This window comes from Sphingomonas psychrotolerans (assembly GCF_002796605.1).
GTDB classification, from domain to species: Bacteria; Pseudomonadota; Alphaproteobacteria; order Sphingomonadales; family Sphingomonadaceae; genus Sphingomonas; species Sphingomonas psychrotolerans.
Genome location: NZ_CP024923.1, coordinates 1434228 through 1491898, shown reverse-complemented (window position 1 = coordinate 1491898; position 57671 = coordinate 1434228). Strand labels below are relative to the sequence as shown.

At 66.2% G+C, this 57671-nt stretch carries 49 protein-coding genes, 1 tRNA gene and 2 pseudogenes (2 of these 52 cut by a window edge); 27 read left to right on the top strand and 25 right to left on the bottom strand.

Annotated features, from left to right (window positions below; genetic code table 11):
• A protein-coding gene (locus tag CVN68_RS06625) for a carboxyl transferase domain-containing protein (RefSeq protein ID WP_100281490.1) crosses the window boundary here: on the bottom strand, positions 1-563 show its beginning. Its footprint begins 1039 nt before the window's first position; the window shows 563 of its 1602 coding nt (coding positions 1-563); it begins with the start codon at positions 561-563; the stop codon falls past the left edge of the window.
• A 125-nt stretch (positions 564-688) separates the two neighbouring features.
• Here CVN68_RS06625 and CVN68_RS06620 point away from each other — a divergent pair, with 125 nt between their 5' ends.
• Together CVN68_RS06620 and CVN68_RS06615 are read left to right on the top strand one after the other, a co-directional pair.
• The gene (locus CVN68_RS06620; RefSeq protein WP_199560225.1) at positions 689-2761 is read left to right on the top strand and encodes a M13 family metallopeptidase; all 2073 of its coding nucleotides are present in this window, start codon (positions 689-691) and stop codon (positions 2759-2761) included.
• Between the two features lie 12 nt (positions 2762-2773).
• Positions 2774-3949 (top strand): SGNH/GDSL hydrolase family protein, encoded by a 1176-nt coding sequence (locus CVN68_RS06615; protein ID WP_100281489.1) that lies wholly within the window; start codon positions 2774-2776, stop codon positions 3947-3949.
• 27 nt (positions 3950-3976) lie between these two features.
• On the opposite strand, the gene CVN68_RS06610 is transcribed toward CVN68_RS06615, so the two are convergent.
• From CVN68_RS06610 to CVN68_RS06580, 7 genes are all read right to left on the bottom strand, one after another.
• A complete protein-coding gene (locus CVN68_RS06610) occupies positions 3977-4345 on the bottom strand; it encodes a hypothetical protein (protein WP_100281488.1) in 369 nt (122 codons plus the stop codon).
• Positions 4342-5493: an isovaleryl-CoA dehydrogenase gene (locus CVN68_RS06605; RefSeq protein WP_100281487.1), complete on the bottom strand. Its 1152-nt coding sequence runs from the start codon at positions 5491-5493 to the stop codon at positions 4342-4344. The genes CVN68_RS06610 and CVN68_RS06605 overlap by 4 nt, the downstream gene beginning before the upstream one ends.
• An 81-nt stretch (positions 5494-5574) precedes the next feature.
• Positions 5575-5838 (bottom strand): Rieske (2Fe-2S) protein, encoded by a 264-nt coding sequence (locus CVN68_RS06600; protein ID WP_100284255.1) that lies wholly within the window; start codon positions 5836-5838, stop codon positions 5575-5577.
• A 117-nt stretch (positions 5839-5955) separates the two neighbouring features.
• Positions 5956-7233, bottom strand: a complete 1278-nt coding sequence (gene hmgA, locus CVN68_RS06595; protein WP_100281486.1) for a homogentisate 1,2-dioxygenase — start codon at positions 7231-7233, stop codon at positions 5956-5958.
• Between the two features lie 110 nt (positions 7234-7343).
• Positions 7344-8381, bottom strand: a complete 1038-nt coding sequence (gene hppD / locus CVN68_RS06590) for a 4-hydroxyphenylpyruvate dioxygenase (RefSeq protein ID WP_100281485.1) — start codon at positions 8379-8381, stop codon at positions 7344-7346.
• Between the two features lie 87 nt (positions 8382-8468).
• Positions 8469-9815: an FAD/NAD(P)-binding protein gene (locus tag CVN68_RS06585; RefSeq protein ID WP_100281484.1), complete on the bottom strand. Its 1347-nt coding sequence runs from the start codon at positions 9813-9815 to the stop codon at positions 8469-8471.
• A gap of 4 nt (positions 9816-9819) precedes the next feature.
• Positions 9820-10086 (bottom strand): DUF6356 family protein, encoded by a 267-nt coding sequence (locus tag CVN68_RS06580; RefSeq protein ID WP_100281483.1) that lies wholly within the window; start codon positions 10084-10086, stop codon positions 9820-9822.
• A gap of 102 nt (positions 10087-10188) precedes the next feature.
• Here CVN68_RS06580 and CVN68_RS06575 point away from each other — a divergent pair, with 102 nt between their 5' ends.
• The 9 genes and pseudogenes from CVN68_RS06575 (at position 10189) to cobA (ending at position 22909) form a co-directional block, all read left to right on the top strand.
• A complete protein-coding gene (locus tag CVN68_RS06575) occupies positions 10189-11862 on the top strand; it encodes an MFS transporter (protein ID WP_100281482.1) in 1674 nt (557 codons plus the stop codon).
• A 53-nt stretch (positions 11863-11915) separates the two neighbouring features.
• Positions 11916-12494, top strand: coding sequence for an ANTAR domain-containing response regulator (locus CVN68_RS06570; protein WP_100281481.1), 579 nt, complete (start codon positions 11916-11918; stop codon positions 12492-12494).
• Positions 12494-13699, top strand: a complete 1206-nt coding sequence (locus CVN68_RS06565) for a CmpA/NrtA family ABC transporter substrate-binding protein (protein WP_100281480.1) — start codon at positions 12494-12496, stop codon at positions 13697-13699. The genes CVN68_RS06570 and CVN68_RS06565 overlap by 1 nt, the downstream gene beginning before the upstream one ends.
• Before the next feature lie 225 nt (positions 13700-13924).
• On the top strand, positions 13925-15181 hold the full coding sequence (locus tag CVN68_RS06560; protein WP_100284254.1) for a nitrate/nitrite transporter: 1257 nt from the start codon (positions 13925-13927) through the stop codon (positions 15179-15181).
• A gap of 50 nt (positions 15182-15231) precedes the next feature.
• Complete coding sequence (locus tag CVN68_RS06555) at positions 15232-16431, top strand: alginate export family protein (protein ID WP_100281479.1); 1200 nt, start codon at positions 15232-15234, stop codon at positions 16429-16431.
• Positions 16432-16657: 226 nt separating this feature from the next.
• Positions 16658-19173, top strand: a pseudogene (nirB, locus tag CVN68_RS06550) (nitrite reductase large subunit NirB).
• A gap of 2 nt (positions 19174-19175) precedes the next feature.
• The gene (gene nirD, locus CVN68_RS06545; RefSeq protein ID WP_100281478.1) at positions 19176-19517 is read left to right on the top strand and encodes a nitrite reductase small subunit NirD; all 342 of its coding nucleotides are present in this window, start codon (positions 19176-19178) and stop codon (positions 19515-19517) included.
• Positions 19518-19527: 10 nt separating this feature from the next.
• Positions 19528-22140: a nitrate reductase gene (locus tag CVN68_RS06540; protein ID WP_233503611.1), complete on the top strand. Its 2613-nt coding sequence runs from the start codon at positions 19528-19530 to the stop codon at positions 22138-22140.
• Entirely contained in the window at positions 22130-22909 is a 780-nt protein-coding gene (gene cobA / locus CVN68_RS06535) for a uroporphyrinogen-III C-methyltransferase (RefSeq protein ID WP_100281477.1), read from the top strand. The genes CVN68_RS06540 and cobA overlap by 11 nt, the downstream gene beginning before the upstream one ends.
• Positions 22910-23384: 475 nt before the next feature.
• Here cobA and argJ read toward each other — a convergent pair whose 3' ends face one another.
• Positions 23385-24611, bottom strand: a complete 1227-nt coding sequence (gene argJ, locus CVN68_RS06530) for a bifunctional glutamate N-acetyltransferase/amino-acid acetyltransferase ArgJ (protein WP_100281476.1) — start codon at positions 24609-24611, stop codon at positions 23385-23387.
• Positions 24612-24758: 147 nt separating this feature from the next.
• Between argJ and CVN68_RS06525 the strand changes: the two genes are divergently transcribed.
• From CVN68_RS06525 to secA, 3 genes are all read left to right on the top strand, one after another.
• A complete protein-coding gene (locus tag CVN68_RS06525) occupies positions 24759-25502 on the top strand; it encodes an energy transducer TonB (protein ID WP_158298769.1) in 744 nt (247 codons plus the stop codon).
• A 422-nt stretch (positions 25503-25924) separates the two neighbouring features.
• Entirely contained in the window at positions 25925-26215 is a 291-nt protein-coding gene (locus tag CVN68_RS06520; protein ID WP_100281474.1) for a hypothetical protein, read from the top strand.
• Positions 26216-26327: 112 nt separating this feature from the next.
• On the top strand, positions 26328-29072 hold the full coding sequence (gene secA, locus CVN68_RS06515; RefSeq protein ID WP_100281473.1) for a preprotein translocase subunit SecA: 2745 nt from the start codon (positions 26328-26330) through the stop codon (positions 29070-29072).
• A 46-nt stretch (positions 29073-29118) separates the two neighbouring features.
• Here secA and CVN68_RS06510 read toward each other — a convergent pair whose 3' ends face one another.
• The 3 genes from CVN68_RS06510 to CVN68_RS06500 all read right to left on the bottom strand — a co-directional run bounded on the left by CVN68_RS06510 (position 29119) and on the right by CVN68_RS06500 (position 31386).
• Complete coding sequence (locus CVN68_RS06510; RefSeq protein WP_233503610.1) at positions 29119-29643, bottom strand: CC0125/CC1285 family lipoprotein; 525 nt, start codon at positions 29641-29643, stop codon at positions 29119-29121.
• Between the two features lie 211 nt (positions 29644-29854).
• Positions 29855-30376 (bottom strand): phosphoribosyltransferase, encoded by a 522-nt coding sequence (locus CVN68_RS06505; RefSeq protein WP_233503609.1) that lies wholly within the window; start codon positions 30374-30376, stop codon positions 29855-29857.
• Positions 30373-31386 (bottom strand): adenosine deaminase, encoded by a 1014-nt coding sequence (locus CVN68_RS06500; RefSeq protein ID WP_100281471.1) that lies wholly within the window; start codon positions 31384-31386, stop codon positions 30373-30375. The genes CVN68_RS06505 and CVN68_RS06500 overlap by 4 nt, the downstream gene beginning before the upstream one ends.
• A 53-nt stretch (positions 31387-31439) precedes the next feature.
• On the opposite strand from CVN68_RS06500, the gene CVN68_RS06495 reads away from it, so the two are divergent.
• Positions 31440-31670: a KTSC domain-containing protein gene (locus CVN68_RS06495; RefSeq protein WP_233503608.1), complete on the top strand. Its 231-nt coding sequence runs from the start codon at positions 31440-31442 to the stop codon at positions 31668-31670.
• Between the two features lie 80 nt (positions 31671-31750).
• On the opposite strand, the pseudogene CVN68_RS06490 reads toward CVN68_RS06495, so the two are convergent.
• Both CVN68_RS06490 and CVN68_RS23885 read right to left on the bottom strand, forming a co-directional pair.
• A pseudogene (locus CVN68_RS06490) lies at positions 31751-31936 on the bottom strand (YjbQ family protein); the annotation flags it as partial.
• A complete protein-coding gene (locus CVN68_RS23885; protein ID WP_233503745.1) occupies positions 31929-32063 on the bottom strand; it encodes a helicase RepA family protein in 135 nt (44 codons plus the stop codon). The pseudogene CVN68_RS06490 and the gene CVN68_RS23885, both read right to left, overlap by 8 nt.
• Positions 32064-32430: 367 nt before the next feature.
• Here CVN68_RS23885 and CVN68_RS06485 point away from each other — a divergent pair, with 367 nt between their 5' ends.
• Entirely contained in the window at positions 32431-33186 is a 756-nt protein-coding gene (locus CVN68_RS06485; protein WP_233503695.1) for a methyltransferase, TIGR04325 family, read from the top strand.
• On the opposite strand, the gene CVN68_RS06480 is transcribed toward CVN68_RS06485, so the two are convergent.
• The 4 genes from CVN68_RS06480 to moaA all read right to left on the bottom strand — a co-directional run bounded on the left by CVN68_RS06480 (position 33108) and on the right by moaA (position 35645).
• Complete coding sequence (locus CVN68_RS06480; RefSeq protein WP_100281468.1) at positions 33108-33557, bottom strand: hypothetical protein; 450 nt, start codon at positions 33555-33557, stop codon at positions 33108-33110. The genes CVN68_RS06485 and CVN68_RS06480 overlap by 79 nt on opposite strands.
• A 133-nt stretch (positions 33558-33690) precedes the next feature.
• Positions 33691-33765 (bottom strand) — tRNA-Asn (locus CVN68_RS06475).
• Between the two features lie 102 nt (positions 33766-33867).
• Complete coding sequence (locus CVN68_RS06470) at positions 33868-34635, bottom strand: NAD kinase (protein ID WP_100281467.1); 768 nt, start codon at positions 34633-34635, stop codon at positions 33868-33870.
• Positions 34632-35645: a GTP 3',8-cyclase MoaA gene (gene moaA / locus CVN68_RS06465; protein ID WP_100281466.1), complete on the bottom strand. Its 1014-nt coding sequence runs from the start codon at positions 35643-35645 to the stop codon at positions 34632-34634. Before moaA ends, CVN68_RS06470 begins: the two co-directional genes overlap by 4 nt.
• An 80-nt stretch (positions 35646-35725) precedes the next feature.
• Here moaA and CVN68_RS06460 point away from each other — a divergent pair, with 80 nt between their 5' ends.
• Together CVN68_RS06460 and CVN68_RS06455 are read left to right on the top strand one after the other, a co-directional pair.
• A complete protein-coding gene (locus CVN68_RS06460) occupies positions 35726-37708 on the top strand; it encodes a putative bifunctional diguanylate cyclase/phosphodiesterase (protein WP_100281465.1) in 1983 nt (660 codons plus the stop codon).
• A complete protein-coding gene (locus tag CVN68_RS06455; protein WP_100281464.1) occupies positions 37705-38127 on the top strand; it encodes a hypothetical protein in 423 nt (140 codons plus the stop codon). Before CVN68_RS06460 ends, CVN68_RS06455 begins: the two co-directional genes overlap by 4 nt.
• A gap of 78 nt (positions 38128-38205) precedes the next feature.
• Here the strand turns inward: CVN68_RS06455 and mfd are convergent, their stop codons facing one another.
• Together mfd and CVN68_RS06445 are read right to left on the bottom strand one after the other, a co-directional pair.
• Positions 38206-41664 carry a transcription-repair coupling factor gene (mfd, locus tag CVN68_RS06450; RefSeq protein WP_100281463.1) on the bottom strand — a complete coding sequence of 1153 codons (3459 nt, stop codon included), beginning with the start codon at positions 41662-41664 and terminating at the stop codon, positions 38206-38208.
• A gap of 94 nt (positions 41665-41758) precedes the next feature.
• Positions 41759-42025 (bottom strand): FAD assembly factor SdhE, encoded by a 267-nt coding sequence (locus CVN68_RS06445; protein WP_100281462.1) that lies wholly within the window; start codon positions 42023-42025, stop codon positions 41759-41761.
• Between the two features lie 72 nt (positions 42026-42097).
• On the opposite strand from CVN68_RS06445, the gene recG reads away from it, so the two are divergent.
• A complete protein-coding gene (gene recG, locus CVN68_RS06440) occupies positions 42098-44158 on the top strand; it encodes an ATP-dependent DNA helicase RecG (protein WP_100281461.1) in 2061 nt (686 codons plus the stop codon).
• 2 nt (positions 44159-44160) lie between these two features.
• On the opposite strand, the gene CVN68_RS06435 is transcribed toward recG, so the two are convergent.
• Both CVN68_RS06435 and tyrS read right to left on the bottom strand, forming a co-directional pair.
• A complete protein-coding gene (locus CVN68_RS06435) occupies positions 44161-44484 on the bottom strand; it encodes a PilZ domain-containing protein (RefSeq protein ID WP_100281460.1) in 324 nt (107 codons plus the stop codon).
• Between the two features lie 101 nt (positions 44485-44585).
• Positions 44586-45812: a tyrosine--tRNA ligase gene (tyrS, locus tag CVN68_RS06430; RefSeq protein ID WP_100281459.1), complete on the bottom strand. Its 1227-nt coding sequence runs from the start codon at positions 45810-45812 to the stop codon at positions 44586-44588.
• A 32-nt stretch (positions 45813-45844) separates the two neighbouring features.
• Here tyrS and CVN68_RS06425 point away from each other — a divergent pair, with 32 nt between their 5' ends.
• The 5 genes from CVN68_RS06425 (at position 45845) to CVN68_RS06405 (ending at position 51509) form a co-directional block, all read left to right on the top strand.
• On the top strand, positions 45845-46381 hold the full coding sequence (locus CVN68_RS06425; RefSeq protein ID WP_158298766.1) for a DOMON-like domain-containing protein: 537 nt from the start codon (positions 45845-45847) through the stop codon (positions 46379-46381).
• 75 nt (positions 46382-46456) lie between these two features.
• Entirely contained in the window at positions 46457-47653 is a 1197-nt protein-coding gene (locus tag CVN68_RS06420) for an exo-beta-N-acetylmuramidase NamZ family protein (RefSeq protein ID WP_100281457.1), read from the top strand.
• 132 nt (positions 47654-47785) lie between these two features.
• Positions 47786-48961: a hypothetical protein gene (locus tag CVN68_RS06415; RefSeq protein ID WP_100281456.1), complete on the top strand. Its 1176-nt coding sequence runs from the start codon at positions 47786-47788 to the stop codon at positions 48959-48961.
• 35 nt (positions 48962-48996) lie between these two features.
• Positions 48997-50115, top strand: coding sequence for a DUF2336 domain-containing protein (locus CVN68_RS06410; protein ID WP_100281455.1), 1119 nt, complete (start codon positions 48997-48999; stop codon positions 50113-50115).
• On the top strand, positions 50112-51509 hold the full coding sequence (locus CVN68_RS06405; RefSeq protein ID WP_100281454.1) for a sensor histidine kinase: 1398 nt from the start codon (positions 50112-50114) through the stop codon (positions 51507-51509). Before CVN68_RS06410 ends, CVN68_RS06405 begins: the two co-directional genes overlap by 4 nt.
• A gap of 46 nt (positions 51510-51555) precedes the next feature.
• Here CVN68_RS06405 and CVN68_RS06400 read toward each other — a convergent pair whose 3' ends face one another.
• Complete coding sequence (locus CVN68_RS06400; protein ID WP_100281453.1) at positions 51556-51891, bottom strand: hypothetical protein; 336 nt, start codon at positions 51889-51891, stop codon at positions 51556-51558.
• Positions 51892-52040: 149 nt separating this feature from the next.
• Here CVN68_RS06400 and CVN68_RS06395 point away from each other — a divergent pair, with 149 nt between their 5' ends.
• Positions 52041-52910 (top strand): LysR family transcriptional regulator, encoded by an 870-nt coding sequence (locus CVN68_RS06395; protein WP_100281452.1) that lies wholly within the window; start codon positions 52041-52043, stop codon positions 52908-52910.
• A 40-nt stretch (positions 52911-52950) separates the two neighbouring features.
• Positions 52951-53313, top strand: a complete 363-nt coding sequence (locus CVN68_RS06390) for an iron chaperone (RefSeq protein ID WP_100281451.1) — start codon at positions 52951-52953, stop codon at positions 53311-53313.
• A gap of 19 nt (positions 53314-53332) precedes the next feature.
• On the opposite strand, the gene CVN68_RS06385 is transcribed toward CVN68_RS06390, so the two are convergent.
• Positions 53333-54616 (bottom strand): citrate synthase, encoded by a 1284-nt coding sequence (locus CVN68_RS06385; RefSeq protein WP_100281450.1) that lies wholly within the window; start codon positions 54614-54616, stop codon positions 53333-53335.
• A 25-nt stretch (positions 54617-54641) separates the two neighbouring features.
• A complete protein-coding gene (gene gltX / locus CVN68_RS06380; protein WP_100284250.1) occupies positions 54642-56072 on the bottom strand; it encodes a glutamate--tRNA ligase in 1431 nt (476 codons plus the stop codon).
• A gap of 79 nt (positions 56073-56151) precedes the next feature.
• Here gltX and CVN68_RS06375 point away from each other — a divergent pair, with 79 nt between their 5' ends.
• Positions 56152-57671, top strand: partial view of a ComEC/Rec2 family competence protein gene (locus CVN68_RS06375; RefSeq protein ID WP_199560223.1) — the 5' portion only. Its footprint extends 628 nt past the window's final position; only the first 1520 of its 2148 coding nucleotides appear in the window; its start codon is at positions 56152-56154; its stop codon lies beyond the right edge, outside the window.

Genomic DNA, 57671 nt, shown 5'->3' with positions numbered 1-57671 from the left:
CCCATCACGCAGGCGATCTGCGGGATGCCGAGCGCCGACATATTGGCCTGGTTGAAGAAGATCCGCCCGAAATGGTCGCGGTCGGGGAACACATCGGCCTGGTGCGGCAAATTGGCGCCGCCCGAGTCGACCAGATAGATGCACGGCAGCCGATTGGCCTCGGCGATCTCCTGCGCGCGGAGATGCTTTTTGACCGTCATCGGATAGTAAGTGCCGCCTTTCACCGTCGCGTCGTTGCACACGATCATGACGGTGCGGCCTGAGACGCGGCCGATCCCCGCGATCATCCCCGCGCCGGGCACCTCGCCTTCGTACATGTCGCACGCGGCGAGCTGGCCGATCTCGAGGAACGGGCTGCCCGGATCGAGCAACCGTTCGACGCGTTCGCGCGGCAAGAGCTTGCCGCGACTGGTGTGGCGTTCGCGCGAAGCCTGCGAACCGCCGAGCGCCGCTTTGGCGACGTCGGCGCGCAGCCGCTCGGCCAGCGCGCGATTATGCGCGGCGCGGGCGCGAAATTCCTCTCCTTCGGGCGACACCTTCGAGTCGAGCACCGGAGCGCTCATTAGGGCATCCTTCCTGTCCTAGTTTTGCTCTGCCTACACCGCGTTCCGCCGCTTGGGAAGACTGGCGCGCGCAGCGATGGCGGAGTAGCACCCACGGCGTTCGACTTGACCAGGAGAGCCCTAAGGTGACGACTCGCGCGGCCTTGTTCGCACTGCTTCTCGCAACCGCTGCCTGCACCCCCGGGGGCAGTAACCCTGGCAACACCGCCGCGCAGGCGGGCGCCGGGATCGGAGTCGACGTCGCGGGGCTGAACAAGCAAGTGAAGCCCGGCGACGATTTCGACGAATATGCCAATGGCGGTTGGCGAGCGCACACCGAGATCCCGGGCGATCGCTCCAGCACCGGCGTGTTCCTCGAAGTGTTCAACAAGGCGGAAGCGAACAACGCCGCGATCGTTCAGGCCGCGCTCAAGGCCAATGCCGCGCCCGGCACCGATCAGCGTCGCATCGCCGACTGGTACAACGCCTTTACCGACACCGCCGCGATCGAATTGCGCGGGCTGGCGCCCCTCGGCGCCGAAATGGATGCGATCGCCACACTCAGGGACAAGAAAGCGCTGTCGACGATGCTCGGCGCCAATATCCGCGCCGATGTCGACCCGCTCAACGCGACCAATTTCGAGACCGCGAATCTGTTCGGCCTGTTCGTAAGCCAGGCGCTCGATCGCCCCGACACCAATATACCCTATCTGCTGCAGGGCGGGCTCGGGCTGCCCGAGCGCGATTATTATCTCTCGGATAAGCCCGAGATGGCGACGATCCGCGACCAGTATCGCGCCTATATCGGCAAGCTGCTCAGCCTCGCCAACATCACCGAGCCCGATGCCCGGGCGCAGCGCGTGTTCGAGCTCGAGAGCAAGATCGCCCGCGCGCATACCGACATCGTCACCAGCCAGGACATCCACAAGGCGAACAACCCGTGGAAGAAGGCCGATTTCGCGAGGAAGGCGCCGGGGATCGACTGGGACGCCTTCTGGACTGCGGCAGGGCTAAGCGGGCAGCAGGATTTCATCGTCTGGCATCCGCAGACGGTCGCGGCGATGGCGAAGCTGGTCGCGAGCGAACCGCTCCAGGCCTGGCAGGACTGGCTGACCTTCCACCGCATCGACGAAGTGACCGATGTGCTCCCCGCCGCCTTCGACCAGGCGCATTTCGAGTTCTTCCGGCACACCCTCAACGGCCAGCCCAAGCCGCGCCCGCGCGACAAGCGCGCGATCGGATCGATCGATACGTGGCTCGGCGACGCGGTCGGCCAGCTCTATGTGAAGGATTATTTCCCCGCCTCGTCCAAGGCCGACATCCAGACGATGGTGAAGGGGATTCTCGCCGCGTTCGACAAGCGCGTCGCGGCGCTGCCATGGATGGCCGAGCCGACCAAGGCCGAAGCGCGCAAGAAGATCGCCGGGATGCAGGTCGGAATCGGTTATCCGGAGACCTGGCGCAGTTACGCCGGGCTAGAAGTGAAGGCCGATGATCCGGTCGGCAATCTGCGCCGCGCGCAGCTCGCCGAATATCGCCACCAGCTCGCCAAGCTCGGCAAGCCGGTGGATCGCGGCGAATGGTGGATGACTCCGCAGACCGTCAACGCAGTCAATCTGCCGCTGCAAAACGCGCTCAATTTCCCCGCCGCGATCCTGCAGGTGCCGTTCTACGATCCGGGCGCCGATGCTGCGGCCAATTACGGGGCGATCGGCGCGGTGATCGGGCACGAGATCAGCCACAGCTTCGACGATCTCGGCGCGAACTTCGACGCGAGCGGGCGGCTGCGCAACTGGTGGACTCCCGCCGATCTCGCGCGCTTCAAGGCGAGCGGCAAGGCGCTGGCGGCACAATATGACGCTTATGAAGCGCTGCCGGGGCTGCACCTCAAGGGCCAGCAGACGCTCAGCGAGAACATCGCCGACGTCGCCGGGCTCACCGCGGCGTACGAGGCCTATCGTGCTTCGCTGGGCGGCAAGGAGCCGCCGGTGATCGGCGGGCTGACCGGCGATCAGCGCTTCTTCCTCGCTTATGCCCAGGCGTGGCGCGATAAATCGCGCGAACAGGCGCTGCGCGCGCGGATCGCCACCGATGCCCATGCGCCGGCCCGCTGGCGTGCCCAGACGGTGCGCAATCTCGATGCCTGGTATCCGGCGTTCGGCGTGGCGGCGGGGCAGAAATTGTTCCTGACGCCCGAGCAGCGCGTGAAGGTCTGGTAAGGAGAGGCGGCGATGCGGGGGATCAAGTTCGTCGCGGCGACGGCTGCGCTGTTGCTGGTAGCGGCCGCGCCGGCGGGCGACCGCTGGACCCGCGCCTGGACCGCTAGCATGTGGCAGGCGCCCGCCGATCAGGTGAAGACGCTCGGCAATGTCACGATCCGCTCGGCGGTGCGGGTCGGAGCGGGCGGGGGGCAACTCCGGCTGCGGCTCGCCAATGACTACGGGTCGGCGCTGACGATCGGCGCCGCGACCGTGCGGCTCCCCGGCGGCAAGGCGGTACGGGTGACTTTTGGGGGACAAGCCTCGGTGCGCGTCCCCGAGGGTGCGCCTTTGGTCAGCGATCCGGTGGCGCTGCCGGTCAAGGCGTTCGACCTGGTCGAGGTGTCGCTGTTCTTTCCCGAGGCCGTCCAGCCCAACACGGTCCATGACGTAGTCGGGCAGCAGACTTTGATCTCCGCGCCCGGCGATCATACCGCCGAGGATTTCGTGCCGGCGGAAAAGTGGCGGCTGCGCCCGCTGATCGCCGGGCTCGACGTGCTGAGCGAGAAGCCGCGCCCGGTGATCGTCGCGTTCGGTGATTCGATCACCGACAATGTCGGTTGCGCCAACGATGCGATGCCGCGCTGCCGCTGGGGCGACGTCCTCGCGCGGCGGCTGGCGGCGGCGGGAAAGCCGCATGTGGTGGTGACGCAGGCGATCTCGGGCAATCGCATCCTCGCGCACGGCACTGGCCCGAGCGCGCTGGCACGCTTCGACCGCGACGTACTCGCGGTGCCGGGCGTCAGTCATGTCGTGCTGCTGGAAGGGATCAACGATATCGGCAATTCGGGGCGCGAAGTGAATGGCACGGTGCGCCCGACGATCACCGGCGACCAGCTCATTTCGGGGTATAAGCAGCTCGCGTTGCGGGCGCACGAGCGCGGGATCAAGGTCTATGCGATGACGATCCTGCCCTATGAGGGCGCGATGTATCAGACGCCCGCGGGCGAGGCGATGCGGGTGCGGGTGAACCAGTGGATCCGCGCCTCGAGGATGTTCGATGCCGTGATCGACATGGAGAAAGTGGTCGCCGATCCCGCCAATCCGAAACGGCTGGCGGCGAAGCTGCAGGGCGGCGACAATCTGCATCCGGATGGACGCGGCGAGACCCTGATGGGCGAAGCGATCGATCTGAAGCTGTTTCGATAAAGTCCCTCTCCTAAAGGGAGCGGGAGCTCAGCGCCGCGGATTGGGGAGCAGAATGCTGGCGATCAGCCCTGCGATCGACAGGATGAAGGCGAGCCCGAGCAACCAGGTCAGTACGCCGATCGAGAAGTTGCCGGGGTTGGCGCTCGCGGGGTCGTAGAGTTTGCCGAAGAAACTGCCATACAGCATCCCGACCGCCACGCCCCACGCCGCGGAGAAAAAGCTGTGCGTGGCGAAGGTCGGGCGGCCGACGAGAAAGGCAGCGGCGATCATCATCGTACCCGCGAGCATGTCGTCCATCCAGAATACCGCCGGGCGGCCCGCGCCCCAGGAGCGATAGCCTTCGCCTGTCATCACCAGCAGCGCGGCGAGGACGGAGAGGATGCGCAATAGCTTCACGCGGCGCCGATCAACTCGCGGCCGATCAGCATCCGCCGGATCTCGTTGGTCCCCGCGCCGATATCGAGCAATTTGGCGTCGCGGGCGAAGCGCTCGACCGGCCAATCCTTGGTATAGCCCGCGCCGCCCAGCGCCTGGATCGCCTCGAGCGACACCTTAACGGCGTTCTCGGACGCGAGCAGGATCGCACCCGCGGCATCGAACCGGGTGGTGCGGCCGGCGTCGCAATTCTTCGCCACCGTGTAGACATAGGCCCGCGCCGAATTGAGCGCGACGTACATGTCCGCCACCTTGGCCTGCATCAGCTGGAAGTGCCCGATCGGCTGGCCGAACTGCTTGCGCTCGCGAAGATAGGGCAACACGACGTCGAGGCATGCCTGCATGATCCCGAGCTGGATCCCCGCGAGCACGGTGCGCTCGTAATCGAGCCCCGACATCAGCACGCCGACGCCGCCATTGAGCGGGCCCATCACTTGCGCGTCGGAGACCTCGCAGTCGTTGAACACGAGTTCGGCAGTGGGCGAGCCGCGCATCCCCATCTTGTCGATCTTCTGGCCGATCGAGAAGCCGGGCATGCCCTTCTCGATCAGGAAGGTGGTGATCCCGCGCGAACCTTCGCCGGTCTTGGCATAGACGACGAGCGTGTCGGCATAAGCCGCGTTGGTGATCCAGAATTTGGTGCCGTTGAGGACATAGCCATCGGTGGTCTTCTCGGCGCGCAGCTTCATCGAGACGACGTCCGATCCGGCGCCGGCTTCGGACATGGCCAGGCTGCCGATATGCTCGCCGGAGATCAGCCTTGGAAGGTATTTGGCCTTTTGCTCAGGGCTCGCCCAGCGGCCGATCTGGTTGACGCACAGGTTCGAATGCGCGCCGTAGCTGAGCCCGATCGAGGCGGAGGCCCGCGAGATTTCCTCGCAGGCGACGACATGCTCGAGATAGCCGAGCCCCAGCCCGCCATATTCCTCCTCGACGGTGATCCCGTGGAGGCCCAGCTCGCCCATTGCCGGCCACAGCTCGCGCGGGAACCAGTCCTCGGCGTCGATCTTCGCCGCCAGCGGCGCGATCTTGTCGGTGGCGAAGCGCTGCGTGGTCTCGCGGATCATGTCGGCGGTCTCGCCGAGACCGAAATCGAGCGTGGGTTCCATATTGCCTCTCCTTGAGAACGTGTCAGCAATGCTGTCCTATTTGCGTCGCTTTTCGCCGATCTCGCAGCCGTTCGCAAGCGGTCAGGCGGTGACGATCATTCTGTCCCTCACTGCCACTGGCCAGAGCTGGAGCCGCGCGCCGCTGCAAGGGCCGCCCACGCAGAAGCCGTCTTCGATGCGGAACATCGCGCCGTGCCACGAGCACATCAGCAAATCGCCGTTCGGCGTGACATATTCGTCGAGATCGCGCGCGAGCGGCAGCCCCATATGCGGGCAGCGGTCGACATAGCCATGGACCTGCTCGCCGCGACGCACGACGAAGCCATGGAAGCGTCCGGCGCGCATCTCGAGCACAAACCCGCGGGCGCGGCCGTCGACGACGATGTCGAGCGGGCCGAGAGTGACGTTGGGGGGAGTCTTGGTGAGACGTTCCAGGTCAGTTCCTCCCCGTGCCCGAGAGGGTCAAGGCAGTTTCGCCTTGGGGAAGCCCTGCCACGCGGCGTCGTAGTCCGGCTGGGCGCGCTCCAGCGCGAACGCCGTCGGTCGATACGGCCAGCAGGTCTCGATCATGAACGCCATCGTGCCTTCGATCTTGTGCGGCTTTAAATCGGCGTTGCTCGCGCCCTCCCAGCTGGCGACATCCGGCCCGTGGCCCGACATCAGATTATGCAGCGAGAGACCGCCGGGCGCGAAGCCTTCCGCTTTCGCGTCATAGGCGCCGTGGATCAGCCCCATCGCTTCGCTCATCACGTTGCGGTGGAACCAGGGCGGGCGGAAGCTGTCTTCCGCGACCATCCAGCGCGGCGGGAAGATCACGAAATCCGCATTGGCGCGGCCGGGCACGTCGCTGGGCGAGGTGAGCACGGTGAAAATCGACGGATCGGGATGGTCGAAGCTCACCGTGTTGATCGTGTTGAACCGCGCCAGATCGTAGCGCCACGGCGCGAAATTGCCGTGCCACGCCACCACGTCGAGCGGGCTATGGTCGAGCGTAGTTGTCCACAGACTTCCCAACGACTTTTGCACAATCTCGAACGGTTCGTCGCGATCCTCGAACCACGCGGCGGGGGTTTCGAAATCGCGCGGATTGGCCAGCCCGTTGGCGCCGATCGGTCCCAGGTCGGGCAGCCGGAACAGCGCGCCGTGATTCTCGGCGACGTAACCGTGCGCCTCGCCATCGGGGAGCAGCGCACGGAACTTCACGCCTCGGGGTATGAGCGCGATCTGGCCGGGCGCGATATCGATCCGGCCGAGTTCGGTGAGCAGCTGGAGCCGGCCCGCCTGCGGGATGAACAGCAGCTCGCCGTCGGCGTCGACGAAGGCCCGCGCGCCCATGTCCTTGTTGGCGGCATAGAGGTGCACCGCGACGCCCTCGAGATCGGCGGGATCGCGGTTGGCGAGCATGGTGATCATGCCGTCGATCAGATCGGTGGGTTCGATCGGGGCGGGGATCGGATCCCAGCGTAGCCGGTTGGGGGCGAGTGGGCCGTGTGCCCTGCCAAGGGCGAAGTTCTTCGCGCCCTCGTAGGCCGTGTAGGGTGGGTGCTCGGCAGATGGGCGCAACCGATAGAGCCACGAGCGGCGATTCTCGTGCCGCGGTGCGGTGAACGCGGTGCCTGAGAGTTGCTCGGCATAGAGCCCGAAAGCGGGCCGCTGAGGGCTGTTGCGGCCGACGGGGAGGGCGCCGGGAACGGCCTCGGTCGAGACATGGTTGCCGAAGCCGGGGAAATAGTCGGTCATTCTGGGTCCTCGGATTTGGCTGTCCTGTCTCCGTCGGTCATCCCGGCGAAAGCCGGGATCTCAGGAGGCCATTCCTGCCGCACGAGACCCCGCGTTTGCCGGGGTGATGGTCAGGCGTCGACCTTGATCACGCCGCGGCGGATCTGGTCGAGCTCGATGCTCTCGAACAGCGCCTGGAAATTGCCGTTGCCGAAGCCTTCATTGCCCTTGCGCTGGATGATCTCGAAGAAAATCGGGCCGAACATGTTCTCGGTGAAGATCTGGAGCAGCAGGCCTTCCTCGCCGACATTGCCGTCGATCAGGATGCGGTTCTTGCGAAGGCGCTCGAGATCCTCGCCGTGGCCGGGGACGCGTTTGTCGACAAGCTCGTAATAGGTCTCGATCGTGTCCTGCAGCCGGACGCCGCGGGCGCGCAGACGCTCGACGGTGTCGAAGATGTCGGGCGTGGTCAGTGCGAGGTGCTGGATGCCTTCGCCATGATATTCGCGGATGAACTCCTCGATCTGGCTCTTGTCGTCCTGGCTCTCGTTCAAGGGGATGCGGATCGCCTTGTCGGGCGCGATCATCGCCTGGCTGAACAGCCCGGTCGCCTGGCCCTTGATGTCGAAATATTTCTGCTCCTCGAAGCCGAACAGCGTCTTGTAGAATTCCGACCACACCCGCATCTGGCCGCGGCGCACATTGTGGGTGAGATGATCGAGCAGATCGAGTCCGACATTGTTCTCGGCCTCGGCCTGCTGCCAACCGGGGATCTCGGCCCAGTCGGCGTAAAGATCGATGCCGTCCTGAATGAAATAGAGATACGAGCCGCCGATGCCGGTGATGACGGTGTCGTCCTCGTCGGTAGGCTGGGCGCCGTGGGCGAGCGCCCATTCCATCGCCTTGGCCGGATCGGCGACGCGAAACGCCATCGCGCTGGCCGAGGCGCCATGCTCGTTGCGGAACTGCGCGACGCGGCCATCGGCGTCGCGGTTGAGCATCAGGTTGATGCGGCCCTGCTTGTAGCGCGTGATGTTCTTGGTGAGGTGCCGGTGGGTCGGCACGAAGCCGAGCTGCTCGAACTGGCGCGCCATCGCCAGCGGATCGGGCGAAGTGAATTCGACGAACTCGAAGCCGTTGAGGCCAAGCGGATTTGCAGGATCGGTCATGGAGCGCAGATACGCCTGCGGCCATATAGTGTCAATTGATACCAATCTCGGGCGGGGTGTGTTGGGCTCCGCTTTGCCTCACCCGGGCTACAGCCCTTCGCCGCCGACCCAATGCGCGTTCGACAGGCGGCGGGCGACGTTCCACGTCTGGGTGCGGATGTCGGGCACCGCGACGATCTCCCAAAAGGCGCCGCGAGTCATCGGTCCCAGCGCGTAGAGATCGGGGTTGGGCCGGCCATCGGCATTGATCGTCTGGCCCTGATTGTCGACATCGATGCCCAGATGCGCGGCGTCGGGGCGGATCAGTCCGCGCGCGGCGAGCCTCTGGAGCAAAGGCTCCTGCGTGCGGGCGAGGTCGCCGAGCGGACCGGTGCAATTGACGATCCGCTGGGCGACCAGCGTCTCGACAGCGCCTGCGCCGCGGCGGCGGAATTCGACATGGATACCGTCGGCGCGCTCGTCGAAGCCGAGAGTCTTGCCGGCGATTACTTCGAGCTGCCCGCGCCCGATCACCGCCATCAACCGGGCGTATACCTCGGGCGCGAGGCGGTGGCGGTGGACGTCCCACCACGGGCGAAGATGGCGCAGGAAGCGCCCGCGCTCGGCGTCGCTGGCATTGCCCCACATCGCCTGGGTGAAGGGACGCAGTTCGTCGACAGCGTTGCGCCAGCCGATCCCCTCGCTACGGCTGCGGACCGACTGAAGGAGGCCCGAGGCGATGGTGGCAGGGCGCTCGTCGATCTTCTGCCCCTCGACGCCGGGTCCGTGCGGGCGCGGGAGCAGCCCGCGGCGGGAGAGCGCGACGATCTTGCCACGAAAGCCGCGCGCGTCGAGCAGAAGGACGACGTCAACCATCGTCAGGCCGGTGCCGATGACCAGCACCGTGTCTTGCGCCGCCAGATCCTCGGGCACCGAAGCATCCCACGGATCGCCCTTGTATCGACGCGCCGAGAGAATCTCCGGATCGAGCCCGGGCGGATCGTGCGGCGGCAGATTGCCGACCGCGAGCACTGCGGCGTCTGCTTCGAGCGTGCCGGCGTGGAGGTGGACCCTGACGCCATGGTTCAGCTCGACGTCCTGAACCTCGTCGCGGAGGAGCGTGAGGCGCCCGCTCGGGTCGCGCAGCGCCGCCTCGAGCAGTTCGCGCAGATATTCGCCATAGATTGTGCGCGGGATGAACCCGGCAGGTGCGTTTTGCACGCCGCGCGCCTCCAGCCACCGGACGAAGTGCATGGGGTCGTCCGGAAAGGCGCTCATATTGCCGGCGCGGACGTTGAGCACATGGCTCGGATGCGCGGCACCATAGGCAAGGCCGGTGCCCGCCACCGGCGCGCGCTCGATCAGCGTGGCGCGCGGACCTTCGTGGCGGAGCAGGTTGATCGCCTGCAGCGTGCCCGAAAACCCCGCGCCGATGATGGCGACGTGCTCGATCACGCGGCTAGATTTCGTATTCGATCTGCCACTCGGGCTGCTGGAACGCCGGGCGCTCCTGCGAGAAGGCCGGCTGGCGCGCCTTCATCTGGCCGTAGAGCTTCTTGACCGTGTCGCTCGCGGTGCGGGCGAACAGGTTCGGCAGCAGCGCGTGGACGAGACAGGCGGCCCCCCCGACGATCATGGTGAAGCCGAAGCGCGCGGCAGTGCGGGCGTGCGCGGCATAGCTCTCGCCGACGCTGCGCGGGTGAGAAAGGAAGAAGCGGTCGATCATGGCCGCTGCTTAGTCCGATGCGCCGCCGCTGTGAAGCGCAAGGGGGTTTGCAGCCGCGCCCGCATGTGGTTTGGGTGCCGAATAACAAGAGGGGAGCGATTCATGGCCGAAGCAGCGGGGCAGCCCGACCATCACAAGGCGACGCAGAACGAGAAACTGGTGATCGCCGCCTCCTCGCTCGGCACGGTCTTCGAATGGTATGATTTCTACCTCTACGGGCTGCTCGCGACGATCATTTCGGCCAAATTCTTCTCGGGCGTCAACGAGACGACCGGGTTCATCTTCGCGCTCGCCGCCTTCGCGGCCGGCTTCGCGGTACGGCCGTTCGGGGCGCTGGTGTTCGGCCGGATCGGCGACCTTGTCGGGCGCAAGAACACCTTCCTCGTGACCATGGCGATCATGGGCCTTTCGACCTTCACGGTCGGGCTGCTGCCGAGCTACGAGACGATCGGCGTCGCCGCGCCGGTGATCCTTGTCGTGCTCCGATTGGCGCAGGGGCTGGCGCTCGGCGGCGAATATGGCGGCGCAGCGACCTACGTCGCCGAGCATGCCCCCAACCACAAGCGGGGGCTCTATACGAGCTGGATCCAGACCACGGCGACCCTGGGATTGTTCGCGGCTTTGCTGGTGGTGATCGTCTCGCGCACTCTGCTGGGCGAAGAAGCATTCGCCGCCTGGGGCTGGCGGATCCCGTTCCTGATCTCGATCGTGCTGCTCGGGGTATCGATGTGGATCCGGCTCCAGCTCAACGAGAGCCCGGTGTTCCAGAAGATGAAGGACGAGGGCACCACTTCCAAGGCGCCGTTGACCGAGGCGTTCGGGCGCTGGGGCAATTTGCGGCTGGTGCTGATCGCGTTGTTCGGCGCCGTCGTGGGGCAGGCGGTGGTCTGGTATACCGGGCAATTCTACGCTTTGTTCTTCCTCGAAAAGACTCTCAAGGTCGATGGCTGGACGACCAACATCCTGATTGCGATCGCGCTGGCGATCGGCACGCCTTTCTTCGTGTTTTTCGGCTGGCTGAGCGACCGGATCGGCCGCAAGCCGATCATCCTCTCCGGCTGTGCGATCGCGGCGGCGAGCTATTTCCCGCTGTTCGGGCTGCTGACCGAGGCCGCGAACCCGGCGCTGGCGCACGCACAGCGCAGCGCGCCGGTGACGGTGACCGCCGATCCGGCCGAATGTTCGTTCCAGTTCGATCCGATCGGCAAGAACAAGTTCGACGGCTCCAGTTGCGACATCGCCAAGACGTTTCTCGCCAAGCAGGGCATCGGCTATCGCAACGTCGAGGCGCCGGCGGGTACGACTGCCATGATCCAGATCGGCGCACGGCAGATCCCCGCTTATGATCCGCGCAAGGAAGTGCTGACCGAAGGCGCGGTGGCGACGATCGGCATCGCCGATTTCCAGGACTCGGCGAAGGCCGCGCTGACCGAGGCGGGCTATCCGGCCAAGGCCGATCCGGCGCGGATCAACAAGCCGGTGGTGGTGCTGGTGCTGACGCTGCTCGTGCTGCTGGTGACGATGGTCTACGGGCCGATCGCGGCGATGCTGGTCGAATTGTTCCCGAGCCGCATCCGCTACACGTCGATGTCGCTGCCTTATCATATCGGCAATGGCTGGTTCGGCGGGTTCCTGCCGGCGACGGCGTTCGCAATGGTCGCGGCGACCGGGGACATCTATTACGGGCTCTGGTATCCAGTGATCGCCGCGGTGGTGACCCTGGTGCTGGGACTGTTCCTGTTGCCCGAGACCTACAAGCGGTCGATCGATGATTGACCGGTGACGGCGCGGGCCTGCATCAGGCCGCGACTCCTGGAGGAAGTGCGTCCTTGCGGATCGTGATCGTCGACGACAGCGGCTTGCGCGCGACCGTGCTCGAAGAGGGGCTGCGGGACGCGGGCTATGACGACATTCACGTCGTGCCGCCGCAAGGCGCGTTCGTCGCCAAGATCGAGCGGATGGCGCCCGACGTGGTGCTGATGGACCTCGGCAGCCCCAGCCGCGATACGCTGGAGGAGATGCTCGCGGTCAGCCGCGCGCTGGCCCGGCCGATCGCGATGTTCGTCGACCAGTCCGACGACGCGATGATCGGCGCGGCGATCGACGCTGGCGTATCTGCCTATGTCGTCGACGGGCTGCGCAAGGACCGGGTCAAGCCGATCCTCGATCTTGCGATCCGCCGCTTCAATGCCTTCGCCCGGATGCAGACCGAGCTCGACGAGGCGCGCACCGCGCTCGCCGATCGCAAGGTGATTGATCGCGCCAAGGCGATATTGATGCAGACGCGCGGACTGTCCGAGCCCGAGGCGTACACGCTGCTGCGCTCGACTGCGATGAGCCAGAGCAAGCGCATCGCCGATGTCGCCGACGCGCTGATCACCGCCCATAGCCTGTTGGGGGGGCTGTAATGACTCCGCTATCGATTGCCTTCCTGCCGCTGACCGACAGCGCACCCCTGGTCGTCGCGCGGGCCAAGGGCTTTGCCGAGGCGCAGGGGATCGACCTCAGCCTCGTGCGCACTACCTCATGGGCGACGCTGCGCGATCGGCTGGTTTATGGCCAGGTGCAGGCGGCGCACATGCTCGCGCCGCTGGCGATTGCCGTCAATCTCGGGCTCAGCCAGCATCCCGCGGCGATCTCGGCGCCGTTCAAACTCAACGTCAACGGCAATGCGCTGGTGATGGCGAACGCGTTCGCGGAGGCGCTAGATCCCGATCCTGCCAAAAGGGTGCACGATCCCGAAGCCGTCGCGCATGATTTCGCCAATGCGATCGGGCTGTACCGGCGCAAGCCGGTGATCGGCGTGGTCCATCGCTTCTCCAGCCACGCGCTGATGCTGCGTTACTGGCTCGGTTTTGCCGGAGTCGATCCCGATCGTGACGTCAATCTGCGCGTGCTGCCGCCTTCGTTCATGGGCGAGGCGCTGCGGTTGGGCGAGATTGACGGGTTCATCGCAGGCGAACCGTGGAACACCGCCGCAGTGGCAGAAGGGCTAGGCGAGATCGTCGCGGCCGGCGTCGACATCTGGCGGCGCGGCGTCGAGAAGGTGCTGGCGATGCGCACCGACTGGATGGAGGCCAACGCCGAGACGGTCGACCGGTTGCTGGTCGCGGTGTCGCAGGCGGCGGCGTGGTGCGACGATCCGGCCAATCGCGAGGAGCTTGCGATATTGCTCGAACGGCCGGAGCATGTCGGCCAGCCTGCCGAATGGATCATGGCGGCGCTGCGCGGCAAGCTCATGCTGCGCCGCGGCGACGCGCCGGTCGATATTCCCGATTTCCTGTTGTTCCACCGCGAGGCTGCAGGCTTCCCGTGGCGCAGCCAGGCGCTGTGGATCTATTCGCAATTGGTGCGTTGGGGGATGGTCAAGGCCGATCCGGCGACCGAGCGCCAGGCCGCGGACGTGTTCCGGCCCGATATCTATCGCCGCGCGCTGGGCGGAGCGGGGCTGCCGATGCCAGGGGCGAGCATGAAACTGGAGGGGGCGCTCGCCGCGCCGCTGGCGGTGGGAGCGCATCAGGGGGCGCTGACCTTGGGTCCCGATCGCTTCTTCGACGGCGCCGTTTTCGATCCCGACGATCTGCAGGGATACCTTGCTGCACTTGCGCGGTAATCACGGATAAGTTTTTTGCACTTGCGAAATGTTTCTGGTTGATGAAGCTATGAAGCAACGCGCGATGTAGCGCGTCCATGAAGGGCTGTCCCAGCGCGGGGACGGCGCTTCTCACAACATCAGCAAAGCCGCTGTCCGGTCGGTGCCATGTGCACGAGGCCGGAGGCGGCTTTTTTCGTGCCTGCAAGGCACCGGGGAGTTCGGGCGATGAAGATTGCAGAACTGATGCGCGAAGGCTTCGATTATGCGGGCGGCGGGGCGGATGTTGATCCGGTCCCGGCGCGGGCCAAATCGAGCTTCTGGCAGTCGGGACATACGCCGACATTGATCGCGGCGTTTCTCTATTTCGATCTGGCCTTCATGGTCTGGGTGCTGCTGGGGCCGCTGGCGCCGGACATCGCCAAGGCACTGCAGCTGACCGCGGCGCAAAAGGGATTGATGGTGGCGACGCCAACCCTGGCGGGCGCATTGCTGCGCGTCGTCAACGGGCTGCTGGTCGACCGGATCGGACCCAAGCGCGCGGGGGCGATCAGCCAGGTCATCGTGATCGTCGGGCTGTTCATTGCCTGGGTGATGGGAGTGAACAGCTTCGCGGGCACGCTGGCGCTGGGCGTGATCCTCGGCTTTGCCGGGGCGAGCTTCGCGATCGCATTGCCGCTGGCCAGCCGCTGGTATCCGCCCGAGCATCAGGGCAAGGCGATGGGGCTCGCCGGCATGGGCAATTCGGGCACCGTGCTCGCCGCCTTGTTCGCGCCGACGCTCGCCAAGCTCTTCGGGTGGAATTCGGTGCTCGGGCTCGCCTGCATCCCGCTGACGCTCGTCTTCGTCGCCTATATGCTGATGGCCAAGGACGCGCCCAATGCGCCCGCGCCCAAGAAGCTGACGGCCTATTTCCAGCCGCTCAAGCTGCCCGATGCGTGGTGGCTGATGGCCTTCTACGCAGTCACTTTCGGTGGGTTCGTCGGGCTGGCGGCGTCGCTGCCGATCTACTTCACCGACCGGTTCGGGCTGAGCACGATCACCGCGGGTTATTGCACCGCCGCCTGCGTGTTCGCCGGATCGCTGATACGGCCGCTGGGCGGCGCGCTGGCCGACCGCATTGGCGGGGTCAAGGCGCTGTCGGCGGTGTTCGTCGTCGCGGCGCTGGCGCTGGCCGGGGTGAGCATGGCACAGAGCGTGGCGAGCGCGCTGGCGCTGTTCGTCCTCGCGATGCTCGCGCTCGGCACCGGCAACGGATCGGTGTTCCAGCTGGTGCCGCAGCGTTTTCAGGCCGAGATCGGGGTGATGACCGGGCTGGTCGGCATGGCCGGCGGGATCGGCGGCTTCTACCTCGCCTCGTCGCTGGGTTTCGCCAAGCAGCTGACCGGGAGCTTCTCGGCGGGGTTCCTGATCTTCGCGGGGCTGGCGCTGATCGCACTGGCCGGGCTGATGCTGGTCAAGGCGCGCTGGCGCTCGACCTGGACCAGCGGCGCGCGTATCTGAACGGCACGGGACGGGGGCTCCGCGCCTCCGTCCCGCAGAGGGGGATCGAGATGAGATCGATGTTGTTGGCGGGCGCCGCATTGGCCGCCGCGGCGCCGGCTTGCGCCCAGGACATCAAGCCGCTCGTCGAGGCGCGTGCGCGCTACGAGCATGTCGAGCAGGACGGGTTCGCCGAAGACGCCGAGGCGCTGACATTGCGCGTGCGCGCCGGGGTGCAAGCCTCGACCGGGCCATGGACCGCTCTGGTCGAGGCCCAGGGCACGATGGCGGTGGTCGACGACTTTTATGACGGGCTCCACGGATCCGCGACGCGGCCGCTGGTCGCGGATCCGGAGAATGTCGCGCTCTATCGGGCGCAACTCCAGTACAAGACCAAAGCCTTCGCGGCCACGGCCGGGCGGCAGCGGATCGCGCTGGAGGACGAACGTTTCGTCGGAAACGGGCCCTTCCGCCAGAATGCCCAGACCTTCGACGCGGTGCGAGTCGAACTCACGCCGATCAAGGGGCTCAAGGCCGATGTCAGCTATGCCTGGAGCGTCCGGACGATCTGGGGTGTCGAAGGCACTGGCGCGCGACAGCCGGCGATCCGCGGCGACAATATCTTCGCCAACTTGTCTTATGCGACGCCGGTCGGGACGCTCACCGGCTTCGCCTATCTGATCGATCAGGACGAAGCGGCGGTGCAGGGCTATCGGCTGTCGAGCCAAAGCTATGGGGTGCGGCTGGCGGGTGTGCAGAAGCTGTCGGCGGTGGCGAAGCTGTCATACCAGGCAAGCTACGCGACCCAGTCGGAATATGGACGCAATCCGAACGATTATCGCGCGGACTATTACCTGCTCGATGCCGGGCTCGAGGTATCAGGCTTCAAGCTCGGCGCGGGTTACGAGGTTCTGGGCGCGGACGAGGGTGTGGCGCTGACGTCGTTCCAGTTTCCGCTAGGCACCAACTTCAAATTCCAGGGCTGGGCCGACAAGTTGCTGACCACGCCGCCGGACGGGGTGCGCGATCTCTATGGCAGCCTCGGCTATGGCTGGAAGGCGGCAGGACCGTTCAAGGGCGTGACACTGCAGGCGGCGTATCACCGCTTCGAGAGCGACCGGCTGGTCCGCCATTATGGCGACGAGCTCAATCTGCTCGCCAGCGGCAAATTGGGCAAGACGACGCTCTCGGTGCGCTACGCCGATTACCATGCGGACCTGTTCGCCACCGACACGCGAAGGCTGTGGCTGCAGCTCGACTGGGCGCTTTAATGCTGCAATGCAAAATTCGCACTTGATACGCGGTGCGGGAATCAGCATCATGCGCTTGATCGGGCAAGGACGCTCGAACGAGACATAGTCACTGCTCCCAGGGTCGGGAACCGGTGATGCATCGATCGGCACACCGCCGGTCAGGGTGAATGGCAAGGCCGCCATGCAGGCGTCGGAACTCTCCGACGGCCTGCATGGCGGCCTTTTTGCGTTTTGGAGCTTGGGCATGGAGCTGATTGGCGAAGGCTGGACCGGCGAAACGGCGGAGGGGGCACCCGAGGTGCCTGCGCGCCGCGAGCATCTGGTGGTGGTCGGCAACGGCATGGCAGGTTGCCGCGCGGTCGAGGAATTGCTGGCGCGCGATTCCGGGCGCTACCGCGTGACGATCTTCGGTGCCGAGCCGCACGTGAACTATAACCGGATCATGCTCTCGCCGGTGCTCGCCGGCGAGAAGACCTTCGACGAGATCGTGATCAACGGGCTCGACTGGTATCGCGACAATGGCATCGAGTTGATTTCGAGCGACCCGGTGGTGGCGATCGATCGCGAGGCGCGGACCGTCACGTCGCGCGGCGGTCGCACGCTCGGTTACGACAAGCTTCTGATCGCGACGGGCTCCGACCCGTTCATCATCCCGGTGCCCGGCAAGGACCTGCCCGGAGTGATCAGCTTCCGCGACATGAGCGATGTCGACGCGATGCTCGTCGCGGCGGACAGGGGCGGCGACGCAGTGGTGATCGGCGGCGGGCTGCTCGGGCTCGAAGCGGCGCACGGGCTGACGCTGCGCGGGATGAAGGTCACCGTGCTCCATCTGATGCCGACCTTGATGGAGCGCCAGCTCGACGAGGCGGCGGGGTGGCTGCTCAAGTCCGCGCTCGAGGCGCGCGGGCAGACGATCCTCACCGGCGCCGACACTGCCGAGATCCTCGGCACCGACGCGGTCGAGGGAGTCAAGCTCAAGGACGGCCGGGTGATCCCCGCCAGCCTCGTGGTGATGGCGGTCGGCATCCGTCCGAGCACCGCACTCGCGCGCGAAGCCGGCCTCGCGGTCGGCCGCGGCATCCAGGTCGACGATCACATGGTGACCAGCGACATTAATGTCCTCGCGGTCGGCGAATGCGTCGAGCATGCCGGGCAGGTCTATGGCTTGGTCGCGCCGCTCTGGGAGATGTGCCGCGCGCTCGCCGACGGGCTGGTCGAAAAGCATAGCGGCTATAAGGGCTCGGTCACGTCGACCAAGCTCAAGGTCTCGGGGATCGACGTCTTCTCGGCGGGCGACTTCTCGGGCGGCGACGGCGCCGAGGACATCGTGCTGCGCGATGCATCGCGCGGGGTCTACAAGCGCGTCGTGGTCAAGGACGACCGCATCGTGGGCGCGGTGCTCTACGGCGATACCGGCGACGGAAGCTGGTATTTCGACTTGCTCAAGAAGCAGGAGGACGTGTCCCAACTCAGAGACGTACTGATCTTCGGCCAAGCCTTCGCCTCCGGAGGGGGCAGGCGGACCCTAAGGCGGCCGTTGCGGCGCTCTCGGACGATGCCGAGATCTGCGGCTGCAACGGCGTTTCCAAGGGGCAGGTGGTCGCCTGCATCGAAAAGGGCGCATGCAGCCTCGACGCAGTGCGCGCCGGCTGCAAGGCCTCGGCGAGCTGTGGGTCGTGCACCGGGCTGGTCGAGAACCTCCTTGCGCTGACGCTCGGCGACGCCGTCGAGGCCGGGCCGAAGACGATGTGCAAATGCACCAGCTTCGGCCATGACGATGTTCGCCGCGAAATCGTCGCACAGGACATGCGCTCGATCCCCGAAGTGATGCAGAAGCTGCATTGGTCGACCCCCGACGGGTGCTCGAGCTGCCGCCCCGCGCTCAATTACTATCTGCTGTGCGCGCTGCCGGGCGAATATAAGGACGACGAGCAGAGCCGCTTCGTCAACGAGCGCATGCACGCCAACATCCAGAAGGACGGCACCTATTCGGTGGTCCCGCGGATGTGGGGCGGGATCACCAGCCCCAGGGAGCTGCGCGCGATCGCCGACGTGGTCGAGAAATACGATGCGCCGATGGTCAAGGTGACCGGCGGCCAGCGGCTCGACATCTTCGGGATCAAGAAAGAGGATCTGCCCGCGGTCTGGGCCGATCTCAATGCCGCGGGGATGGTCTCGGGCCATGCCTATGGCAAGTCGCTACGCACGGTGAAGACCTGCGTCGGCTCCGAATGGTGCCGCTTCGGCACGCAGGATTCGACCGGGCTCGGGGTCAAGACCGAGCGGATGACGTGGGGCAGCTGGATGCCCCATAAATTCAAGATCGCGGTATCCGGATGTCCGCGCAATTGCGCCGAGGCGACGATCAAGGACTTCGGCGTGGTCTGCGTCGATTCGGGCTACGAGCTCAGCGTCGGCGGCAATGGCGGGATCAAGGTCCGCGCCACCGATTTCCTATGCAAGGTCGCCACCGAGGAAGAGGCGCTGCATTATTGCGCGGCCTTCATCCAGCTCTACCGCGAGGAGGCCCGCTACCTCGAGCGGACCGCGCCGTGGATCGAGCGCGTCGGGGTCGAATACGTCAAGGCGCGCATCGTCGACGATTCCGGGAACCGCGACGCGCTCGCCGCGCGCTTTCTCCACTCGCAGACCTTCAGCCAGGACGACCCTTGGGCCGAACGCGCCGCGGGCGCCGATTCGCATCTGCACAAGCATCTCGCCGAAATCCGGCCATTCGCCATCCTGGGAGCAGATTCATGACCATGACCGCAGACTGGCTCGACGTCGGCCCGGTCGACCAGCTTCCCGCGATGGGTGCGCGCACCTTGCCGGTCCGCGGCGGCGACGAGATCGCGATCTTCCGCACCGCCAACGGCAATGTCTATGCGCTGGTCAACAAATGCCCGCACAAGCACGGCCCGCTGAGCCAGGGCATTATCCACGGCACCAGCGTGACTTGCCCGCTGCACAATTGGCGGATCTCGCTGATCACCGGCGAAGTGCTGGGCGAGGACCGCGGCTGTACCCCGGTCATCCCGGTCAAGGTAGACGGCGGCCGCATCCTGATCGGGCGCCGCGAAGCGCTCGCCAGCCTCGCTGCCTGAGGTCCCCCCGGTGCCGCAGCCCTTCCCGATCGGCGAACAGGTGCGAACCACCTGCGCCTATTGCGGCGTGGGCTGCGGCATAGTCGCGACGCGTACCGGCGAACGGGCGGTCGAGATCAAGGGAGACGCGCAGCATCCCGCCAATCACGGCCGGCTCTGCTCGAAGGGCACGCATCTCGGCGAGACCGTCGGGCTCGAGGGGCGGCTGCTCCACCCGATGATCGGCAAGCGCCAGGCGAGCTGGGACAAGGCGCTCGATCTGGTGGCGAAGCGTTTCCGCCAGACGATCGCCGAGCATGGGCCGGACAGCGTCGCTTTCTACGTCTCGGGCCAATTGCTCACCGAGGATTATTACGTCGCCAACAAGCTGATGAAGGGGTTCATCGGCTCGGCGAACATCGACACCAATTCGCGGCTGTGCATGTCGAGCGCCGTCGCCGGGCATATGCGCGCGTTCGGCGAAGACGTGGTTCCCGCGAGCTACGACGATCTCGACGCCGCCGACCTGATCGTGCTGGTCGGGTCGAACACCGCGTGGTGCCATCCGGTGGTCTATCAGCGGATCCGCGCGCGCTGCGACGCCGGTGCGAAGCTGGTAGTGATCGATCCGCGGCGCACCGAGACTGCCGACGAGGCCGATCTGCATCTGGCGATCAAGCCGGGCAGCGACGTCGCGCTGATGAACGGCCTGCTGGCGCATTGCCGGACCAATGGACTGATCGACGAGACCTACCTGTCCCGCAGCGTCAGCGTACCGGATGACTTCTGGGACAAGGTCGGAGAGGGGAGCGACCTGTGGTCGGTGGCGAAGGCGTGTGATCTGCCGCCCGCCGACCTCAGGCGCTTCTTCGAATTGTTTGCCGCAAACCCGCGCACCGTCACGATGTTCAGCCAGGGCGTGAACCAGTCGCTGCGCGGCACCGATCAGGTCAACGCGATCATCAACGTGCACCTCGCCACCGGCCGGATCGGCAAGCCGGGCGCGGCGCCCTTCTCGATCACCGGCCAGCCCAATGCGATGGGCGGACGCGAGGTCGGCGGGCTCGCCTCGACGCTGGCTGCGCATATGGGTTTCGCGGCGGACGATGTCGCGCGGGTCGGGCGCTTCTGGGCGGCGCCCACGATGGCCGCCAAGCCCGGCCTCAAGGCAGTCGACCTGTTCCGCGCAGTGGGCGAGGGGCGGATCAAGGCGTTGTGGGTGATGGCGACCAACCCTGCGGTGTCGATGCCCGATGCAGGCCGGGTGCGCGAGGCGCTGGCGGTGTGCCCGTTCGTCGTCGTCTCGGACGTGATCGCCGAGACCGATACGAGCAAGTTCGCGCATGTCCGGCTGCCGGCGGCGGCATGGGGCGAGAAGGATGGCACGGTCACCAATTCGGAGCGGCGGATCAGCCGCCAGCGCGCGGTGCTCGATTTGCCGGGCGAGGCGAAGCCGGATTGGTGGATCGTGACGAAGGTCGCCCAGAAAATGGGCTGGCGGACGGCATTTCCCTATGACCGGCCGGCCGAGATCTTTCGCGAGCATGCGCGGCTTTCGGCCTATCAGAACCATGGGGCGCGGCTGTTCGATCTGCGGGAGCAGGTCGTTATAGGCAACGAAGCATATGAAAACATTGAACCTTTTCGGTGGGGCGGCGATGCGTTCGCCGAGGGCCGCTTCCCGACCGCGGACGGCAAGGCGCGGCTGGTGGCGGTTCAGCAGATCGCGCTGCAGGATCCGCTGCCCAAATGGCCGATGACGCTGAATACCGGGCGGTATCGCGATCACTGGCACACGATGACGCGCACCGGGCTGAGCCCTAAATTGGCGCGGCATCGCGACGAGCCCATGGTCGAGGTGCATCCGGGGGATGCGGCGGAGCTCGGTCTCACCGACCGTAGCCTCGCGCGCGTGTCGACGCCGCAGGGCGAGAGCGTGTTTCGCGTCATCTTGAGCACCGGCCAGCGCCGCGGCGAGCTGTTCGTGCCGATCCACTGGACCGATCAGCAATCGACGGGCGGGCGCACCGGATTGCTGCCGCGGCCGCTGGTCGATCCGCATTCGGGCCAGCCGGGCTTCAAATCGACTCCAGCCGCGATCGCACCGGTAGCGGTGGAATGGCGCGGCTTCCTTCTCGCCGCGAGCGAAGTGAAGCAGCCCGATTGCCTGTGGGCGACGCGGGTGCGCGTGGCGGGTGGCGTGCTCTACGAACTTGCCGGCGACGGCGATCCCGCACAGCTCGATGCATTGCTTCCCAAGGGCGAGCGCATCGAAGCGCTGGACCGCGCACGCGGATCGCGGCGTCTCGCGATCTTGAAGGATGGCAAGCTCGCGGCTGCCTTGTTCGTCACCCGCGAAGGGCTGCTCCCATCGCGCGATTGGCTGATCGCGCAGATCGGGGCCGCCGCGGGGCCGGCCGTGCTGGCGGGAGCACCGCCCGGGGCGCGTGAGGATCGCGGACCGATCGTCTGCCTGTGTTTCGACGTCGGGCTGAAGACGATCGTCCAGGCGGTGGCGTCGCAACAGCTGACCAGCGTCGAAGCCGTGGGCGCGGCGCTTTCGGCGGGAACCAATTGCGGCTCGTGCCGCCCGGCTATCCGCCGGCTGATAGAGCAGAACAGGAGCACGGCCCATGCAGGATGATCTCATCGGTCTCGGCGAAGTGTGGCTGGTCGGCGCGGGCCCCGGCGATCCCGATCTGTTGACTCGCAAGGCCGAGCGGCTGCTGCACGCCGCGAGCGTGGTGTTCTATGACGCATTGGTGGGCGAGGGCGTGCTCGCGCTGATCCCCGCGCATGTGCGCAAGGTGCCGGTGGGCAAACGCTCGGGCCGGCATTCGAAGGATCAGGGTTCGATCAACGCGTTGCTCGTCGAGGCGGCGCTGGCGGGCGAGCGTGTGGTGCGCCTCAAGGGCGGCGATCCAGCGATGTTCGGGCGCTCGATGGAGGAAGTGGCGGCGCTGGCCGAAATCGGCGTGCGCGCGCGGATATGTCCGGGCGTCACTGCAGCGAGCGCCGCGGCTGCCTCCGCGGGCATCTCGCTTTCGCTTCGCGGGCTCGCGCGGCGGGTGCAGTTCGTCACGGCCCACGCCCGCGCCGGCGAGCCGCTCGAGCTCGATTGGGCACAGCTCGCCGATCCCGGCTGCACCACTGCTTTCTATATGGGGCGATCGGCCGCCGCGGACATCAGCCGCAATCTGATTGCGCACGGGCTCGACCCGAAGACCCCGGTGCTGATCGCCTGCGACGTCAGTCTGGCGAGCGAGCGCTGCCTGCGCACCCGGCTCGATCTGCTGCCGCTCGCGGTGCAGGCAGTGACCGAAGGAAAGCCGACGCTGATCCTCGTCGGCGAGGCAGTGCGGCAGGAAGAGAGTGCGATCGTGACGCGGACAGTGGCGAAAGCGGAGCGCTGAGCGGCTGCAACTACCGCGTCAGTGTGGCCCGGCACGGAGCAGCGGCGCTTGGGCAGGCGGAATTGGAGTCAAATATGGGATCTCCGGCGGGCCGGCGCTGCCGAGCTGCGCCTTGTTCCAGGCGGTACTGCGACAGCGGTTCGAAGTGCGCGGCAGCTCTTCCTGTTATTTCGGCAGATCGGCTTTCCGACGCGTACGGTCACGCCTGGCGTTTCTCGCATTCCGGTTCTGCCAGCTGTTGTGGCGGAGGTAGAGGACTACGGCCAATGCCGCGAGCGCGAGCAATGCCATGAGCCCATAGGCGATCAGAAGTCGTGTTTCGACGGGAAATTCCTCGGTGTTCGCGCCTCAACGCATGACCGCCGCACAAGCTCCTCCTGCCGCCGCTTCCCGTTGCGCGCAAAAGGAGGGGAGGGGCAGTCCTGCGATAGTCCCCGTGTGCCCGGCGCGCGCACAGGCAGCCGCCTTCCATCGCTCAGCTCCGGTAATCGGCGTTGATCGAGATATAGCCGTGGGTGAGATCGCAGGTCCACACCGTGGCGCGGCCGTCGCCGAGGCCGAGATCGACGCCGATCTCGATCTCGCGTCCTTTGAGGTGCGCGGCGACGGGCGCTTCGTCATAGCCTTCGACGGCGAGACCGCTTTGCGCCACCTGGGTGGTGCCGAAGCGGATCGCGAGCTTGTCGCGCTCGGCGGGCTCGCCGGCCTTGCCGACCGCCATGACGATCCGGCCCCAATTGGCGTCCTCGCCGGCGATCGCGGTCTTCACCAGCGGCGAATTGGCGATCGACATCGCGATGCGGTGCGCGCTGCGGTCGCTCTCGGCGCCTTCGACGGTGATTTCGATCAATTTCTGCGCGCCTTCGCCGTCGCGCACGACGAGCAAGGCGAGCTGGTGGCAGAGATCGGCGAGCGCGGCGCGGAAGGCATCGGCACCCGCGTCGTCGTCACTCTCGAGCGGGGCATTGCCCGCCTTGCCAGTGGCGAAGGCTAGGATCGTGTCGCTGGTCGAGGTGTCGCCGTCGACGGTGATGCAGGAGAAGCTCTTGCGATTGGCATCGTTCAGCGCCGCCTGCAGGAATTCGGGCGCGACCGCGGCGTCGGTGAAGACGAAGCCGAGCATCGTCGCCATGTCGGGCGCGATCATCCCCGAGCCCTTGATGATCCCGACGAGATTGACCGTCCGGCCGTCGACCACTGCGCTGGTCACCGCCGCCTTGGCGAAGGTGTCGGTGGTCATGATCGTCGCGGCGGCGCCTTCCCAGCTAGCAGGCGCGGCAGTGAAGGCGGCATCGAGCCCGGCTTCGGCCTTGTCGATCGGCAAGGGCACGCCGATCACTCCGGTCGAGGCCACGAACACGTCGGAAGGCTCGCAGCCGAGATGCGCGGCGGCACGCGCGGCGATCGCCTCGACCGCGGCGCGGCCGCGATTGCCGGTGAAGGCGTTCGAATTGCCGGCATTGACCACCAGCGCACGGGCGCGTCCGAGTACCAGCGCCTTGCGGCACCATTCGACTTCGGGCGAGGGGCATTTGCTGTTGGTCAGCACCCCGGCGACGCTGGTGCTCTCGTCCAGCGCGACGAAGGTCAGGTCGCAGCGGTCCCAATTCTTGTAGCGTGCCCGGGCGACGCGCGGCGTGACGCCGGGAATGGCCGGCAGATCGGGGAAGCGGAGTGCGAGCGGAGAGCGTTCGGTGGACATGAAACAGCCTGCTGATAGGGTGCGGCTGCTTCGGGCAAAGGGGGGGAAAGATCAATGATTTTGGCGACGATATGGGTGGCCGCAGCCGTTATGCAGCTTCCCGCAAATTCGACCGGACTTTGCCAACCCCGCGGCAATCGGCCTTGGGTGACCGATAACGACTACCCTCGAAAAGCAGAAGCGCTTGGCCTGCAAGGCGCAGCACGTTTTCGCCTCGAAGTCGATGCGAGAGGTTGTGTCTCTGATTGCGAGATAGTGCTTTCGACCGGCTTCGACGTGCTGGACAAGGCGACGTGTGATCTGATGCGTAAAAATGCGCGCTTCAAGCCGGCGACGAATGCCGATGGCGCTCCGATCCCGGCGACCTTCGAAACGCAATTCACCTGGGCTCTACCGAAGGTGCCGGTCCGTGAGCCGACGAATTGGGCAGCTACTGCACAGGCGGTCTATAGTTCAGAAGGCGCGTTGCTGTCGTGCCGGAGTTCTGGCGAAGGAAACCAGCTGGCGGTCGCGCAATTCTGCAAATACGCCTTCGCGATGACACCCGGCCAGCTTCGTGCCGGAAAGGCGGACGCGCGCGGGCGATACAAGGTGCGGTTGCGAGGGGCGGGCCAGTTTGACGGGAAGTCTCCGGCATTGCCGACCATGCCGGAAGCAAAATACGCGCGGACGGACATGCGTTTCGTGATAAGCTTGGACGGCAGAGCGCAGCAATGCGTGGAGAGCATCCAAGGTGATCAGCTCGATAACCCTTGTCGGATGATCTTCGACCCCTATTCGGAGAGCAAGGACGCCTCCGAAGCGCTGCGTAGCGGCCGGATCGCGGTGCAGTTCGAAGCCCTTGCACCGGACGCAGCTGATTTCGACGGAAATGATGCGAAGCTGCGATAATCAGCGACTGGCTTCGATACCTGAAAGACTGGCAATGTAGGATTTGATCTGCTTTCGTTTCTCCATGGACGAGCGGCAGAATCTTCTTTCATTACGCGGTGTTGCGCGGATGTCGCGCAGGCGTGGCGCGTGTGTCGCCAGGCGGGCGCGTGATCGGCGCGATCCGGCAGCGTGGGTGTCGCGAAGGTGTCGCGTGCATGTCGCTCCGGTGTGTGGCGCGCCTGTCGCGTGCATGGGGCGTCTTTGGCGCGTGACTGTCGCTTCGCCGACCCAAACCAGGCGCAAACCCGCCGCTTCCGCTCGAAAATGCGCGATCGAGTCAATCAGTCAACCGAACGAGTCCACGGCGCGGTGGAAACCGCCGCAGCGCGGCCCTCGGACCCGCGGAGCATTTTGATTAGACGAATGGCACCCGGCACACTATGTCGCTGCCTCTTGCCGAGAGAGCCGAATTGAACCTGCTGCTTCTCCTCACTGCGCTGCTCGCGAGCCTGACCGGCAACGGTTCGGGCGATCGCGTGGTGCGTCAGGTGCAGGGCGTGGCATTGGTCCAGGCGGCGCAGACGGCAGAGGCGGCGGTGAGCCGCTCGCAGCGGACGATCCCCGCGGTTTCGGTGCCCCGGCGCATCGAGGCGCGGGATGGCGCGTGGCCGCAGAGCGAAAGCACACCGCTTCGCGCAACCTATCTGCCCTTCGAGCGTCGGCTCGAGTGAGGCTGTGTGCGGCGCGCTGAGGCGGCCGCCCTTTTTTCGTTTTCGCATGACGCGGGCGCCCGGAAAACCGGCTGCGCCCGCCCGATCACCATCAATACGACAGGAATTCACGATGCTCGGCGGCCTTGCCAAGACCTTTTTCGGCTCCTCGAACGAACGCTACGTCAAGTCGCTCGGAGCAATCGTCCAGAAGATCAACGCGTTCGAACCGACGATCTCGGCGATGACCGACGCGGAGCTCGCGGCGCAGACCGTCAAGTTCCGCGAGCGGCTGGCGAACGACGAGAAGCTCGATTCGATCCTCCCCGAGGCGTTCGCCACCGTGCGCGAGGCGGCCAAGCGCACGCTCGGCCAGCGGCATTACGACGTCCAGATGATCGGCGGCATCGTGCTCCACCGCGGTGAGATTGCCGAAATGCGCACCGGTGAAGGCAAGACGCTGGTCGCGACGCTCGCGACCTATCTCAACGCGCTGCCGGGCGACGGTGTCCACGTCATCACGGTCAACGACTATCTGGCCCGGCGCGACGCCGAATGGATGGCGCAGGTCTATGGTTTCCTCGGCCTCACCACCGGCGTGATCGTCCCCAATCTCACCGATCAGCAGCGCCGTGATGCCTATGCTTCGGACATCACCTACGGCACGAACAACGAGTTCGGCTTCGACTATCTGCGCGACAACATGAAGTACGACCGCGCCTCGATGGTGCAGCGGCCGTTCGCGATGGCGATCGTCGACGAGGTCGATTCGGTGCTGATCGACGAGGCGCGCACGCCGCTGATCATCTCGGGCCCGACCGACGATCGCAGCGAACTCTATATGAGTGTCGACGCGATCGTGAAGCAGCTGGTGCCGTTCGATTACGAGAAGGACGAGAAGCAGCGCACCGTGGTGCTGACCGAGGAGGGGACCGAGAAGGTCGAGCGGATGCTCGAAAATGCCGGGCTGCTCCAGGGCGACAATCTCTACGATTTCGAGAACACCCAGGTCGTCCACCACCTCAATCAGTCATTGCGCGCGAACGTGATGTTCAAGCGCGACATCGATTACATCGTCAAGGAAGACAAGGTGGTCATCATCGACGAGTTCACCGGCCGGATGATGGACGGGCGGCGCTGGTCCGACGGTCTGCACCAGGCCGTGGAAGCCAAGGAAGGCGTGCAGATCGAGCCCGAGAACCAGACGCTCGCCTCGATCACCTTCCAGAACTATTTCCGCATGTACCCCAAGCTCTCGGGCATGACCGGCACCGCGGCGACCGAGGCCCCCGAATTCTACGACATCTACAAGATGAACGTCGTCACCATCCCGACCAACGTGCCGGTCAAGCGAGTCGACGAGGAAGACGAATTCTACAAGACCACCGAAGAGAAGTTCGGCGCGATCGCGAAGAAGATCCGCGCGCATTCGGCCAAAGGCCAACCGGTGCTGGTCGGCACCGTTTCGATCGAGAAGAGCGAATTGCTCTCCGAATTCCTCAAGAAGGAAGGCGTCGAGCACGCGGTTCTGAACGCACGCCACCACGAGCTTGAGGCGGGCATCGTCGCGCAGGCGGGCCGATTGGGCGCAGTGACGATCGCCACCAACATGGCCGGCCGCGGCACCGACATCCAGCTGGGCGGCAATCTCGAGTTCCGCATCCATGACGAACTGGAAAGCATGGAGGAAGGCCCCGCACGCGACGCGGCGATCGAGCAGATCAAGGCCGAGATCGCCGCCGAAAAGGCGCGGGTGATCGAGGCGGGCGGCCTGTTCGTGCTCGGCACCGAGCGCCACGAGAGCCGCCGCATCGACAACCAGCTCCGCGGCCGCTCGGGCCGCCAGGGCGATCCGGGCCTGTCGCGTTTCTATCTCAGCCTCGACGACGATCTGCTGCGCATCTTCGGTTCGAACACTTTGTTCGCCAAGATGATGCGCAACAATATCGAGGACGGCGAGGCGATCGGCAGCAAGTGGCTGTCCAAGGCGATCGAGACCGCGCAGAAGAAGGTCGAGGCGCGCAACTACGATATCCGCAAGCAGGTCGTCGAATACGATGACGTTATGAACGACCAGCGCAAGGTGATCTACGAACAGCGGGCCGACATCATGGACGCCGACACGGTAGGCGACGTGGTCACCGACATGCGGCTGGAGACGGTCAATTCGATCGTCGGCGAGGCGTGCCCGCCGAACTCTTATCCCGAGCAATGGGACGTGGCTGGGCTCAAGGAAAAGATCTCCGCGACGCTCGCGGTCGAGGCGCCGGTTGATCAGTGGATCGCCGCCGAGGACGGCCTCGAACCCGAGCAGGTCGAGGAGCGCGTCCGCGAGATGGCCGACGAGCTGGTCAATTCCAAGGCCGCCGAGCTCGAGCCCGAGACCTGGACCCAGATCGAGAAGTCGATCCTGCTCCAGAATCTCGACCATCACTGGAAGGAGCATCTCGCGTTGCTCGACGCGCTACGCCAGGTCGTCCATCTGCGCGCTTATGCCCAGAAGACTCCGATCAACGAGTATAAGCACGAAGCGTTCGCGATGTTCGAGCGGATGCTGGCGAACATCCGGGAGGACGTGACGCGGACGCTGGCCTTCGCGCAGTTCCGCATGGCGCCGCCGCCCGATCTGCCCGAATTGCCCGACTTCCTGACCACGCATATCGATCCGCTGACCGGTATGGATGATAGCGGCGACTATGACGGCGGCGCGACGGGGCTGGTGTTCAACCAGCTGCCGCAAATGGGGATTCCGCTGCCCTCGGGCGAGGATCTCGGCACCGATCCGGCGCAGTGGGAAGGGCTGGTCAGCCGCAATGCGCCATGCCCGTGCGGCTCGGGGCGCAAGTACAAGCACTGCCATGGGGCGCTCACGGCGTAAGGCACAAAAAATCCTCCCCCGCCGAAGCGAGGGAGGATTTTTGAAATCAGCGCGATTCGGGCATCTTGATCGACGGCCCGAGACGGTCGAGCACTTCGCGGGCGTCGAAGGCGCGCAGGTTGTCGCCCGGCTTCGGGCCGCGGCCGGTGACGATCTCGGCCATCGCCTCATATTGGCGGACGGTGCGATAATCCCAGTCGCGCGAGCTCCAGAAAGGGTCGTCCCAGAACGGATCGTAGCTGCGCCAGCCCCAGCGCGGGCCGCGATAAAAGCGCCACGACGGGCTCCAATAGCCCCACGGACCGCCGCCATAGAAACCGCCGCCAAAGGCGCCCGGCGTGCGATAGGTATCGGTGCGGGTCTCGGTGTCGCGAGTGACGAGGACGAAATGGTCGAAGCCGCGCTGAACGGTCAGTTCAGCCGCGCGATACAGCAGGTAGCGCTCCACCGTCTCGCGCGCAGTGAGGCTGTTGCCCGAGAAGCTGACGCGGAAGCGATTGCCCTCGATCTGCTCGTCCGTATAGCCCGAGCGCGATGAAGCCGTCGCGGGCTGATAGGGGGTCGCGGTCATGCAGCCCGCAAGTGCGGCGCTGCCCGCCAGGGCTGCGGCCAACGCTATGATGCGCGGTCGCCTGGTTATGCTTTTTAGCATGGTTCCTCCGGTAGTTATGGCGAGGGGCGGGGATGCCGATCGTCAGTCGAACGCGCACGGGAGGGGAAAGGCTCCCGCGCGAAGATGCGGTGAATGGTGCGCTCGCGGCGATTGACGGAGGCTGAACGCGTCAGGCGATTCGCTCCGGCACTTCCATCGCTTCCTCGGCGAGTTTTTCAAGCGGCGCCATCGCCTCCCATGGAAAGACGAACCAGTCCTTGTCGAGGCTGCGATCGATCGTGCGCGCGCGATATTCGACGCGCTGCGCCGAGAGCCGGTTGTCGATCAGCACGGCGAAGCGGATATTCGCATCGATCGCGCCCTGGGCCGCAAGCGCGGCGCGGATCTCGCCGATCGTGCGGCCGCTGTCGTTGATGTCCTCGACGAACAGCAATTGCTCGCCCGCACGAGTCCGCTCGGCGAGGACGGCGATCAGTTCGGCACCGAATGGCGCGATCCGGGTCGAATGATCGATCGAGACCAGCGGCAGGTTCATCCGGTGCGACAGATAGACCCCCGGCGCGAGCCCGCCGCGGCCGACGCCGACCAGCAAGGCAGGGCGCCAGCCCTCGTCTTCCATCGCGGCGGCAAGGACGTGGATGCCGGCGACCATTTCCTCGTGCAGATAGGGCGTGAAGACGATGCCGCTCACGCATGCGCCTCCACATACGCATCGAGCCGGGCGAGGTGCGTCGCGACGGCCTCGTCGGGCAGGAAAGAGCCGAGGAAGCTGTTGCGGGCGAGGGTGACCAGATCGTCGCGGTCGAGCGCCCGGCCGCGCGCGATGGCGCGGTAATTCTCGCCGACATAGCCGCCGAAATAGGCCGGATCGTCCGAATTGACGGTGACGCGCAGCCCGAGACGCAGCATCCGGTCGATCGGGTGCACGTCGATCGAGGCGACGTTGCACAATTTGACGTTCGACAGCGGGCAGACGGTGAGCGTCATCCCCGAACGCGCGAGGCGCGTGACCAAAGCCGGATCCTCGAGGCTGCGATTGCCGTGATCGAGCCGGTCGACATGAAGCAGATCGAGTGCCTCGTAGACATATTCGGGCGGCCCCTCTTCGCCGGCATGCGCGACTCGCTTGAGCCCCATGGCTGCGGCTGCGGCAAAGACGCGCTCGAACTTGGCGGGCGGATGGCCGACTTCCGAGGAATCGAGCCCGACTGCCGCGATCCGGTCGATCCATGGCTGGGCCTGGCTGAGGGTCTTGAAAGCATCCTCCTCATCGAGGTGGCGCAGGAAGCAGAGGATCAGCTTCGAGGTGAGGCCGTGCTTTGCCTCGGCTTCGGCCATGCCGGCAAGGAGACCGTTGGCGACGACTCCGAAGGGCACGCGGCGATGGGTGTGCGTCTGGGGGTCGAAGAAGATCTCGGCATGGACGACGCCGTCGGCAGCGGCGCGATCGAAATAAGCGAGCGCAAGATCGCGGAAATCCTCCTCGGTACGCAGCACGTCGGCGCCGGCATAATAGATGTCGAGGAAGTCCTGCAGGTTCGAGAAATCATAAGCCGCGCGGACTTCTTCGACCGAGGCGTAGGGGATCGTCACGCCGTTGCGCTGCGCGAAGGCGAACATCTGCTCGGGCTCGAGGCTGCCTTCGATATGAAGATGCAGCTCGGCCTTGGGCAGGCCGGTGATGAAGGCGTCGTCGCTCATCGGGCGAGCATCGCAGGGGCGGGGGAGAGGCGCAAGCGGGAGCACGCGGCGGCGTGGCGCGTTATCGATTCATGCCTTCGAGCGTGATCCGTCGCTGGGACTATGACGAGGCCGGGCAGCGGCTCGACATCGTCTTCGTCAGCGGGCGCATGTACAGCTATCACGAGGTGCCGCCCGCGGTGGCGCAGGCGATGCGCGAGGCCTTCTCGAAGGGCAGCTATTTCAACCGGCATATCCGCGATCATTTTGCTTTCACCGAGCATCGGAGGCGGGCGGCACCCTGAACCGTCATCCCGGCAAAGGCCGGGATCTCGTGCAGCCTGACCGCCATCGCCTGAGATCCCGGCTTTCGCCGGGATGACGGCTAGGTGCCGATTAGGTGCAAGGCGATCTGGCGGCGGTGCGGTCGGCGGCGGTGTTCGAACAGATAGATACCCTGCCAGGTGCCGAGCGCGAGACTGCCGGCGATCAACGGTATCGAAAGCTGGATGCCGGTGAGTGTGGCGCGGAGATGCGCAGGCATGTCGTCCGGACCCTCGTCGTCATGGGCGGCCGCCCAGAAGGACGGTGCTGCCGCGCATACCGTTCTCTTTGTCTTTGCCTGAGTGGTGGATGTCGATCGCAGCACCGTCGGTGTAATTATGAAGATCCGCCATGCTGTCGACGAGCAATGACATGGTATCCTGCTAGTTTTCGTCCTGATCGGGTATCGCGCGCGACACGGTGTCGACGATGATCAGGCGATCTCTAACCCGACGTCCTTGCGGACGGCGTCGATCGTGCGCTTCAGATTCTCGGCGCTGGGCTTGTCCATCACGGAACAAGCCTGCGTTGATCGGCCATCGTCGTATCCTTTTAGTTGACGAGGGCGAAGAAAATAATGATGATGCGAGAATGATTAAGCCTAGACACCAGGTAGGCCTTGTATTGATTGTGGCCGTGTTTTGCGGCTTCATTGTCTGGTACATCGAAAATCACGGAATGTAGGCCGTGACCAAGATGACTAGCCGCCTCCGGGCATGGATACCGCCTAGGCTGGTGGAGATGCTGGCCGGGATTGGCGGATCGGTACGATACAGGGGTCGCTATGCAAGCTTCGCTCAAGCCCGCGCGCACAGCCTCGGATACGAGAACCCCCTGTCGTTGCAGCGCGGAGAGCTTCCCGCCCTTCAGGGTCCGATTACCGAGGCCCGCACGCTGCAGCTGGTCGCCGCCTTCGCGCCGATCGTCGCCGCCCGCGCCAACTTGCGCGTTGTGGATCTCGGCGGCAGTCTCGGCGGCCATTACTACAGCATGGCGCGGCTCTTTCCCCAAACCGACTGGGACTGGACCGTAGTCGAGACGCCGGCACAAGTTGCTGCTGCCCGGACGAGCGCACCTGTTCTCCACTTCGCGACCGAGCGGCCTCAGGGGCACTTCGACATCGCCCTGATCAGCGGGACGCTTCAGTACCTCCCCGACCCATATGCAGTACTTCGGGATTTCGCCGCGCACGCAGATTACGTCGTGCTCAATCGCCTGCCCGTTGCCGCGGAGGATATTGCGACCGTTCAGGTGGTGAAGGGGCAGGGTTCGTACCCCGCACTGCTCCCCGGCGAGCGCAAGCTTATGAACGCGCTGGCGGAGCTAGGTGAGATCGTCATGCAGTGGGAATGCCCCGCCGATCAGATATCCCTCGGGGCAAGCCGGGTGCGGCACAGGGGGTTTCTGCTGCGGGTGCATCAGAACTGCAAGGAAACGACCCGAACCTGCGTGCCGTTCGGGATGTTGATCGATGAGCCGGTGGTATTAAACGCGTAGAGGTGTGCCGAGTCCGAATTGACCGGCACGACTTCCCAGCGCAGACCAACGAGGGCGGCGTTTAACGTCACCAGCATCGCGCTGAGCACGGCGCTGTCGTTCATGCCTGTCGAGGTGAGGGACAGGTAGTCGTTCGCGCCTGCCGCGATCGTGGTGGCCGGCCAAGTCTGGACGCTGGACAGGACGCCCTTTAGCGGTGAGCTGGATTGACCAGTCTTCTGAAGCTCAATCGAACCGCCCTTGATGAAGTTCGAGTAGAACGTCGCGTTAACCCGCGAATTGCAGATGGTCAGTTTGTTTGCACCAAGCGTGCACGCCGCCAAATCACTGAACGAAAAGGCCGCCGAATCGCCATCACACGGCGTCAGCACGTCGCTGCGATCATCGCAGGGGAGGCCGAAAATGATTTATGGAACAGACGGCGAATGTCATAACGCCTGTCATAACGCAAGCCGCGCAGGAGGCGACGCGATGCCGAAAACCCTAGGTTTCCTGCGGAAAAGATGGCTCCCCGGGCCTGATTCGAACAGGCGACCATTCGATTAACAGTCGAACGCTCTACCGCTGAGCTACCGGGGAAAACCGTCTTCTGAGCGACCAGTGCCGCTGCGGAGGCGCGCCTATAGCAGCGGGTTTTCGGACATGGCAATAGCGGTTTGCGCGTCTTTTGACGCGACGGGCTCAAGCGATGAATTGTTCCATCGTTATGCGGTCGTCCAGAGCGTGCTCCGGATCGAACAGCAAGGTGAGGTCACGCATATGGTCGATCTCGATCTGGACGTGCGATACTTCGCGGATTTCGCGCTGATCGGCGACGGCGCTGACCGGGCGCTTGTCGGCTTCGAGGACGCGAATGCCGATGCGGGTCTTTTCGGGGAGGATCGCGCCGCGCCAGCGCCGGGGGCGGAACGGGCTGATCGGGGTGAGCGCGAGCAGCGCCGAGCCGAGCGGCAGAATCGGACCGTTGGCCGAGAGGTTGTACGCAGTCGAGCCGGCGGGCGTGGCGACCAGCATGCCGTCGGCGACCAGCTCCTCGAGCACGACCCGGTCGTTGATGGTGACTTCGAGCTTGGCGGTCTGGCGGGTTTCGCGCAGCAACGAGACTTCGTTGATCGCCGGAAGCACGCATTGCTCGCCGCTGATCGTCACTGCGGTCATGCTCAGGGGAGAGACTCTGAAGGGCTTGGCGCGCGTGAGGCGTTCATCGAGGCGCTCGAGCCGCCAGTCGTTCATCAGGAAGCCGATCGTGCCGAGGTTCATCCCGAACACGGGGAGGATGCGGCGGCGCTCGAGCATCGCATGGAGCGTCTGGAGCATGAAGCCGTCGCCGCCCAGTGCGACAACCTCCTCGGCTTCCTCGAGCGGCACCCAGTCATAGGCGCTGCGCAGCTCCTCGACAGCGGCCTGCGCAGGCGGTGTCGGCGAGGCGACGAGCGCGCGAAGGGTCATCCGCCGGTGACGCTCATGTGACGGGCGACCGCGGGCGCTGCGCCCGGCGCGATGCGGAAATCGTGCGCGGCGGGCTTGAGGTCGAGCGCGTGGCTGATCCGGGTGTCGACCTCGGCGAGCCCGCCGGTGCGGATTGCTTCGCGCAGATCGACCGAATCCTCGTGGCCGAGGCACATGTGGAGCTTGCCGTCGGTCGAGAGGCGGACACGGTTGCAGGTTGCGCAGAAATTGCCAGTGAGCGGCGAGATCAGACCGAGCCGCGTACTGGTGCCGGCCAGTCGCCAATAGCGGGCGGGACCACCGCTGCTATGGTCGTCGGCGACGAGCTCGAACCGGTCGCGCAGATCGGCGAGCACGCGCGGCAGCGGCAGGAAGCGATCGGCGCGGTCCTCGTCGATCTGGCCGAGCGGCATCGTCTCGATCAGCGTCAGATCGTGCCCCTCTTCGCCGGCCCAGGCGAGCATCGGGCCGACCTCGTGTTCGTTGAGGCCTTTGAGCGCGACCATGTTGATCTTGATCCTGAGGCCCGCGGCCTTGGCGGCGGCAATCCCTTCCAGCACCTTGGTCACGTCGCCGTGGCGGGTGATGTGGCGGAAGAGAGCGGGGTCGCGGCTGTCGAGGCTGACGTTGATCCGGCGCATGCCGGCGGCGAACAGCGCTTCGGCATGCGTGGCGAGTCGGGTGGCGTTGGTGGTGAGGGTCAGTTCGTCCAGCCCGGCGCCGATCTGCCGGCCGAGCCGCCACGCGAGATCGATCATGTCGCGGCGGACCAGCGGTTCGCCCCCGGTGAGGCGGATTTTCCGAACCCCGCGCGCGACGAAGCGCTCGGCGATCAGCGCGATCTCTTCGAGACTGAGCAATTCCGCCCGCGGCAGGAAGGTCATCTGCTCGGCCATGCAATAGCGACAGCGCAGATCGCAGCGATCAGTGACCGAAATGCGCAAATACGTGATCGCGCGGCCGTGGCGGTCCACCAGTTTGTCGGCGCTCAGGACGGGGACGCTGGCCATGTTACGGCGGTAAGGCCTTGTGCGCGGCCAAACAACCCTTCGGATGGCGGCGCGCGACGCTTCCGGCTATCGAGGGGGCAATGGATGACAATTTCACGATCGCCGACGCCACCGCCGCAACCGATATTCCGGTGTTCGTGCTGTCCTTCCGCCAGCGGGATGAAGTGGCTGCGGCGGCAGCCGGCGGCGGCTGGCGAGTGGTCGCGGCGCGGCGCCCCGATGGTCTCGAACAGCGGTTTCTCGCCAGCGGCGCCAGCGTCGCGGTGATCGACGCGCGTGGGGCGATGAGCGAAGGGCTCGACGCGACCAAGGCGTTGAGCAGGGCGGTCGAGGCGCATGGCGGGGCGATCTTGATCCTAGTCTCCCAGAGCGACACCGTGCACATGCGGCACTTCTACGACGCCGGAGCGACGCACTTTCTCGGCAGCCCGATGTCGTCGGCTGCGATGGCGCACGCGATTCGCTTCGCGCACCGCCACGTCGAGCGGCTGGCGGGGTCGCGGGGGCAGAGCAGCGGCGCGCCGGAGCCGCTCGGCTGGCGATTCGATCCGGAGATGCGCTCGCTCCAGATCACCCCCGGGCTCGCCAATCTGCTTGGGCTTAGCGAGGCGCCGGGGCTGCTCTCGGTGATGCGGCGACTCGATCCCGAGGATCGCCATCTGGTCAGGAGCGCGCTGCGCCGGCTTGGCCCCGATCATGGCTCGACTGCGTTCGCGCACGATCTGGCAGGGGTGGGCCGGGTCGTGCAGCACCTCCAATATGATTCGCAAAGCGGGTCGCTGCACGCGCTTGTCGAGGCGCTCGGGGTGGCGCCCGATGCCAGCGTGGCGGTGCGCGATGCATTGACCGGCGCGCGCGATGCGACCAGCGCGCGCCGCTGGATCGACCGCCAGCTTGCCGAAGGACAGTCGATCGGCGCGATTCTGATCGGGTTGAGCCGATTCGAAACGGTGAACACCGCTTATGGCCGCGCGGCCGGCGACGTGCTGCTGCGCGGGGTCTCACGACGCGCGGCCGAAGTGGCGCGCGAAATGCTGGGCCGCGAGGCGATCGTTGCGCGGATCGGCGGCTCGGAGTTCCTCGTCGCCAGCCCAGGTGCGAACGCCGCGCAGCTCGCCGATGCCGAGGCGCGGCTCGAGGAGGCGATCAGCCGGCCGTTCGTCGCGGGAGGCGAGATCGCGCATCTCGGCGCGAAGATGGCGAGCGCGGCGAGCATGGCCGGCGATACGGCGGCGAGCCTGTTGCGGCGCGCGAGCGAGGCCTTGCTCGGCGACGCTGTGCCTGTCGAGCCCAACGCCCCGCCGATGGAGGAGCTCGCCAACGATCTGCACCGCGCGCTCGAGCGCAGCGAGATCGGCGTGCGCTTCCAGCCGCAGGTGGCGATCGCTTCGGGACAGATCGTCGGAGTCGAGGCGCTGGCGCGCTGGCAGCATCCGCAGCTGGGCGAGATCGGCGCCGAGACCTTGTTCCTCGCCGCGCAGCGCGCCGGGCTCGAGGCCCAGCTCAGCGATCACGTCCAGCGGCGCGCGCTCACCGGGGCGGCGCAATGGCCGTCGAAGCTCGGGCGGCTGCGGCTGTCGATCAACGTGACTGCGAGCGACGTCGCCCGCGCGGGCTTTGCCGACAGCCTGCTGGGGCGAGTCGATGCGAGCGGCTTCCCCCGGTCGCGTCTGACGGTGGAGATCACCGAGAGCGGGATCATGGCCGATCTGACCGAGGCGGCGCGATTGCTCTCGCAGCTGCGCGCGGCGGGCTGTCGGGTGGCGATCGACGATTTCGGCACCGGCTATTCGAGCCTCGCTTATCTGAAGGCGCTGCCGCTCGACTATCTCAAGATCGACAAGCGGCTGAGCCACGACATCACCGGCGCGCACCGCGATCGCGTGGTGGTGCGCGGCGTGATCGACATGGCACGCTCGCTGGGGCTGGCGGTCGTCGCCGAGGGCGTGGAGACCGACGCGCAGCTCGACTTGCTTGCCAAGGAAGGGTGTCAGTATTTCCAGGGCTATCTCTGCGCCGAGCCGCTCGACGTGCCGGCACTCGCCAATCTGGTGCAGGGATGACCGACCCACAGGATGTGAGCGGCGTCTGGTATGGTCATTACGCGGCCTATGCCGGCCATGAGGATAATGGTTTCATCGCGCTGCTGGAGGAAATCTCGGGTGCAGTGACCGGCACGATCACCGAGCCGGACGACGCAAGCGGAGCGATCCGGCGAGCGACCGTCACCGGCCAGCGCGATGGCGCCAGCTTGCGCTTCACCAAACAATATGACGGCAGCGGCGGCTGGACCCACGCGGTACGCTATTCGGGCGCGGTCGATGCCGACGGGACGCTCGTGATGGGCAGCTGGATCGTCGAGGGACTGACCGGCGCGTTCGACATGACCCGCGAGAAGTTCGACGCCGAGGCGCTGGAAGAGGAAGAAGAAGAGTTGCTCTCCATAAGTGGAGAACTGGGCAAGCTTGGCCCACTGAAGTAGGGAGCGAGCCCGGCATCATTACCGTCACCCTGGCTGAAGTGCCAGGGTGACGGTGGGAGTTACGGTGCTGCGGCTGCTTTATCCCGCCGCCTTGGCGAGCCCGCGCGAAAGCTGCAGCGCGCCGTGGAGCCGGGCCTTGGGGTCAGCCCAGGCGCGGTTGATGACCAGCTTCATGTCGGGGCGCAGCCTGGCGGTGCCGCCCAGCTTGTCGACATAAGCGAGCAGCCCGGGGACATTGGGGAATTTGTCGTCGTAGAAGGTGACGAGCGCGCCCTTGGGGCCGACGTCGATCTTGGCGATGCACGCCGTCTTGGCGTTGAGCTTGGCCTCGATCAGCCGGAGCAAATTCTCGGTCGGCTCGGGCAATTTGCCGAAGCGATCGATCAACTCGGCGGCGAACTCCTCGATCCCGCGGGTGTCCTCGACATCGTTGAGGCGGCGATAGAGCCCCATGCGCAGATCGAGATCGGGGACATAGTCCTCGGGGATCATGATCGGCGCGTCGACGGTGATCGACGGCGACAGGTCCTTGGGGCGGATGTCGTCGCGCAGCCCGCCGGCCTTGGCGTCCATGATCGCCTCTTCGAGCATTGACTGGTAGAGTTCGTAGCCGACTTCCTTGATGTGGCCCGATTGCTCGTCGCCGAGCAGATTGCCGGCACCGCGGATGTCGAGATCGTGGGCCGCGAGCTGGAAACCGGCGCCGAGCGATTCGAGATCGGACAGCACCTTGAGGCGCTTGTCGGCCGCCTCGGTCATTTGGCGCTCGGGCGGAGTCGTCAGATAGGCATAAGCGCGTGTCTTGGCGCGTCCGACGCGACCGCGGATCTGGTAGAGCTGCGCGAGCCCGAACTTGTCGGCGCGGTTGACGATCAGCGTGTTCGCCGACGGGATGTCGAGGCCGGATTCGATGATCGTGGTCGAGATGAGCAAATCGTAGCGGCGATCGTAAAAGGCCGACATGCGCTCCTCGACTTCGGTCGGGGCCATCTGGCCGTGCGCGACGACATAGCTGATCTCGGGGACGTCGTTGCGCAGGAACGCCTCGATATCGGGGAGGTCCGAGATGCGCGGCGTGACGAAATAGGCCTGGCCGCCGCGATAATGCTCGCGCAGCAATGCCTCGCGCAGCACGACCGGATCCCAAGGAATGACATAGGTGCGCACTGCGAGGCGATCGACCGGTGGGGTCTGGATCACCGAAAGCTCGCGCAGGCCCGACATCGCCATCTGCAGCGTGCGCGGGATCGGGGTGGCGGTGAGGGTGAGGACGTGGACGTCCGCCTTCATCGCCTTCAGGCGCTCCTTGTGGGTCACGCCGAAGCGCTGCTCCTCGTCGACGATGACGAGGCCGAGGCGCTTGATGTCGATCGACTTGGACAGGATCGCGTGGGTGCCGATGACGATGTCGATCTTGCCCTCGGTCAGGCCTTCCTTGACTGCCTTGGCCTCGGCGGCGGGCACCAGGCGCGACAGGCGGCCGATCTCGATCGGGAAGCCCTGGAAGCGCTCGACGAAATTGCGATGGTGCTGGCGGGCGAGCAAAGTGGTCGGGCAGACCACGGCGACCTGCATCCCCGCCATCGCGGCGACGAAGGCGGCGCGAAGCGCGACCTCGGTCTTGCCGAAGCCGACATCGCCGACGATGAGGCGGTCCATCGGCCGGCCCGCGGCAAGATCCCCGAGCACGTCGTTGATCGCGCGGTCCTGGTCGTCGGTCTCCTCGTAAGGGAAGCGATCGACGAATGCGGCGTAGCCGCCATGATCGGGCTCGGCGATTTCGGCGGGGCGGGTGGCGCGCTTGGCGGCAGTGGCGATGAGGTCGCCCGCAATCTCGCGGATTCGCTCCTTCATCTTCGACTTGCGGCGCTGCCATGCCTCGCCGCCGAGCCGATCGAGCGTCGCGCCTTCCTCGCCCGAGCCGTAGCGGCTCAGCACTTCGAGATTTTCGACCGGAACGTAGAGCTTGTCGCCGCCGGCATAGGAGAGCGCGACGCAATCGTGCGGCGCCTTTTGCACCGGGATCTGGGTGAGGCCCTCGTAGCGGCCGATGCCATGCTCGATATGGACGACGAGGTCGCCCGGCGAGAGCGTGGCGAGCTCCTGAAGGAAGGCATCGGTATTTTTTCGCCGCTTGCTGCGGCGGACGAGACGGTCGCCGAGCATGTCCTGCTCGGTGAGCACCGCGACGTTTGGTGCAGTGAAGCCATGATCGAGCGGCAGAACAATGAGGGCGATGCCCTTGTCCGCGGTGCCGAGCGCTTCCTGCCAGCCATCGGCGTTGCGGGCACCCTTGAGGCCGTGGTCCGCGAGCAGGCCAGAGAGGCGCTCGCGGGCGCCGACCGAATAGCTGGCGAGGATCGGTTTCTTCCCGTCTCTCCGTACTTTGGCGAGGTGAGCTACGACAGCTTCGTAGACATTGGTGCCGGCGGCGCGCTCGGGGGCGAAATCGCGCGGACCATCGACCTCGAAGTCGAGGACGGTGGCGCTTTCAGGCTCATGGAAGGGCGTGGCGATATGCACCGGCCCATGGTCAAGCGCCTTGGCCCACTCGTCGGCAGACAGATAGAGCGTGTCGGCGGCGAGCGGGCGATAGCTGCCGGGGGCGGTCGACTCGGCGCGGACGCGGTTCTGCTGATAGTCGGCGATCGCTTCGAAGCGTTGTTCGGCGGCACCGGCGGTGGCCGAGTCGCGGACGATCACTGCGTCGTCGGGCAGATGCGCGAACAAGGTGTCGAGGCGCTCCTCGAACATCGGGAGCCAATGCTCCATGCCGGCGAGGCGGCGGCCGTCGCTGATCGCCTGATAGAGCGGATCACCGGTGGCGTTGGCGCCGAACTTCTCGCGATAGCGGCCGCGGAAACGCTTGATCGACTCCTCGTCGAGCAAGGCTTCGGAGGCGGGCAGCAGGACGAAGCCGTCGACGCGACCGGTAGTGCGCTGATCCTCGGGCGAGAAGGTGCGCAGGCTCTCGATCTCGTCGCCGAAGAAATCGAGACGCAGGGCCTGTTCGGCGCCGCTGGGGAAGAGGTCGACCAGACCGCCCCGAACGGCGAATTCGCCGGCGTCGTGCACCGTGTCGACGCGGACATAGCCGTTCGCCTGAAGCAGCGTCGCGAGCTTGTCGAGGCCGATGCGCTCGCCGGGAGCAAGGCGGGCGACGAGCTGGCGGATGCGGAAGGGCGTGAGGGTGCGCTGGCTCGCGGCGTTGACGGTGGTGACGAGCAGGCGGGGCTTCTCGGACTTGATCTGAAGCGCGTGGAGCGTGGCGAGCCGTTCGGACATGACGCGCAGCGTCGGGCTGGCGCGGTCATAAGGCAGGCAATCCCACGCCGGATAGCTGAGGATGTCGAGCTCGGGGGCGAAATAATGCGCGGTCGAGGCGATCGTGCGCATCGCCGCTTCGTCCGAGGCGACGAACACCGCCATGTTCCCGGCACGGGCGAGGTCGGCCAACATCCAGGGAAGGAAGCCGGTCGGGGTGCCCGAAAGGGTGAGGGGCCGGGTGGCGGTGAGGATCTTGTTGAGGTCGGGCATTCTCGTCTCTTCTCGTCATCCCGGCGAAAGCCGGGACCTCAGGCCGAGGGCGTATTGCGCAAGACCCGAAACCCGGGCTTCCGCCGGGTGACGGCTAATTAGAAATCGGTACGTAATTCAAAGTCTTGAGCGCGCGCATTATTGTGCCGTCATAGTGTTGGGGCACGTCAGCGGTTCCCATCGCCCAAGCCATGATGTCGACGTCCTGCTCTTCGAGCAAAGCCTCGAACAATTCGATCTCGGCGTCGTCCCACCCCTCGGAATGCGCGTCGAAGAAGCCGCCGATGAGTAAATCGGCTTCCTTGACGCCGCGATGCCAGGCGCGGAAGCGCAGACGCTTGAGGCGGTGTTCGCGGTCCACAGAAACTCCAACGCAAATCGGCCGGCGGCGCTTTGAGCGACCGTCGGCTTCGGTGTAGGGGCGGAGATAGACATGCGGCCGGACATTCTCAATCCACTGTTCGCGGAGGTGACCGCGCTGAAGGGCATTGGCCCTGGGCTCGCCAAGCCGCTCGAGCGGCTGGGGCTGGCGCGAGCAGTGGATGTCGCGTTCCACCTGCCCACCGGGTTCATCGATCGGGTGCCGCGCGAAGAGCTCGACGCTGCGGATGCCGGGCGCATCATCGCGATCACGCTGACTGCTGTGAATTATCGCTTCGGCGGCAGCGCGCGGGCGCCGGCGCGGGTGCAGGCGGTCGACGCCAAGGGCAATTTTGTCAGCCTGGTGTTCTTCGGCGGCAATTCGGGCTGGGCGAAGAAGCTACTGCCGCTCAACGAGCCGCGCTTCGTCTCGGGCAAGCTCGAGACCTATGGGCAGGAGCTGCAGATCGTCCATCCCGATCTCGTGCTGCCGCTCGAAGAGGCGCAATCGGTCGGGCGCGAGGCGGTGTATCCGTGCTCCGAAGGGATCACGTCGAAGCGGATCGGCACGCTGGCAGGGCAGGCGCTGGAACGGGCGCCGGAACTGCCCGAATGGATCGAGCCGAGCCTGAAGGGGCAAAAGGGTTGGCCCGGATGGCGCGAGGCACTGGCGGCGATTCACGCCGATCCTGCCGATGCCAGGGCGCGCGAGCGACTCGCTTATGACGAGATCTTCGCCAACCAGCTCGCGCTGCTGCTGGTGCGCGGCGAGGCGCGGTCGAAGCGCGGGCGGCCGCTTGCCGGCGACGGCCGGCTGCGGGACGGACTGAAGCTGCCTTATACCCCGACGGGCGCGCAGGCGCGGACGATCCGCGAGATCGAAGGCGACATGGCGCAGGCCCAGCCGATGTTGCGGCTGCTCCAGGGCGATGTCGGATCGGGCAAGACTCTGGTCGCGACGATGGCGCTGCTGATCGCCGCCGAGGCGGGTGCGCAAGGGGCGATGTTGGCCCCGACCGAGATCCTCGCCCGGCAGCATTTCGAGACACTTACGCGTATGCTCTCCGGGCTGGATGTAAGCGTGGCGATCCTGACCGGGCGCGACAAGGGCAAGGTTCGCGAGGCGACCTTGATGGGGCTCGCCGACGGTTCGATCGATATCCTGGTGGGGACGCACGCGATCTTCCAGGAAGGCGTGCGCTACAAGGATCTCGGTCTCGTGGTGGTCGACGAACAGCATCGCTTCGGGGTGGCCGAACGTCTGATGCTCCAGTCCAAGGCGCAAGTGCCGCCGCATCTGCTGGTGATGACCGCGACGCCGATCCCGCGCACCCTTCAGCTCGCGACGCATGGCGAGATGGACGTCAGCCGACTCGACGAGATGCCGCCGGGGCGCGAGCCGATCGATACCAGCGTTATATCGGAGGACCGGCTGGGTGAGATCGTCGCAGCGCTCGGACGGCATCTCGACTCGGGCAAGCAGGCCTATTGGGTGTGCCCGCTGGTCGAAGAGAGCGAAAAGGTCGACCTCGCCGCCGCCGAACAGCGCGCGGCGGAGCTCCAGATGCGATACGGCGACAAGGTCGGGCTGGTGCACGGGCGGATGAAGGGACCCGAAAAGGATGCGGTGATGGCGCGCTTCGCTGGCGGCCATATCGGCGTGCTCGTGGCGACCACGGTGATCGAGGTCGGAGTCGACGTGCCCAATGCGACCTTGATCGTGATCGAGCATGCCGACCGTTTCGGGCTGGCCCAGCTCCACCAGTTGCGCGGCCGGGTCGGGCGGGGCGGGGGCAAGTCGCATTGCGTGCTGCTGCGCGGGAATGGCCTCAGCGAGACGTCCCGGGCCAGACTCGCGCTGATGCGCGACACCAATGACGGTTTCCTGATCGCCGAGCGCGACCTCGAATTGCGCGGCGGCGGCGAACTGCTCGGCACGCGGCAATCGGGCGAACAGACGTTCCGGCTGGCGACGCCCGAGATGATGCAGGCGCTGATCGTTGCGGCCAATGCCGATGCGCGATTGCTGGTGGACCAGGATCGCAGCCTTAAGACCCCACGGGGCGAAGCGGCGCGGACGGCGCTATATTTGTTCGAGCGGGATGCGGCGGTGGCGCTGCTGCGGGCGGGTTGAGGCTATTTCCCCTTCACCAGCACCGCGATGAGTTCGTAATAAGTGGCGAGATCGATCGCCGGGTCGAACTGGCAGCCGAGGCGGCCGCCCAGCGACCAGCGTATCTCGCCGCTCACCGGTCCCGCCACCGGTAGCACGATGCGCAGGCGATCGCCGGTCTCGAACGGCGTGTCGCAGCGCGCCATCAGGCCGTGCGGCGAGATGTTGACGATCAGGAAGGTGAGCTGGCGGGCATCGGGGCCATAAGCGCGCGCACGATAATGCACGTCATCGCGCATCTCCTGCCGGTCGTCGGCGATGGCCAGATTGCCGATGCTGAAACTCATACGCGCCTCGCTCAACCCTGGAGGGTAGGGTTGCCGTGATATCGGGCGCGTGTGAATTCGCTTCAAACGAAGCTGCTTAACAGGGACTTATCGTGCGTCTGTCAGGCAGAGACGAGCAGGCCGTGCTTCTTCTTGCCGAAGCTGATCTTGACCTGGCCCGTGACCGCCACGTTCGCCATCGGATCGCTCACCGGCTGGTCGGCGACCTTGATCGCTCCCTCGGCGATCTTGCGTCGCGCCTCGCCCTTGGACGCACACAGGCCAAGGCCGACCAGCGCATCGACGATAAGGATGCTGCCCCCGGGCACCGCGAAGCTCGGCAGCGCCTCGCCGGCGGCGCCTTCCTCGAAGGTCCGGCGCGCGGTCTCGGCGGCTTCCTGCGCAGCGGCGGATCCGCGGCACATCGCAGTCGCTTCGTTGGCGAGGATCTTCTTGGCCTCGTTGATCTCGGCACCTTCGAGCGCCTCCAGCCGGGCGATCTCGTCGAGCGGGAGATCGGTGAACAGCCGAAGGAAACGGCCGACGTCGCGATCATCGGTGTTCCGCCAGAACTGCCAATAATCATAATGCGAGAGCTGTTCGGGGTTGAGCCAGACCGCACCCGACATGGTCTTGCCCATCTTGCCGCCGTCCGCGGTGGTGATCAGCGGCGTGGTGACGCCGTAGACCTCGGTGCCGTCAACACGGCGCGACAGCTCGATGCCGTTGACGATATTCCCCCATTGATCCGAGCCGCCCATCTGCAGGCGGCAGGCCTGGCGGCGCGACAGCTCGAGGAAGTCGTACGCCTGGAGGATCATGTAGTTGAATTCGAGGAAGGACAGCGACTGCTCGCGATCGAGCCGCAGCTTGACCGAATCGAAGCTCAGCATCCGGTTGACCGAGAAATGCTGGCCGTAATCGCGCAGGAAAGGCAGATATTCGAGTGCGTCGAGCCATTCGGCATTGTCGAGCATCACGGCGTCGGCGGGGCCGTCGCCAAAGGTCAGGAAGTTCTCGAACACCGTCTTGATAGAGGCTATGTTGCTGGCAATTGTCTCTTCGGTCAGCAGCTTGCGGGCTTCGTCCTTGAAGCTGGGATCGCCGACCTTGCCGGTGCCGCCGCCCATCAGCACGATGGGCTTGTGGCCCGCTTGCTGGAGCCGGCGGAGCAGCATGATCTGGACGAGGCTGCCGACGTGGAGCGACGGCGCCGTCGGATCGAAGCCGATATAGCCGGGAACGACCTGGCGCGCGGCGAGGGCATCCAGCCCCTGAGGGTCGGTGACCTGGTGGATATAGCCGCGCGAAGAGAGCAGGCGGAGCAGTTCGGACTTATATTCGGTCATGATGCCGCGCCGCCTAGCATGGAGGAAGTGAATTGGGGAGAGGATTGGGCAATGGGACGCTGGTGCCGCATCCCGATTTCGCGCCGGTCGCGGTGCGCGGCATCGACGTGATGCTGGCATGCGGTGGCGACGGGCGCTGGCTGATCGAATTTCGGGTGCACGGGGCGGATGGCCTGGTGACTCCCGAGGCCGGGCCGCCGCGGCGCGCGAACGAATTATGGAAGCACACCTGCTTCGAGCTGTTCGTCAGGCCGGACGACGGCGAAGGCTATTACGAGTTCAACTTCTCGCCTTCGGGTGAATGGGCAGCCTATCGCTTCACCGGCTATCGCGCGGGGATGATCGATCTGCCGCTGGGCGTGCCGGCGATCGAATGGTGGGGCGGCGAGATGCGTGCGGCGGTCGACCTGTCCGCATTGCCCGATGGCGACTGGTGCATCGGCGTCACTGCGGTGATCGAGGAGGCCGGCGGTAAACGCTCTTTCTGGTCGCTCGCGCATCCGGGGGGGAAGCCCGACTTCCACCATGAGGCCAATTTCGCATGGGAGCTTCCCGCGGCGGCGCGGTGAGGCCATCGTAACCCGGCCGGTAAAGTGCGATGATCCGGCTTGCGTCGTGCCGCGACTCCCGGCACCTCGCTTTCCATGAAATTCGGTATCGATCGGCTGCTCGCCGAGCCTGAGCTGCGGAAGCCTCTGGAGGGCAAGCGCGTCGCGTTGCTCGCGCATCCCGCCTCGGTGACGGCAGACCTCACCCATTCGCTCGACGCGCTGGTGGCAAGCGGGCTCAACGTCTCCGCGGTGTTCGGGCCGCAGCACGGCGTGCGCGGCGACCTGCAGGACAATATGATGGAGTCACCCGACTTCACCGATCCGACCTATGGCATGCCGGTGTTCAGCCTGTACGGCGAGGTGCGCCGGCCGACCGGGCAGTCGATGGGGACGTTCGACGTCATCCTGATCGACCTGCAGGACGTCGGCTGCCGAATCTACACCTTCGTGACCACCTTGCTCTACCTGCTCGAAGCCGCAGCGGCGCACGGCAAGGAAGTATGGGTGCTCGATCGGCCCAACCCGGCGGGGCGGCCGATCGAGGGACTGACCTTGCTCCCCGGCTGGGAGAGCTTCGTCGGCGCGGGGCCGATGCCGATGCGGCACGGGATGACGCTGGGCGAGATGGGCGCGTGGTTCATCGATCACTTCAAGCTCGACGTTGGATATCGGGTGATCGAGATGGAGGGCTGGGCGCCCGAGGCGGCGCCCGGGTTCGGTTGGCCTGCCGAGCGGCCATGGATCAATCCAAGCCCCAATGCCGCCAACGTCAACATGGCGCGGGCCTATGCGGGCACAGTAATGCTCGAGGGTACCAATTTGTCCGAGGGGCGGGGGACGACACGGCCGCTCGAGCTGTTCGGGGCGCCGGACGTCGACGCAAAAGCCGTGATTGCCGAGATGCGCCGCTTCGCTCCCGATTGGCTGACAGGCTGTACGCTGCGCGACTTCTGGTTCCAGCCGACCTTCCACAAGCATGTCGGGCAGCTCTGCTCGGGAATATTCCTCCACGCCGAGGGGCCGGCTTATGACCACGAAGCGTTCAAGCCGTGGCGGCTGCAGGCTTTGGGGTTCAAGGCGATCCGCGCGCTCTACCCCGACTACGACCTGTGGCGCGATTTCCCCTACGAATATGTCTTCGACAAGCTGGCGATCGACGTGATCAATGGCGGTCCGGGCCTGCGCGAATGGGTCGACGGTGCGGACGCTCTGGCAGGCGATCTCGACGCGCTGACCCTGCCCGACGAGGCGGCGTGGGCCGAGGCGCGGCGGCCTTTCCTGCTATACTGATCTGCCCTTCCGCTTGCGGGAGGGGTCGGGGGAGGGGCCATCCGCAACCGACGTCCTCGATTTCCCCTCCCCTAACCCCTGCAAGCGGAAGGGGGACTTGCAGGATGCGCGGCAGCCGCTAACCACAAGATCATGCTGGCGGGGCTTATTTTTGCGATCGAGGAGGCGAACGACCGTCCCGGGACGCTCGTCGCGACGCTGCCGTTCGGCGGAATGACCTTGCTCGAATATCAGGTGCGGCTGCTCGTCGGCGCCGGTGCCGAACAGGTGCTGGTCGCGGTGGGACGGATGACTCCGGCGCTTCTCGCTGCGGTCGGCCGCGCCGGGCGGGGCGAAGTCGGCGTCGAGATCGTGCGATCGGCCGAGGAAGCCGCCGAAAAGATTGACGAAGGCGCGCGCGTGCTGGTGATGGCCGACGGGCTGGTCACCACCGATCCGGTGATGGACCGGATGGGGCATGAAGGCCCCGAGGCTTTGCTGGTCACCGATGATGCCGGTTCGCCCGCTGCGATCGAGCGGCTCGACATGCGCGACTGCTGGGCCGGCGTGGCTCGCATCTCGGTAGGCCAGCTCGGCCAGATCGCGCAGATGCCCGAGGATTATGATTTCCAGTCGGCGCTGCTCCGGGTCGCGGCGCAATCGGGCGCCGAACATATTCCACTAACCGCCAGCTGGCTGCGCAGCGGCCATGCCGTCGAACATAGCGCCGAGGGCCTCGCCGCGCGCAACACCGGGGTGCTTGCCGCGCTGACCGAGCGCCGCATCGACTGGGCGGATCGCTGGGTGTTCACGCGAATCGCGCGGATGGCGCTGCCCGAGCTGGTATCGCGCAATTTCCCCGCATGGGGATTGCTGGCGGTCGGCGGTCTGCTTGCGCTGCTTTCGTTCGCCGCGATCGGCTATAATTGGGAAGGCACCGGGCTGATCGCCTCGCTGCTTTCCGCCGCCGCACTGGCGACCGGCGGAGCGATGGCGGCGCTGCGCGGTGAGGAAAAGCGGGCGCGCGGCGTCGAATGGGCACTGCTGGTGCTGTTCGGCGGGGTTGCGCTTGGTTGCGGCTGGATGGAACGCGTGCGGCTCGACACCACGACGCCGCTGGTGCTCGCTCTGGTGGCGTTCGCGGCGCAATTGCTGATCGAGCGCGCGCCCTCGCGCCACCGGCGCTGGTGGGCGAGCCCCTCGGCGCATTTGCTGTTGCTGACGCCCTTCGCGCTGGCCGGGCTCGTTCAGTTCGGGCTGGCCGCCGTCGCGCTCTATGCGTTCCTGACGCTTGCCGCCGCGGTTGAGGGCACCCGCGAAAAAGCTTAGCTTCGCTTTAATCACATTCCGCTTATCAGGGGCCGATGTCGGATAACCCCGTCGACACAAACCCCGGCGCCAATGGCGGCGCCACCCCGCTGCTCGCCTCCGCGACGGCTGTGGAGGCGCGCGTCCCGCACGGACTGGCAGTGGCGATCGAGGATTTCTTCCTTCCCGACGAGGCACGACTCGATGAGCGGACGCGCGTTGCGCTGGCGCTGCTGCTGCGCGCGCTGATCGATACGATAGAGGCCGATATCCGCGAACATGGCGCGCAATTGCTGAGTTCGCGCGGCGAAAGCCGCCTGGCTGCATCGGTGTTGCGGACCGAGGCGGGGGTGTTCGAGCGATTGTTCCTTTCGGGGCTGCTGCGCGACTCTGCGCTGATGGCCGAATTGATGGCGCGGGTGCGGCAGGACGCGATCGCGGCAGCGCTGCCGATGAATGCTCCGGACGATCCGCGGCGACCGAGCCTCGTCAACCGATTCGTCCAGGATCCCGATCGCGCGCTCGCCAGCGGCGCGATGGCGGTGCTGGTCGCCGAAAGTCGGCGGCGTGGCGGTCCCGATGTGGCACAGCTCACCTACACCGATCTGCCCGCCGAGCTGCACCACCGACTGGTCTGGTGGGTCGCAGCGGCGCTGCGCGAACGCATCGGCGAGGTCGCCGATGGCGCGCTGCCGCTGCTCGACCGCGCGCTTTCGGATGCGGCCCAGCGCAGCCTCGCTTCCTATGACGAGGGCGGCCGGCTCGAAGCGGCCGCGATGCGCTTCGCCGCGGCGATCGACGCCCCCGCCGGCGAATTGCCGCAGCTGCTCGTCGAGGCGCTGGGTGACCGGCGCATGGTGTTGTTCATCGCGCTGTTCGCGCACGGATTGGGCGTCGGCTATCCGCTCGCGCGCGAGATCGTGCTCGATTCCACCACCGACCGGCTGTGGCTGGCGCTCCGCGCGCTCGATCTCGACCGTGAGACGGTCGCCCAGATTGGGTTCGCACTGTGCGAGGCCGATCCGCGCCGCGATGTCGAGCGTTTTGCCGACCGGCTCGATGCGATCCTCGCCATCCCCGTCGACGATGCGCGTGCGGCGATCGCGCCGCTGCGGCTCGATCCCGATTATCGCGCAGCGATGCTGGCGCTGGCCGTCACGAGGGCCGCGGCATGAACGCACTCGATCGCGCACTTCCCGTCGCTTGCGGGCGACTCGATCGCGAGGGGCGTCTGATCGACGCCGAGCCGCGGCTGTCCGAACTCAACCAGCGGGCCGGCGGGGAGCCCGGCGCGCCGCTGGCGGTGCCGCAGATCGCCACGCTGGCGCGGCTCGCCCAGCGGCTCGGCATCGCGATCTCGCGTAACGTCGTTGCGGCGGACGGTGAGGACGATCTCGATCTTTGGGTGCGCGCCGAGCCAGAGGACGGCGGGGTGCGGCTCGAAGTGAGCGGCTGGCGCCAACGTCCGGCGTGGCGTGCGACCGCGAGCGAGTTCGAGCGCGAGGGCGACTTCTTCCGTTCGGCGGCCGACTGGCTGTGGGAGACCGACGCGTCGCTGCGCATCACCTTCCTCTCGATCGAGGCGGGCGATCGCTATGGTTTCGATTCGAGCGCGATGCTCGGCCAGCCGCTGACCCGGCTGTTCCGGCTCGAGCAGGACGAGAGCGGCAATCTGCCGATTCTCGACGCGGTGGCGGCGCAGGCGCAGTTCGATGGCCAGAAGGCCGAGATCCGCGGCACGGGGCGGATGGCGCGGCTGGCTGCGACGCCACGCAGCGATCCCGGCGGGCGCTTTGCCGGCTTCGTCGGCGCGACGCACATGCTCGAGGCGCCACTGCCGGGCGAACCCGGCCCCGACGCACCGCTGCCGGCGCCCGCGGCGGCGTTTGGCGGCTTTCCCGATTCGTTCAGTCAGCGGCTGGATCGCGCGCTGCGCGGTCCGCTGGGCAAGATCATCGCCAATGCCGACAGCATCAGTGCGCAGCTGGATGGGCCGCTCAAGGCCGATTATGCCGAATATGCCAGCGACATCGCCAATGCCGGGCGGCACCTGCTCGGGCTGGTCGAGGATCTCGTCGACCTGCAGGCGATCGAGCGCGACGATTTCGCGATCGGGCTCGAGCCGATCGACCTCGCCGACGTGGCGCGGCGGGCGTCGGGGCTACTCGGGGTGCGCGCGGCGCAATCCGAAGTGCGGATCGACAAGCCACCGATGGACGAACACTTGCCCGTAACCGGCGAATTCCGCCGCGCGCTGCAGGTGCTGGTCAACCTGATCGGCAACGCCGTGCGCTATTCCCCCCCCGGCGCCATGGTCTGGATCCGACTCGAGCGCGACGGCGACAAAGGCTGCGTTATCGTCGCCGATCAGGGCAAGGGCATCGCGCCCGAGGACCAGGAACGGATTTTCGAAAAGTTCGGCCGGGTCGACGACAGCGAGCCGGGCGGGTCTGGCCTCGGGCTCTACATCGCACGGCGGCTGGCGCGAGCGATGGGCGGCGACCTGACTGTCGACAGCGCGCCGGGCATGGGCGCGCGGTTCCTGTTCTCGCTGCCCTGGCGGGAGTGACGTAAAAGGGATTGGGCGCCCACCATTCGGCAGGCGCCCGGTCTTCCTAGCGGCGGCGGCAGACCGTCACGCGGTGGCCGCGGCGCCATTCGTTCCAGCAGACCCGGCGTGCGCGGTGGCCGCGATAATAGCGCCCGCGATCGTAGCCACGTCCGCGGTCCCAGTGGCGATCGCGGCGGTCGCGGCGGTCCCAGCGATTGCGGTCTCCGCGATAGCGCCGGTCTTCCCGATAGCGGCGGTCGTTGCGATCGCCGTAGCCATAGTCCTGCGCGACCGCGCTGGCACCGACGACGGCAATCGGAGCCGCACTGGCGGCAGTGGTGGTGCCGGCTATCCCCGTGAACGCGAGCACGGCGGCGGCGATGATCTTGGCAATCCTCATCTTGGCTCTCCTGGTTTGTTCCGCAGTGAGGAGAGACTAAGCGGGGCGAGGCTTCCCGTTGCTGAATCGAGTTGTAGTCTCCGGTACAGATTCGACGCCCCACAGGGCGGAAGCTGGCCGGCGGCATTAGAAGTGCTTATGGCTTTGCGATGGTCCGCCCGCACTTGCCGCTCAATGCCCTACGCGCGTTCGAGGCGTCGGCGCGGCACCTTTCCTTCACCCGCGCCGCGATCGAATTGTGCGTGACGCAGGCAGCGGTCAGCCATCAGGTCAAGGCACTCGAACTACGGCTGGGGGTACAGCTGTTTCGCCGGTTGCCACGGGGCCTGGCCTTGACCGACGAGGGGCTGGCGCTCCAGCCGGCGCTGGCGGAGAGCTTTGATCGCATCGCCGAACTGGTCGAAGGGATCGCCAGCGGCGAGGCGACGCAATTGCTCTCGGTGGCGGCGGTGGGGACCTTCGCTACCGGCTGGCTGCTGCCGCGGCTGCCGGCATTTCGTGCGGCGCATCCTCGAGTCGATTTGCGGCTGTTCACCAACAATAATCGAGTCGATCTGGCGGGCGAGGGGCTCGATCTTGCGATCCGCTTCGGCGACGGCGCGTGGCACGCGACCGAGACGGTAGCGCTAATGGAGGCGCCGCTGACCCCGCTCTGCACCCCGGCGCTGGCGCGGAGACTTGCAAATCCGTGCGATCTGCTCGCCGAGCCGCTGTTGCGTTCCTACCGCGCCGACGAGTGGCAGCGCTGGTTCGAGGCGGCGGGCGTCGTGGCACCGACGCTGAAGGGGCCGGTATTCGATTCGTCGCTGGCGATGGCAGAGGCGGCGATGCAGGGCGCCGGCGTGGCGCTTGCGCCCGCGTCGATGCTGGGCCGGGCGATTGATGACGGATCGCTGGTGCGGCCGTTCGCGGTGGAAGTGGCGACCGGGCGCTATTGGCTGACCTGGCTCAAGTCGCGCGTACCGAGCCCGGCAATGATGGCGTTTCAGACGTGGGTCGCCGCGGAGGCGGGGCACTGAGCCGATTGCGCCGTCGGGACGGCCTCGGCATATTTAGGCCATGACGGGCCAATTCGAAAGCGTGGACGCCTATCTCGCCGCACAGGCGGGGCCGGGCCGAGATTATGCAGAGCGACTCCGCGCGATCGTTCGCGCCGCGGCGCCCGGCCTGAAGGAGGCAATCAAATACGACATGCCCGCCTTCCAGCTCGGCGGCCGGTCGTTCCTATATTGCGCTGTCTGGCAGAAGCATCTGGGCGTCTATCCGGTCTATCGCGGCGACACCGATTTCGAAGCCCGGTTGGGGCGGTATCGGGCAAAAAAAGACACGGTCCAGTTTCTCTACGCCGAACCGTTGCCCGAGGATCTGGTAATGGAAATTGCACAGGCGCAGGCTCGCTCCATCACCCCGGGTCCGGGATGACGGAGCGGATGCGTTCGCCTCAGCGCTGGTCGACGGGAACGTAATCGCGCTGGGTGGGGCCGGTATAGAGCTGGCGCGGACGACCGATCTTCTGCTCGGGGTCCGAGATCATTTCGTTCCACTGTGCGACCCAGCCGACGGTACGGGCGAGCGCGAACAATGCCGTGAACATCGTTGTCGGGAAGCCGATCGCCGAGAGGATCACGCCCGAATAGAAATCGACGTTGGGAAACAGCTTCTTCTCGATGAAATACGGGTCCTTGAGCGCCATTTCTTCTAGCTGAATCGCGACCTCGAACACCGGGTCCGAGACGTTCAATTCCTTGAACACTTCGCGCACGGTCTTCTGCATCACCGTCGCGCGCGGATCGTAATTCTTGTAGACGCGGTGGCCGAAGCCCATGAGGCGGAACGGATCGTTCTTGTCCTTGGCACGCGCGATGAATTCCGGGATCCGCTCGGGACGACCGATCTCATGAAGCATGTTGAGCGCCGCTTCGTTGGCGCCGCCATGCGCCGGGCCCCAGAGGCAGGCGATGCCCGCGGCGATGCATGCGAAGGGGTTGGCGCCCGACGAGCCGGCGAGGCGCACGGTCGAGGTCGAGGCGTTCTGCTCGTGATCGGCGTGGAGGATGAAGATGCGGTCGAGCGCCTTTTCCACCACCGGGTTGACGACATATTCCTCGGCGGGGACGCCGAAGGTCATCCGCAGGAAGTTGCCGGTATAGGACAGGCGATTGTCGGGATAGAGGAACGGCTGGCCGACGCTGTACTTGTACGCCATCGCCGCGATTGTCGGCATCTTGGCGATCAGCCGGTGCGACGCGATCATGCGCTGCTTCGGATCGGTAATGTCGGTTGAATCATGATAGAAGGCCGAGAGCGCGCCGGCGACGCCGCACATCACCGCCATGGGATGCGCATCGCGACGGAAGCCGCGATAAAAGGTCGCGAGCTGCTCGTGCAGCATCGTGTGGCGGGTGATCGTGGTGTTGAATTTGGTGAGCTCTTCCGCGCCCGGCAACTCGCCGTTCAGCAGGAGGTAGGCGACTTCCATGAAGCTGGACTGCTCGGCGAGTTGGCCGATCGGATAGCCGCGATGGAGCAGGATGCCCTCGTCGCCGTCGATATAGGTCAGGCCCGATTCGCACGACGCGGTGGAGGTGAAGCCGGGATCGTAGGTGAATTTGCCGGTCTGGGCATAGAGCTTGCGGATATCGACGACGTCGGGGCCGACGCTGCCCGTGAGGATCGGGTATTCGACTTCCTTACCCGGAACCTGAAGCTTCGCGGTATCGCTCATACACGTCGTCCTTGTCTGGCCCGGATCAGGCGGGCTTGGTCATTTGATCGGCGATACGGGCCAAGCTCTCCTCCCGCCCCAGCAACGCCAGAACGTCGAAGATGCCCGGAGAGGTTCGTCGCCCGACCAAAGCCGCGCGCAAAGGTTGCGCGACGGCGCCGAGCTTGACCCCCGCATCGTCGGCGACGGTGCGTACCGCCGCTTCGAGCGCTTCCGTATCCCAGCTTCCGGCCGCGTCAAGCGCGGTGTGCACCGCAGCAAGAAGCGCGAGGGCATCGCCCTCCAGCAAAGCTCTGGCGCCTTCGTCCATATCGAGCGGACGGGTCCGGAAAAGGAACATCGCACCGTCGGCTATCTCGTTGAGATTTGCGGCGCGTGGCTTGAGCGAGGGCATTGCCGCTTCGAGCAGCGTCGATTGCGCTTCCGAAAGTTGGAAGGGCAGGCGCTTGGCCACCAGTTCGGCGAGGCGCGAATCGTCGGTCGAGCGGATATAATGACCGTTGAGATTCTCGAGCTTCTTCAAGTCGAAGCGCGAGGGGCTCTTGCCGACGCCGGCCAGATCGAACCATTCGACTGCCTGCTCGCGGCTGATGATCTCGTCGTCGCCATGCCCCCAGCCGAGGCGAAGCAGATAGTTCGACACCGCTTCGGGCAGCAGGCCGAGCTCGTCGCGATAGGCGTCGACGCCCAACGCACCGTGGCGTTTGGAGAGCTTGGCGCCGTCCGCGCCGTGGATCAGCGGAATGTGCGCGTAGGTCGGCTCTTCCCAGCCCATCGCGCGATAGATCGGCAGCTGGCGGAAAGCGTTGTTGAGGTGATCGTCGCCGCGGATGACATGGGTGACGCCCATGTCGTGATCGTCGACTACCACTGCGAGCATATAGGTTGGCGTGCCGTCCGAGCGGAGCAGGACCATATCGTCGAGCTCGCTGTTGTTGACGGTGACCGCGCCCTGGACCTGATCCTGGATCGTGACGCTGCCTTGGCGCGGCGCCTTCAGACGAACGACGAAGGGGGCGCTTTCGGGGGCTTCGCTCGCGTCGCGGTCGCGCCAGCGACCGTCATAGCGCAACGGCTGTTTGTTGGCGCGCTGTTCGGCGCGCATCGCCTCAAGCTCCTCGGCGGTAGCGAAGCATTTATAGGCGTGGCCATTGGCCAGCATCTCCTGGGCGACCTCGGCATGCCGCGCCGCGCGCGAGAATTGGTAGACCTCGTCGCCGTCCCAATCGAGCCCGAGCCAGCGCATCCCGTCGAGAATTGCCGCGATCGCCGACTCGGTCGAGCGCGCGCGGTCGGTATCTTCGATGCGCAGCAGGAACTTCCCGCCATGATGACGGGCGAACAGCAGGTTGAACAACGCCGTGCGCGCGCCCCCGATATGGAGGTACCCGGTAGGCGAAGGCGCGAAGCGCGTGACGACGGCCTTGCCGGCGCCGGTTTCCGTTGTTGCGCTCAACCGCGCGTGCTCCCAGACTTGAAAATCGATGGCCAGCTCAGCCGCCGAGGCCCCTAGCACGGGGTTGCCCGCCCTTCAAATGGGGGCGAGGGCGGCGCTTCGCCATGGCATTTCCCGCATCGAGGGTTGGCTGGAGGCCGAGCGCGAGCAGTTGGTGCTGTGGCTCCCGGTGATGCTGGGGGCGGGGATCACAGCGTGGTTCCTGTTGCCCGATGCGGCGCGATGGATCGGATTCACGTTCGGCGGACTCGCGCTGGGATTGGTGGCGATAGCGCTTCCCGGTGGGGGCAGGGCGCCGCGGGTGGTGGCGATTGCGGGGATTATGCTGGCCGCGGGCTGCGCGCTGATCTGGTGGCGGAGCGAACGGGTTGCCGCGCCGGTCCTCGCACGGCCGGCAGTGGTCGTTGTCACGGCGCGGGTCGAACGAGTCGAGCAATTGCCCGCGCGCGACATGGTGCGCGTGACGCTGGCGCCGCTCGGACATGCCGATCTTCCGCCGCGAATACGCGTCAATCTCGCTACTGCTGATGCGGCGGCGGAAATCGCGCGCGGTGCGGTGATCCGGCTGCGCGCGCGGCTGATGCCCCCGCCCGCGGCGGCGGTGCCCGGGGCTTATGATTTCGAGCGCGTCGCGTGGTTCGCCCGGTTGGGCGCAACGGGGAAAGGATTCGCGCCTGTCGAGATCGTCGCGCCTGCGGACATCCCTGGCGCGGACCTGCGGACGCGACTTTCCAGCCATATTCAGTCGCGGATCGCGGGCAGCGGTGGCGGGATCGCCAGCGCGCTCGCAACCGGCGACCAGGGGGCGATCGCCGAGGAGGATTCGGAGGCGATGCGGCGCTCCGGCCTCGCGCATCTGCTCTCGGTGAGCGGGCTGCACGTCACCGCCGTCACTGCCGCGGCGATGCTATTGGTGCTGCGGCTGCTGGCATTGAGCCAGACACTCGCCTTGCGCTGGCGATTGCCGCTGGTGGCGGCAGGAGCGGGGGCATTGGCGGCGGTGGGATACACGCTGCTGACGGGCGCCGAGGTGCCGACGATCCGCTCGTGCGCGGCGGCGTTGCTAGTTCTGCTCGCGCTCAGTCTCGGGCGTGAGGCGATCACGCTGCGGCTGGTGGCGGCGGGTGCGTTCGTCGTGCTGCTGCTCTGGCCGGAGGCGTTGGCCGGTCCGAGCTTCCAGCTGAGCTTTGCCGCGGTAACGGCGATCGTCGCGCTGCACGAGAGTCCGCGGGTGCGCGGCTGGTTCAAGCGGCGCGAGGAGGGGCGCGGGCGGCGATTGCTGCGCGGGCTGGGCTCGCTGTTGCTCACCGGCGTGGCAGTCGAGCTGGCGCTGATGCCGATCGGGCTGTTCCACTTCCACAAAGCCGGCGTCTACGGCGCGCTCGCCAATATCGTGGCGATCCCGCTGACCACCTTCGTGATCATGCCGCTTGAGGCGCTGGCGCTGGCGCTGGACGTTGCAGGGATCGGTGCGCCGGTCTGGTGGCTCACGGCGCGCGCGCTCGATCTGTTGTTGTGGCTGGCGCACGTGACGGCGTCCGCGCCGGGCGCGGTGGCGGCACTGCCGGCGATGCCGGGAGGCGCCTATGCGCTGATCGT

Coding starts and splice junctions, on each gene's coding strand:
- CVN68_RS06615 (WP_100281489.1), top strand. CDS start 2,774: ATGCGGGGGATCAAGTTCGTCGCGGCGACGGCTGCGCTGTTGCTGGTA.
- CVN68_RS06605 (WP_100281487.1), bottom strand. CDS start 5,493: ATGGAACCCACGCTCGATTTCGGTCTCGGCGAGACCGCCGACATGATC.
- CVN68_RS06600 (WP_100284255.1), bottom strand. CDS start 5,838: ATGCGCGCCGGACGCTTCCATGGCTTCGTCGTGCGTCGCGGCGAGCAG.
- hmgA (WP_100281486.1), bottom strand. CDS start 7,233: ATGACCGACTATTTCCCCGGCTTCGGCAACCATGTCTCGACCGAGGCC.
- hppD (WP_100281485.1), bottom strand. CDS start 8,381: ATGACCGATCCTGCAAATCCGCTTGGCCTCAACGGCTTCGAGTTCGTC.
- CVN68_RS06580 (WP_100281483.1), bottom strand. CDS start 10,086: ATGATCGACCGCTTCTTCCTTTCTCACCCGCGCAGCGTCGGCGAGAGC.
- CVN68_RS06575 (WP_100281482.1), top strand. CDS start 10,189: ATGGCCGAAGCAGCGGGGCAGCCCGACCATCACAAGGCGACGCAGAAC.
- CVN68_RS06565 (WP_100281480.1), top strand. CDS start 12,494: ATGACTCCGCTATCGATTGCCTTCCTGCCGCTGACCGACAGCGCACCC.
- CVN68_RS06560 (WP_100284254.1), top strand. CDS start 13,925: ATGCGCGAAGGCTTCGATTATGCGGGCGGCGGGGCGGATGTTGATCCG.
- CVN68_RS06555 (WP_100281479.1), top strand. CDS start 15,232: ATGAGATCGATGTTGTTGGCGGGCGCCGCATTGGCCGCCGCGGCGCCG.
- nirD (WP_100281478.1), top strand. CDS start 19,176: ATGACCGCAGACTGGCTCGACGTCGGCCCGGTCGACCAGCTTCCCGCG.
- cobA (WP_100281477.1), top strand. CDS start 22,130: ATGCAGGATGATCTCATCGGTCTCGGCGAAGTGTGGCTGGTCGGCGCG.
- argJ (WP_100281476.1), bottom strand. CDS start 24,611: ATGTCCACCGAACGCTCTCCGCTCGCACTCCGCTTCCCCGATCTGCCG.
- CVN68_RS06520 (WP_100281474.1), top strand. CDS start 25,925: ATGTCGCTGCCTCTTGCCGAGAGAGCCGAATTGAACCTGCTGCTTCTC.
- secA (WP_100281473.1), top strand. CDS start 26,328: ATGCTCGGCGGCCTTGCCAAGACCTTTTTCGGCTCCTCGAACGAACGC.
- CVN68_RS06510 (WP_233503610.1), bottom strand. CDS start 29,643: ATGACCGCGACCCCCTATCAGCCCGCGACGGCTTCATCGCGCTCGGGC.
- CVN68_RS06500 (WP_100281471.1), bottom strand. CDS start 31,386: ATGAGCGACGACGCCTTCATCACCGGCCTGCCCAAGGCCGAGCTGCAT.
- CVN68_RS23885 (WP_233503745.1), bottom strand. CDS start 32,063: ATGTCATTGCTCGTCGACAGCATGGCGGATCTTCATAATTACACCGAC.
- CVN68_RS06485 (WP_233503695.1), top strand. CDS start 32,431: ATGCTGGCCGGGATTGGCGGATCGGTACGATACAGGGGTCGCTATGCA.
- CVN68_RS06470 (WP_100281467.1), bottom strand. CDS start 34,635: ATGACCCTTCGCGCGCTCGTCGCCTCGCCGACACCGCCTGCGCAGGCC.
- moaA (WP_100281466.1), bottom strand. CDS start 35,645: ATGGCCAGCGTCCCCGTCCTGAGCGCCGACAAACTGGTGGACCGCCAC.
- CVN68_RS06460 (WP_100281465.1), top strand. CDS start 35,726: ATGGATGACAATTTCACGATCGCCGACGCCACCGCCGCAACCGATATT.
- CVN68_RS06455 (WP_100281464.1), top strand. CDS start 37,705: ATGACCGACCCACAGGATGTGAGCGGCGTCTGGTATGGTCATTACGCG.
- mfd (WP_100281463.1), bottom strand. CDS start 41,664: ATGCCCGACCTCAACAAGATCCTCACCGCCACCCGGCCCCTCACCCTT.
- recG (WP_100281461.1), top strand. CDS start 42,098: ATGCGGCCGGACATTCTCAATCCACTGTTCGCGGAGGTGACCGCGCTG.
- CVN68_RS06435 (WP_100281460.1), bottom strand. CDS start 44,484: ATGAGTTTCAGCATCGGCAATCTGGCCATCGCCGACGACCGGCAGGAG.
- tyrS (WP_100281459.1), bottom strand. CDS start 45,812: ATGACCGAATATAAGTCCGAACTGCTCCGCCTGCTCTCTTCGCGCGGC.
- CVN68_RS06420 (WP_100281457.1), top strand. CDS start 46,457: ATGAAATTCGGTATCGATCGGCTGCTCGCCGAGCCTGAGCTGCGGAAG.
- CVN68_RS06415 (WP_100281456.1), top strand. CDS start 47,786: ATGCTGGCGGGGCTTATTTTTGCGATCGAGGAGGCGAACGACCGTCCC.
- CVN68_RS06410 (WP_100281455.1), top strand. CDS start 48,997: ATGTCGGATAACCCCGTCGACACAAACCCCGGCGCCAATGGCGGCGCC.
- CVN68_RS06405 (WP_100281454.1), top strand. CDS start 50,112: ATGAACGCACTCGATCGCGCACTTCCCGTCGCTTGCGGGCGACTCGAT.
- CVN68_RS06400 (WP_100281453.1), bottom strand. CDS start 51,891: ATGAGGATTGCCAAGATCATCGCCGCCGCCGTGCTCGCGTTCACGGGG.
- CVN68_RS06395 (WP_100281452.1), top strand. CDS start 52,041: ATGGTCCGCCCGCACTTGCCGCTCAATGCCCTACGCGCGTTCGAGGCG.
- CVN68_RS06390 (WP_100281451.1), top strand. CDS start 52,951: ATGACGGGCCAATTCGAAAGCGTGGACGCCTATCTCGCCGCACAGGCG.
- CVN68_RS06385 (WP_100281450.1), bottom strand. CDS start 54,616: ATGAGCGATACCGCGAAGCTTCAGGTTCCGGGTAAGGAAGTCGAATAC.